This is a genomic window from Campylobacter vicugnae, assembly GCF_002139875.1.
GTDB lineage: Bacteria > Campylobacterota > Campylobacteria > Campylobacterales > Campylobacteraceae > Campylobacter > Campylobacter vicugnae.
The window spans coordinates 805,252-862,922 of the sequence record NZ_CP018793.1; the positions used below are offsets into that span (position 1 = coordinate 805,252).

Annotated in this window: 62 protein-coding genes (2 of these 62 only partly in view); 27 read left to right on the plus strand and 35 right to left on the minus strand. The window is 32.1% G+C overall.

What is annotated here, in order from left to right; all coding sequences use genetic code 11:
• The 9 genes from CVIC12175_RS04225 to rpe all read right to left on the minus strand — a co-directional run.
• Window positions 1-178 carry the 5' portion of a 4Fe-4S binding protein gene (locus CVIC12175_RS04225; RefSeq protein WP_086246427.1) on the minus strand. Its footprint begins 128 nt before the window's first position, so 178 of the gene's 306 nt are visible here — the first part of the coding sequence; its start codon is at window positions 176-178; the stop codon falls past the left edge of the window.
• 208 nt (window positions 179-386) lie between these two features.
• The gene (locus CVIC12175_RS04230) at window positions 387-1,271 is read right to left on the minus strand and encodes a lactate/malate family dehydrogenase (protein WP_086256644.1); all 885 of its coding nucleotides are present in this window, start codon (window positions 1,269-1,271) and stop codon (window positions 387-389) included.
• A 2-nt stretch (window positions 1,272-1,273) separates the two neighbouring features.
• Window positions 1,274-3,466 (minus strand): NADP-dependent isocitrate dehydrogenase, encoded by a 2,193-nt coding sequence (locus tag CVIC12175_RS04235; RefSeq protein WP_086256643.1) that lies wholly within the window; start codon window positions 3,464-3,466, stop codon window positions 1,274-1,276.
• Between the two features lie 98 nt (window positions 3,467-3,564).
• The gene (locus CVIC12175_RS04240) at window positions 3,565-4,050 is read right to left on the minus strand and encodes a SixA phosphatase family protein (protein WP_086256642.1); all 486 of its coding nucleotides are present in this window, start codon (window positions 4,048-4,050) and stop codon (window positions 3,565-3,567) included.
• On the minus strand, window positions 4,047-4,835 hold the full coding sequence (locus tag CVIC12175_RS04245; RefSeq protein WP_086256641.1) for a ferritin-like domain-containing protein: 789 nt from the start codon (window positions 4,833-4,835) through the stop codon (window positions 4,047-4,049). Before CVIC12175_RS04245 ends, CVIC12175_RS04240 begins: the two co-directional genes overlap by 4 nt.
• Entirely contained in the window at window positions 4,832-5,356 is a 525-nt protein-coding gene (locus CVIC12175_RS04250) for a rhomboid family intramembrane serine protease (protein ID WP_086256160.1), read from the minus strand. The genes CVIC12175_RS04245 and CVIC12175_RS04250 overlap by 4 nt, the downstream gene beginning before the upstream one ends.
• A 13-nt stretch (window positions 5,357-5,369) precedes the next feature.
• Window positions 5,370-6,020 (minus strand): NlpC/P60 family protein, encoded by a 651-nt coding sequence (locus tag CVIC12175_RS04255; RefSeq protein WP_086256159.1) that lies wholly within the window; start codon window positions 6,018-6,020, stop codon window positions 5,370-5,372.
• A 1-nt stretch (window position 6,021) separates the two neighbouring features.
• On the minus strand, window positions 6,022-6,819 hold the full coding sequence (locus CVIC12175_RS04260) for a 3'-5' exonuclease (RefSeq protein WP_086256158.1): 798 nt from the start codon (window positions 6,817-6,819) through the stop codon (window positions 6,022-6,024).
• Window positions 6,820-6,833: 14 nt separating this feature from the next.
• Window positions 6,834-7,475, minus strand: a complete 642-nt coding sequence (rpe, locus tag CVIC12175_RS04265; RefSeq protein WP_086256640.1) for a ribulose-phosphate 3-epimerase — start codon at window positions 7,473-7,475, stop codon at window positions 6,834-6,836.
• Window positions 7,476-7,599: 124 nt separating this feature from the next.
• On the opposite strand from rpe, the gene rseP reads away from it, so the two are divergent.
• Window positions 7,600-8,706: an RIP metalloprotease RseP gene (gene rseP, locus CVIC12175_RS04270; RefSeq protein ID WP_086256639.1), complete on the plus strand. Its 1,107-nt coding sequence runs from the start codon at window positions 7,600-7,602 to the stop codon at window positions 8,704-8,706.
• Window positions 8,707-9,327 (plus strand): YggS family pyridoxal phosphate-dependent enzyme, encoded by a 621-nt coding sequence (locus tag CVIC12175_RS04275; RefSeq protein WP_086256155.1) that lies wholly within the window; start codon window positions 8,707-8,709, stop codon window positions 9,325-9,327. It abuts the gene before it with no gap.
• Between the two features lie 16 nt (window positions 9,328-9,343).
• On the opposite strand, the gene CVIC12175_RS04280 is transcribed toward CVIC12175_RS04275, so the two are convergent.
• Complete coding sequence (locus CVIC12175_RS04280; protein WP_086256638.1) at window positions 9,344-11,917, minus strand: ATP-dependent Clp protease ATP-binding subunit; 2,574 nt, start codon at window positions 11,915-11,917, stop codon at window positions 9,344-9,346.
• Window positions 11,918-12,131: 214 nt separating this feature from the next.
• Here CVIC12175_RS04280 and CVIC12175_RS04285 point away from each other — a divergent pair, with 214 nt between their 5' ends.
• The 8 genes from CVIC12175_RS04285 to CVIC12175_RS04320 are packed head-to-tail and all read left to right on the plus strand — an operon-like array spanning window position 12,132 to window position 18,338.
• Entirely contained in the window at window positions 12,132-13,361 is a 1,230-nt protein-coding gene (locus CVIC12175_RS04285) for a S41 family peptidase (RefSeq protein ID WP_236861103.1), read from the plus strand.
• Window positions 13,362-13,371: 10 nt separating this feature from the next.
• Window positions 13,372-14,085 (plus strand): phosphoribosylaminoimidazolesuccinocarboxamide synthase, encoded by a 714-nt coding sequence (gene purC / locus CVIC12175_RS04290; protein ID WP_086256153.1) that lies wholly within the window; start codon window positions 13,372-13,374, stop codon window positions 14,083-14,085.
• Between the two features lie 20 nt (window positions 14,086-14,105).
• Complete coding sequence (purS, locus tag CVIC12175_RS04295; protein WP_086246413.1) at window positions 14,106-14,336, plus strand: phosphoribosylformylglycinamidine synthase subunit PurS; 231 nt, start codon at window positions 14,106-14,108, stop codon at window positions 14,334-14,336.
• Window positions 14,337-14,338: 2 nt separating this feature from the next.
• Window positions 14,339-15,004 carry a phosphoribosylformylglycinamidine synthase subunit PurQ gene (purQ, locus tag CVIC12175_RS04300; RefSeq protein WP_086302298.1) on the plus strand — a complete coding sequence of 222 codons (666 nt, stop codon included), beginning with the start codon at window positions 14,339-14,341 and terminating at the stop codon, window positions 15,002-15,004.
• A complete protein-coding gene (locus CVIC12175_RS04305) occupies window positions 14,998-16,152 on the plus strand; it encodes a hypothetical protein (protein WP_086256636.1) in 1,155 nt (384 codons plus the stop codon). The genes purQ and CVIC12175_RS04305 overlap by 7 nt, the downstream gene beginning before the upstream one ends.
• The gene (locus tag CVIC12175_RS04310; protein WP_086256635.1) at window positions 16,136-16,825 is read left to right on the plus strand and encodes a lysophospholipid acyltransferase family protein; all 690 of its coding nucleotides are present in this window, start codon (window positions 16,136-16,138) and stop codon (window positions 16,823-16,825) included. The genes CVIC12175_RS04305 and CVIC12175_RS04310 overlap by 17 nt, the downstream gene beginning before the upstream one ends.
• A gap of 2 nt (window positions 16,826-16,827) precedes the next feature.
• Window positions 16,828-17,436 carry a DedA family protein gene (locus tag CVIC12175_RS04315; RefSeq protein WP_086256634.1) on the plus strand — a complete coding sequence of 203 codons (609 nt, stop codon included), beginning with the start codon at window positions 16,828-16,830 and terminating at the stop codon, window positions 17,434-17,436.
• Window positions 17,433-18,338: an AEC family transporter gene (locus CVIC12175_RS04320; RefSeq protein ID WP_086256147.1), complete on the plus strand. Its 906-nt coding sequence runs from the start codon at window positions 17,433-17,435 to the stop codon at window positions 18,336-18,338. The genes CVIC12175_RS04315 and CVIC12175_RS04320 overlap by 4 nt, the downstream gene beginning before the upstream one ends.
• On the opposite strand, the gene fliP is transcribed toward CVIC12175_RS04320, so the two are convergent.
• The 10 genes from fliP to CVIC12175_RS04370 form a co-directional block, all read right to left on the minus strand.
• The gene (gene fliP, locus CVIC12175_RS04325; protein WP_407932375.1) at window positions 18,331-19,056 is read right to left on the minus strand and encodes a flagellar type III secretion system pore protein FliP; all 726 of its coding nucleotides are present in this window, start codon (window positions 19,054-19,056) and stop codon (window positions 18,331-18,333) included. The genes CVIC12175_RS04320 and fliP overlap by 8 nt on opposite strands.
• A gap of 102 nt (window positions 19,057-19,158) precedes the next feature.
• On the minus strand, window positions 19,159-19,863 hold the full coding sequence (cmoA, locus tag CVIC12175_RS04330) for a carboxy-S-adenosyl-L-methionine synthase CmoA (RefSeq protein WP_086256146.1): 705 nt from the start codon (window positions 19,861-19,863) through the stop codon (window positions 19,159-19,161).
• Complete coding sequence (locus CVIC12175_RS04335) at window positions 19,860-20,753, minus strand: bifunctional riboflavin kinase/FAD synthetase (RefSeq protein WP_086256633.1); 894 nt, start codon at window positions 20,751-20,753, stop codon at window positions 19,860-19,862. Before CVIC12175_RS04335 ends, cmoA begins: the two co-directional genes overlap by 4 nt.
• The gene (gene tlyA, locus CVIC12175_RS04340; protein ID WP_086234527.1) at window positions 20,722-21,423 is read right to left on the minus strand and encodes a 23S rRNA (cytidine-2'-O)-methyltransferase TlyA; all 702 of its coding nucleotides are present in this window, start codon (window positions 21,421-21,423) and stop codon (window positions 20,722-20,724) included. Before tlyA ends, CVIC12175_RS04335 begins: the two co-directional genes overlap by 32 nt.
• Window positions 21,413-23,359, minus strand: a complete 1,947-nt coding sequence (gene ligA, locus CVIC12175_RS04345; protein ID WP_086302292.1) for an NAD-dependent DNA ligase LigA — start codon at window positions 23,357-23,359, stop codon at window positions 21,413-21,415. The genes tlyA and ligA overlap by 11 nt, the downstream gene beginning before the upstream one ends.
• Window positions 23,356-24,495 carry a dihydropteroate synthase gene (gene folP / locus CVIC12175_RS04350; protein WP_086315882.1) on the minus strand — a complete coding sequence of 380 codons (1,140 nt, stop codon included), beginning with the start codon at window positions 24,493-24,495 and terminating at the stop codon, window positions 23,356-23,358. The genes ligA and folP overlap by 4 nt, the downstream gene beginning before the upstream one ends.
• Window positions 24,492-25,115, minus strand: coding sequence for a DNA polymerase III subunit delta' (locus CVIC12175_RS04355; RefSeq protein ID WP_086254493.1), 624 nt, complete (start codon window positions 25,113-25,115; stop codon window positions 24,492-24,494). Before CVIC12175_RS04355 ends, folP begins: the two co-directional genes overlap by 4 nt.
• A complete protein-coding gene (locus CVIC12175_RS04360; RefSeq protein WP_086257030.1) occupies window positions 25,112-25,654 on the minus strand; it encodes a HobA family DNA replication regulator in 543 nt (180 codons plus the stop codon). Before CVIC12175_RS04360 ends, CVIC12175_RS04355 begins: the two co-directional genes overlap by 4 nt.
• On the minus strand, window positions 25,651-26,868 hold the full coding sequence (locus tag CVIC12175_RS04365) for an aspartate kinase (protein ID WP_086246399.1): 1,218 nt from the start codon (window positions 26,866-26,868) through the stop codon (window positions 25,651-25,653). The genes CVIC12175_RS04360 and CVIC12175_RS04365 overlap by 4 nt, the downstream gene beginning before the upstream one ends.
• A complete protein-coding gene (locus CVIC12175_RS04370; protein ID WP_086246398.1) occupies window positions 26,868-27,338 on the minus strand; it encodes an RNA pyrophosphohydrolase in 471 nt (156 codons plus the stop codon). Before CVIC12175_RS04370 ends, CVIC12175_RS04365 begins: the two co-directional genes overlap by 1 nt.
• A 115-nt stretch (window positions 27,339-27,453) precedes the next feature.
• Here CVIC12175_RS04370 and hemW point away from each other — a divergent pair, with 115 nt between their 5' ends.
• Window positions 27,454-28,482, plus strand: coding sequence for a radical SAM family heme chaperone HemW (gene hemW, locus CVIC12175_RS04375; RefSeq protein ID WP_086257029.1), 1,029 nt, complete (start codon window positions 27,454-27,456; stop codon window positions 28,480-28,482).
• A gap of 24 nt (window positions 28,483-28,506) precedes the next feature.
• Here the strand turns inward: hemW and dnaK are convergent, their stop codons facing one another.
• Genes dnaK through CVIC12175_RS04390 form a run of 3 tightly spaced genes read right to left on the minus strand, consistent with a single transcriptional unit; the run spans window position 28,507 to window position 31,708 of the window.
• Window positions 28,507-30,378 (minus strand): molecular chaperone DnaK, encoded by a 1,872-nt coding sequence (dnaK, locus tag CVIC12175_RS04380; RefSeq protein ID WP_086246396.1) that lies wholly within the window; start codon window positions 30,376-30,378, stop codon window positions 28,507-28,509.
• Window positions 30,379-30,398: 20 nt separating this feature from the next.
• Complete coding sequence (grpE, locus tag CVIC12175_RS04385; RefSeq protein ID WP_086256139.1) at window positions 30,399-30,923, minus strand: nucleotide exchange factor GrpE; 525 nt, start codon at window positions 30,921-30,923, stop codon at window positions 30,399-30,401.
• Entirely contained in the window at window positions 30,920-31,708 is a 789-nt protein-coding gene (locus CVIC12175_RS04390) for an HrcA family transcriptional regulator (RefSeq protein WP_086302286.1), read from the minus strand. The genes grpE and CVIC12175_RS04390 overlap by 4 nt, the downstream gene beginning before the upstream one ends.
• Before the next feature lie 244 nt (window positions 31,709-31,952).
• Here CVIC12175_RS04390 and CVIC12175_RS08545 point away from each other — a divergent pair, with 244 nt between their 5' ends.
• Entirely contained in the window at window positions 31,953-32,120 is a 168-nt protein-coding gene (locus tag CVIC12175_RS08545) for a hypothetical protein (RefSeq protein WP_180380640.1), read from the plus strand.
• Here CVIC12175_RS08545 and CVIC12175_RS04395 read toward each other — a convergent pair.
• Genes CVIC12175_RS04395 through CVIC12175_RS04410 form a run of 4 tightly spaced genes read right to left on the minus strand, consistent with a single transcriptional unit; the run spans window position 32,109 to window position 35,945 of the window.
• A complete protein-coding gene (locus tag CVIC12175_RS04395; RefSeq protein WP_086246393.1) occupies window positions 32,109-32,342 on the minus strand; it encodes a hypothetical protein in 234 nt (77 codons plus the stop codon). The genes CVIC12175_RS08545 and CVIC12175_RS04395 overlap by 12 nt on opposite strands.
• Before the next feature lie 2 nt (window positions 32,343-32,344).
• Entirely contained in the window at window positions 32,345-33,355 is a 1,011-nt protein-coding gene (locus CVIC12175_RS04400; RefSeq protein WP_086302284.1) for a DHH family phosphoesterase, read from the minus strand.
• Window positions 33,356-33,367: 12 nt separating this feature from the next.
• Entirely contained in the window at window positions 33,368-35,539 is a 2,172-nt protein-coding gene (flhA, locus tag CVIC12175_RS04405; RefSeq protein WP_180383849.1) for a flagellar biosynthesis protein FlhA, read from the minus strand.
• A gap of 1 nt (window position 35,540) precedes the next feature.
• The gene (locus tag CVIC12175_RS04410; protein WP_086246391.1) at window positions 35,541-35,945 is read right to left on the minus strand and encodes an RrF2 family transcriptional regulator; all 405 of its coding nucleotides are present in this window, start codon (window positions 35,943-35,945) and stop codon (window positions 35,541-35,543) included.
• A 106-nt stretch (window positions 35,946-36,051) separates the two neighbouring features.
• On the opposite strand from CVIC12175_RS04410, the gene CVIC12175_RS04415 reads away from it, so the two are divergent.
• From CVIC12175_RS04415 to CVIC12175_RS04435, 5 genes are read left to right on the plus strand one after another with little or no spacing between them, the layout of a single operon-like run.
• Window positions 36,052-36,900: an EamA family transporter gene (locus CVIC12175_RS04415; RefSeq protein WP_086315883.1), complete on the plus strand. Its 849-nt coding sequence runs from the start codon at window positions 36,052-36,054 to the stop codon at window positions 36,898-36,900.
• A 48-nt stretch (window positions 36,901-36,948) separates the two neighbouring features.
• The gene (murJ, locus tag CVIC12175_RS04420; protein WP_086256134.1) at window positions 36,949-38,346 is read left to right on the plus strand and encodes a murein biosynthesis integral membrane protein MurJ; all 1,398 of its coding nucleotides are present in this window, start codon (window positions 36,949-36,951) and stop codon (window positions 38,344-38,346) included.
• Window positions 38,333-39,709 carry a cysteine--tRNA ligase gene (gene cysS / locus CVIC12175_RS04425; protein ID WP_086257025.1) on the plus strand — a complete coding sequence of 459 codons (1,377 nt, stop codon included), beginning with the start codon at window positions 38,333-38,335 and terminating at the stop codon, window positions 39,707-39,709. Before murJ ends, cysS begins: the two co-directional genes overlap by 14 nt.
• Window positions 39,685-41,439 (plus strand): ABC transporter ATP-binding protein, encoded by a 1,755-nt coding sequence (locus tag CVIC12175_RS04430; RefSeq protein ID WP_236861048.1) that lies wholly within the window; start codon window positions 39,685-39,687, stop codon window positions 41,437-41,439. Before cysS ends, CVIC12175_RS04430 begins: the two co-directional genes overlap by 25 nt.
• Complete coding sequence (locus tag CVIC12175_RS04435) at window positions 41,417-42,211, plus strand: RusA family crossover junction endodeoxyribonuclease (RefSeq protein ID WP_086256132.1); 795 nt, start codon at window positions 41,417-41,419, stop codon at window positions 42,209-42,211. The genes CVIC12175_RS04430 and CVIC12175_RS04435 overlap by 23 nt, the downstream gene beginning before the upstream one ends.
• Here the strand turns inward: CVIC12175_RS04435 and CVIC12175_RS04440 are convergent.
• On the minus strand, window positions 42,208-43,080 hold the full coding sequence (locus CVIC12175_RS04440; protein ID WP_086257024.1) for a class I SAM-dependent methyltransferase: 873 nt from the start codon (window positions 43,078-43,080) through the stop codon (window positions 42,208-42,210). The two genes, CVIC12175_RS04435 and CVIC12175_RS04440, sit on opposite strands and share 4 nt — an antisense overlap.
• Window positions 43,081-43,206: 126 nt before the next feature.
• Here CVIC12175_RS04440 and CVIC12175_RS04445 point away from each other — a divergent pair, with 126 nt between their 5' ends.
• The 10 genes from CVIC12175_RS04445 (at window position 43,207) to CVIC12175_RS04490 (ending at window position 51,300) form a co-directional block, all read left to right on the plus strand.
• The gene (locus CVIC12175_RS04445; protein WP_086302279.1) at window positions 43,207-44,265 is read left to right on the plus strand and encodes a quinone-dependent dihydroorotate dehydrogenase; all 1,059 of its coding nucleotides are present in this window, start codon (window positions 43,207-43,209) and stop codon (window positions 44,263-44,265) included.
• Window positions 44,266-45,513, plus strand: a complete 1,248-nt coding sequence (locus CVIC12175_RS04450) for a M16 family metallopeptidase (RefSeq protein ID WP_086302277.1) — start codon at window positions 44,266-44,268, stop codon at window positions 45,511-45,513.
• On the plus strand, window positions 45,510-46,403 hold the full coding sequence (gene dapA / locus CVIC12175_RS04455) for a 4-hydroxy-tetrahydrodipicolinate synthase (RefSeq protein ID WP_086276565.1): 894 nt from the start codon (window positions 45,510-45,512) through the stop codon (window positions 46,401-46,403). Before CVIC12175_RS04450 ends, dapA begins: the two co-directional genes overlap by 4 nt.
• Entirely contained in the window at window positions 46,403-47,191 is a 789-nt protein-coding gene (locus CVIC12175_RS04460; RefSeq protein WP_086224594.1) for an enoyl-ACP reductase, read from the plus strand. The genes dapA and CVIC12175_RS04460 overlap by 1 nt, the downstream gene beginning before the upstream one ends.
• On the plus strand, window positions 47,191-47,730 hold the full coding sequence (pgsA, locus tag CVIC12175_RS04465; protein WP_236861104.1) for a CDP-diacylglycerol--glycerol-3-phosphate 3-phosphatidyltransferase: 540 nt from the start codon (window positions 47,191-47,193) through the stop codon (window positions 47,728-47,730). The genes CVIC12175_RS04460 and pgsA overlap by 1 nt, the downstream gene beginning before the upstream one ends.
• A gap of 116 nt (window positions 47,731-47,846) precedes the next feature.
• Complete coding sequence (locus CVIC12175_RS04470; RefSeq protein WP_086254510.1) at window positions 47,847-48,596, plus strand: transporter substrate-binding domain-containing protein; 750 nt, start codon at window positions 47,847-47,849, stop codon at window positions 48,594-48,596.
• Window positions 48,589-49,251, plus strand: coding sequence for an amino acid ABC transporter permease (locus CVIC12175_RS04475; RefSeq protein WP_284939121.1), 663 nt, complete (start codon window positions 48,589-48,591; stop codon window positions 49,249-49,251). The genes CVIC12175_RS04470 and CVIC12175_RS04475 overlap by 8 nt, the downstream gene beginning before the upstream one ends.
• A 9-nt stretch (window positions 49,252-49,260) precedes the next feature.
• The gene (locus CVIC12175_RS04480; RefSeq protein ID WP_086256127.1) at window positions 49,261-50,004 is read left to right on the plus strand and encodes an amino acid ABC transporter ATP-binding protein; all 744 of its coding nucleotides are present in this window, start codon (window positions 49,261-49,263) and stop codon (window positions 50,002-50,004) included.
• On the plus strand, window positions 50,004-50,879 hold the full coding sequence (gene rarD, locus CVIC12175_RS04485) for an EamA family transporter RarD (RefSeq protein WP_086302273.1): 876 nt from the start codon (window positions 50,004-50,006) through the stop codon (window positions 50,877-50,879). The genes CVIC12175_RS04480 and rarD overlap by 1 nt, the downstream gene beginning before the upstream one ends.
• A complete protein-coding gene (locus CVIC12175_RS04490; protein ID WP_086302271.1) occupies window positions 50,866-51,300 on the plus strand; it encodes a hypothetical protein in 435 nt (144 codons plus the stop codon). Before rarD ends, CVIC12175_RS04490 begins: the two co-directional genes overlap by 14 nt.
• Here the strand turns inward: CVIC12175_RS04490 and CVIC12175_RS04495 are convergent.
• The 7 genes from CVIC12175_RS04495 to CVIC12175_RS04525 all read right to left on the minus strand — a co-directional run.
• Window positions 51,297-52,355, minus strand: a complete 1,059-nt coding sequence (locus CVIC12175_RS04495; RefSeq protein ID WP_086302269.1) for a glycoside hydrolase family 3 N-terminal domain-containing protein — start codon at window positions 52,353-52,355, stop codon at window positions 51,297-51,299. The two genes, CVIC12175_RS04490 and CVIC12175_RS04495, sit on opposite strands and share 4 nt — an antisense overlap.
• Complete coding sequence (locus CVIC12175_RS04500; protein ID WP_086256123.1) at window positions 52,352-53,242, minus strand: NAD(P)H-dependent glycerol-3-phosphate dehydrogenase; 891 nt, start codon at window positions 53,240-53,242, stop codon at window positions 52,352-52,354. The genes CVIC12175_RS04495 and CVIC12175_RS04500 overlap by 4 nt, the downstream gene beginning before the upstream one ends.
• Before the next feature lie 120 nt (window positions 53,243-53,362).
• Complete coding sequence (gene gatB / locus CVIC12175_RS04505) at window positions 53,363-54,784, minus strand: Asp-tRNA(Asn)/Glu-tRNA(Gln) amidotransferase subunit GatB (protein WP_086302267.1); 1,422 nt, start codon at window positions 54,782-54,784, stop codon at window positions 53,363-53,365.
• A gap of 66 nt (window positions 54,785-54,850) precedes the next feature.
• Window positions 54,851-55,387: a thiamine phosphate synthase gene (locus CVIC12175_RS04510; RefSeq protein ID WP_086302265.1), complete on the minus strand. Its 537-nt coding sequence runs from the start codon at window positions 55,385-55,387 to the stop codon at window positions 54,851-54,853.
• A 179-nt stretch (window positions 55,388-55,566) separates the two neighbouring features.
• Window positions 55,567-56,247 carry a F0F1 ATP synthase subunit A gene (locus CVIC12175_RS04515; RefSeq protein WP_086256121.1) on the minus strand — a complete coding sequence of 227 codons (681 nt, stop codon included), beginning with the start codon at window positions 56,245-56,247 and terminating at the stop codon, window positions 55,567-55,569.
• Between the two features lie 106 nt (window positions 56,248-56,353).
• On the minus strand, window positions 56,354-57,115 hold the full coding sequence (locus tag CVIC12175_RS04520) for a TSUP family transporter (RefSeq protein WP_086257011.1): 762 nt from the start codon (window positions 57,113-57,115) through the stop codon (window positions 56,354-56,356).
• 8 nt (window positions 57,116-57,123) lie between these two features.
• Window positions 57,124-57,671, minus strand: the final stretch of a protein-coding gene (locus tag CVIC12175_RS04525) for a potassium/proton antiporter (protein ID WP_086254519.1). It continues 889 nt past the right edge of the window; 548 of the gene's 1,437 nt are visible here — the last part of the coding sequence; its start codon lies off the right edge, out of view; it ends in the stop codon at window positions 57,124-57,126.

Here is a 57,671-nt window from a genome sequence, read left to right on the forward strand (position 1 = left end):
AATCCCTACAGCCAATACATGCCTCAGGATGACTAACTTCAATCATCATTCCTTGAATAGCATGGATATCTTCTTTCATATTCAAAACACCAGCAGGGCAATAGCTCACACAAATATCGCAAGCTTTACACCTACTCTCATCGACCCAAACAGCTGTATTAAGCGGTTGTTCTATCATTACTATCTCCTATTAAATTTAAGTCTAACTTAAATAAAATTTCAAGCTACAATTGTAGCGACTAAACTACTTGTAAATCAAGCAGATAAATATCAATTTTGCTAAATGCAAAATTACAACTAAAACTTTTTTTGCAACTTTATCTTAAAAAAGTTAATAAAATAGATAAATAAAAAAACTAAAATTATAACTTTAGCTAAAGTTAAAATTAGAACCCATTTAAATTAAGATTATTTATATTAATTATAAATTCATCTATACTTTTATCTAAAATTTCTCTATCTTTTTGCTCTAAATTTAACTCCAATAACTCTTTTACGCCATTTTTATCAAGTTTTACTAATCGGCTAAATGCTACTAAATTATCATCTAAAACTGAACAGCTAAGTGGCTTTGAATTGCCATATATTAACGCTTGGCAAATATTTATAACTCCAGCAGCTGGTGCGTAAAATGCAGATGTATTCATCAATTTTACTATTAAAGCTCCGCCATTTATAGTTTGAGATTTAATATTTTCAAACTCATTACTATTTAAATTCTCGCTACTTAAACATATCATACTATCATTATGCATACCTATTACGCAAGATTTTGAGTCTTTCATATCTTTGCCTAGATAATTTTGTAAAGAGAATTTAAGCCTAGCACTATCTAGCTCGCCAGCCATTCCTATAATCTTGCTTTTATTAAATCCACTTGACTTATAAGCCACATATACCATTATATCAAGTGGATTTGTTACTACTATTATAGTTGAATTGGGAGCAAATTTAGCTATTTTTTTTGATGCATCAACTACTATATTAGCATTTATTTTAGCAAGTTCAGATCTGCTTTGACCATCTTTTCTGGCTACTCCAGCAGTGATTATAACTATATCAAAATTTTCTAAAAGTTTATAATCATCTCCACCTACTACTTTAGCACTTTGTGATAGAGCAATAGCCATTTGCGATAGATCAATTGCTTTGGCTTTAGCTAAATTTGAATTGATATCAATTAATGCAATATTATCGCACATCTGTTTAGAAAGTAGCAAGCTAGCTATGCTAGCTCCTACATTTCCAGCACCTATTATTGCAATTTTCACAACTATTTCTTAAGAGATTGATTATAAATTGCACTTGGTCTCATTACAGCTGAGACTTTAGCATCATCAAAAATATAATATCCACCAACATCTACACTATTGCCTTGAGAACCATTTAACTCATCTGTAATTATAGATTTATTCTCATTTAAAGCTGCTGCTATACCGCTAAATTTAGCAGATAATTCACTTTTTGCTAACTCATCAGCCCAGTATAATGCTAAATAGAAGTGGCTACCACGGTTATCATTTTCACCTACATTTTTGCGTGGCGAGTTGTCATTTTTAAGATAACTTACAATTGCTTTATCTAGTGTATCAGCTAATACTGCAGCTTCTTTTTTACCGCTTACATTTGCTAAATGCTCTAAACTCGCACCAAGCGCTAAAAACTCACCTAAGCTATCCCAGCGAAGATGGTTTTCTTCTATTAATTGTTGAGCAATTTTAGGAGCGCTACCGCCAGCACCAGTCTCAAATAATCCGCCACCGTTTAATAAAGGAACAATTGATAGCATTTTTGCACTTGTTCCAAGTTCTAATATTGGGAATAAATCTGTTAAATAATCTCTTAATACATTGCCAGTTACACTAATTGCATCTTTGCCAGTTCTAATTATAGAGATTGATTTTTTAATCGCTTCTGTTGGTGCTGCAATACTAATATCTAGACCATTTAAATCATAATTTTTAAGCTCTGAATTTACTATTTCAATCATACTAGCATCGTGAGCTCTAGCACTATCAAGCCAGAATATTGCAGTTGATTTTGTAGCGTTTGCTCTATTAATTGCTAGTTTAATCCAATCTTTAATAGCTTCGCTTTTTGCTTGCATTGCTCTAAATATATCACCAGCTTCAACTTCAAATTCCATTTTTTGACCAGCGTTACTACTAACTGTAAATTTACCAGCTTCACTAGCTATAAATGTCTTATCATGACTACCATACTCTTCAGCTTTTTTAGCCATTAAACCTACATTTGAAACGCTACCAATAGTCGCTGGATTTAGTGCGCCATTTGCTTTTAGATCATCTATAGTAGCTTCATATATAGTAGCATATGTACGATCAGGAATAACTGCTAAAGTATCAGCTGTTTTGCCATTTTTATCCCACATTTTACCACTATTTCTAATCATAGCAGGCATAGAAGCATCGATAATTACATCGCTTGGCACATGTAAATTTGTGATACCTTTATCGCTATCAACCATTGCTAAGTCTGGGTTTTTATCTAAAATTTCATTATATTTTGCTATAATTTTATCTTTTATAGGTAGGTTTTCTATTTTAGCAAATAGATCTTTTAAGCCATTATTTGCTACTACTCCAGCTGCATTTAACTCACTACCAAACTCTTCAAAAATCTCTGCAAAAAATACCTTCACAAAGTGACCAAACATAACTGGATCGCTCACTTTCATCATTGTAGCTTTTAGATGTACTGAGTATAATAGTGACTCATTTTTAGCATCTTGTATTGTTTTAGCAATGAATTTATCTAGTTTTGCAGCACTCATAAATGTAGCACTAACTACATCACCACTAGCAGCTTTTATGCTATCTTTTAGTACTTTTGTATTGCCATTTTTATCAGTAAATTCAATTTTGAACTCACTTGAATCTTTTACTATTACTGATTTTTCATTACCATAAAAGTCGCCACTATCCATATAAGCAACTCTTGTTTTAATAGTGCTATCCCATGCGCCATTTTTATGCGGGAATTCTTTTGCATAAGCTTTAACAGCTCCAGCGCATCTTCTATCGCTATTACCCTCTCTTAAAACTGGATTTACCGCACTTCCTAATACTTTAGCATATCTTGCTTTTATATCAGCCTCTTTTTCATTAGCTGGATTTTCTGGATAGTTTGGTACATCAAAACCTTTTGATTGTAGCTCAGCAATAGCTGCATTTAATTGTGGAAGCGAAGCTGAGATATTTGGAAGTTTGATGATATTTGCTGTTTTTTCTTTAGTCATTTCACCTAAGATTTCTAGGTAGTTTGGAACTTTTTGATCATCTTTTAGATTCTCAGGAAAGTTTGCTAAAATTCTACCAGCTAATGAGATATCCATAGTATCAATGCTAATTCCAGCACGACCTAAAAATTCCTTAATAACTGGTAAAAGTGAAAATGTAGCCAATGCTGGCGCCTCGTCTGTGTAAGTGTAGATTATATCTGCCATTTATTTCCTTTATTTAAAATTTTGCTTATTTTATCAATTTTTAACTAAATTAAACCATTAAACTATATATAAATTTTATATTTTATCTAAATTTAAGTTTATTCAAGCTTTTTTGGATAGTCAAAGAGTAAAACTTTGCCAGTTCTAGCCTCTATTTCTTTAAATTCCATCACATCAAACTCAATCCCAAAAACTCCTGCAGTTGGAATATTGCCAATATGGCTATCGCTTAAAAGCTCGCAAATTTGTGTTAAAGTATCATTATGACCTACGATAAAAACAGTATCTACGGTACTATCAATCTGCTTAATAATATCTAAATACTCTTTAATACTTGCTTCATAAAGTGATTTTTCAAATTTAATATCTTTATTAAATTTAAGATTTTTTGCAAATATTTTGGCTGTTTTTGCGGTGCGGTTTGCTGGTGAGGATATGATAATATCTGGAGTGATATTTCTATTTTTTAATCTTTTTGACATCAGCTTTGCGGCCTCTTTACCTTTACTATTAAGCTCTCTAATAAAATCACTATCAGCTATTTTCTTGGCTTTTGCATGTCGAATAAAATATATAGTTTTCATACTATCTCCTGAAATTTTTGTATTTTATCAATCTCATCTTGAGTAAATCCAGCTAATAATCTATGTTCTATATCTAATGCTCTTTTGGCTTCAAAGGCTTTTGGATAAAATTTTCTTATTATATCTATCCATGAGTTTGGGTCTATATTTTTTATATTGCAAGCAAATTTAAACCACTTATCACCTTTGCTTACATGCTCTATCTCTTCTTTATGAATAATTTTTAAAATATCTAAAATGCCATCTTTATCGCCATTTGCATTTAATTTTTGCATCATAAAAAGGTTGGCATCAAGACCATTAGCCTCCATATATCTAGGTAGTACAGCCATACGATTTACTAAAGAATCTGAAGTTATAACTAGTGCAACAAATAATCCATTATGCACAGGATAATCACCATATGTAACTCCAATAGACTTCATTTTTTGACATATCATATTAAAGTGGCGTATCTCATCTTTAGCCACTTCAAGCCAATCTAAATAGTACTCCATTGGTAAATTTCTAAATCTATAACACGCATCTAAGGCAATATCAATAGCACTATATTCAATATGAGCAATAGAGTGTAAAAATGCTTGAGTGCTATGCTTTTGCTTTAACTCTTTTAGAGATTTTACATCGCAAAATTTAGCATAACTAGGGGTTGAAAGTGGTAAAATATGACTATCATAATCCATCTTGCAATCATAAAAATTATCCCAAATTTGGTTGAATTTAGCAAATTTCTGCTCTAAATCATAACAGTTTAAACACTCCCAAATTTCATCAAAAAATCTCATCTTAATACCTTAAAAAATCCAGCTAAATACCCAATACCAAACCCTATTAAATGCGCATACCACGCTACATTAACCCCCATTAAAAGTGGTGCAAAACTCACTATTAATATAACAATTACAAGTCCTTTGCGATTATATCTATCTATATAAGCTAAAAATCCAAGCAATACAGATATAGCTCCACTAGCCCCAACTAAATTAATTCTTTCAAAAGCTAAATATCCAATACTCAAAAATCCAGTAATCAAACCACCAACTATATATAAAATTCCAAATTTAACCCATCCTAGATATCTTTCTAAAATTGAACCAAATTGATAAAGCACAACCATATTCATAACAATATGCATAAATGAACCATGGATAAACATTGAAGTAATAATCTGCCAATAAGCCCCAGCAAAAAATAGCTCATTAAGCCCAAATAAAATTCCAAATTCAAATGAGTTATAAACAAAATATTGCAAAAAATATATTATAAAATTTATCGCAATTATCGCTAGAGTAAATCTTAAATTCACCTTATAATCCTATCTATTTTACTGATATATCCCTATTAATCTTGCCAAATCCAGAAAATCTATTTGAGACTAAACAGCTTGCACTTTTGCAATTTGCTATTATATATGCGTTTATTTTTTTACCATCTACTTTGTGATTATCTTTATAGGTTAAATTCATTACACTTAAGATATTCTTGCCTTTGAGATTATGCAAAAATACGATTGTTCCATCATCTTTAATACTTTTTACTATACCTATATGAGTTATATTGTGAGTTTTTTTACCTCTTGTAGATTTTGTAGTGTTATTAAAAAATATTAAATCTCCAGGAGTAGCACTATGATAATTTAACCAATCTTTGCTCTTATATAGATTATAAATAGCCTGAGAGCGACGACCATCTTTACCATAATAAAAGCTTAAATTATTAAGAGAGTATATATCGCTATTTTTATTATTTATAGTAGCAATTAAAGCTGAGCAATCTATAGCTCTTTTACCAACATATTTGCTTAAATTTAGTGTATATTCATATCTTTTAAGATAATTTTTATACAATTCTTGATTGTCTATTTTGATTGAATTTTTTATATCACTATTTTGAACACTTTGAGTATTTATGGTTTTTAAACTACATCCACTAAATACAAAAGTCAAAATTATAAAAATAGCTAATCTCATATTAAACTCTTAAATCTGCTTGTTCGCTCATCTTTGGAACCTTTAGAGTTTTTGCTGTTTTACTAAATAGTATAAGATCTTCTACGCTTTGAACATGCCATGGCAGACGCTTTATACACTCTTTAAATATCTCGCAAGCTGCAATAGCATCATTTAAGGCTCTATGATGGGTATTATCAATGCCAAAAATCTGCTTTAACGCACCCAAGCCGTACCTTTGTGATTCTATAGTTCTTCTAGCTAGATCGATAGTGCATATTTTTCTATTTAAGAGCATTCCAAAACCAAGCCTTGCAAGACTAATGCTAATAAACTCATAATCAAATTTAACATTATGCGCTACAAAGACTGAATCACTCAAAAATAGTCTAAAACTCTCAAGTGCATTTGCTAGCCTTGGAGCGCCAATTAAATCAAACTGATAAATTCCTGTTAATTCGCTAATATTTTGTGGAATCTCATTAGCCCAAACTAAAGTCTCAAATCTACCAATCTCCTTGCCGCCTTGAATTTTTACTGCACCAATTTCAATAATCTGGCCGCTATTTATCCCACCACTTGTCTCAATATCAACGATACAAAAAACCTGCTCGTTAAAATCCCTAAATCTTGTTGGCATCATTATTTTGCCATTTTGCGCTCGCTCTAGCTCAAGACCTAAAAGTCTCCAATCAGCTAAATTTTTTGGCTCTATAATATCAGTTAGCTCCCCTATATCATTAGCCTTTTGCAAAAAATCGTGATAATTTAAGCTGCTTTTTGCTAGTAAATTTATAAAATCATCCAATTTATCTTTCAAATTTGCTCTTTTAATTAAATTTTTAATGCTTTGATAGCTTGAGCATAATCATTGCTACCAAATACAAAGCTTCCAGCCACTACTATATCAACTCCAGCAGCATCTAAATCAGATACATTTAGCCCATTTACTCCGCCATCTACCTCGATCATACATTTAGCATTTCGTGCTTCTATTAACTCTCTTAATTGTATCGCTTTTGGTAGTACCGATTGGATAAATTTTTGCCCGCCAAATCCAGGATTTACGCTCATTAAAAGAACCATATCAACCTCATTTATAATATACTCCAAAGAGCTTACTGGAATGTGTGGATTTAACACTATGGCTGGACTTACTCCATTTTTACGAATATGGTCAATTAATCTTAATGGGTGTTTTTCTTCTTCAATATGAAAGCTAATAAATTTAGGCTTTAATGGCAAAAATAGATCAACAAAAAATGGGACATTTTCTACCATTAAATGAATATCAAGTGGCTTTGTAGATGCCTTAGCTACAGCCTCAACAACTAAAGGGCCAATTGTCAAATTCGGCACAAAATGGCCATCCATTACATCTACATGAATCAGGTCAGCCCCAGCATCACAGACATCTCTTACTTCCTTAGCTAATGAGCCAAAATCGGCCGATAAAATACTTGGAGCTACATACATTTTCTACCTTAAAAAATTTATTTAAAAGGATTATTCTACTCAAATTTTAATAAAATTACCTTTAGAATTATAGCTTATTGTATATTTTTTGTTATACTTGCGCAATTTTTTATAAGGATAAAATTTGAGAAGTTTGATATTTGTCTTAGTGCTTTTAGTTGCTAGCTTTTGGTACTGGGGAGTGCATTTTGGTGTAACTATACTAGCTTTATCATTTTTAATATTTTTTCATGAGCTTGGTCACTTCTTAGCTGCTAAATATTTTGGTGTATTTGTAAAAACCTTTAGCATAGGATTTGGAGAAAAAATTTATAGCAAAAAATTTGGCAATACAACCTACTGCATAAGCGCTATTCCACTTGGTGGATATGTACAGCTAAAAGGTCAAGATGATACAGACCCACGCCATAAAAATTATGATAGCGATAGCTACAATACTCTAAGTCCATTTAAGCGAATTATTATTCTTTTTGCTGGGCCTTTTTTTAATATCTTATTAGCATTTATTTTATATATGATAATTGGATTTATAGGCGTAGAGAGATTAGCTCCAGTTGTTGGTACCACCTTACCAGATTCGGCTGCACTAAATGCTCAAATTCAAAAAAATGATAAAATCCTAGCTATAGATGGAGTTAAAATACAAGAGTGGAATGAGATCAAAAAATATGTAACGACAAAACCTACTAATCTATTAATATTGCGTGATGGAAAAGAGATTAGTATAACTCTAACACCAAAAATTGGCCAGAGTAAAAATATCTTTGGTGAGACTGTGCAGACTCCACTTATTGGTATAACTCCAAACGGAGAGACTACAACTATATATAATAATGGTTTTGATAGCCTTAAATTTGCCTATAATGAGACTTTAGAAGCTTCAAAACTCATATATAAAGGATTAGAAAAGCTAATTACTGGCGTAGTACCAATCCAAGAGATGGGCGGAATAGTAGCAATGGCTGATATTACTACTAAAGCTAGTCAAATTAGCCTATCTGTGCTTTTAGTAATTGTAGCACTGATATCTGTAAATTTGGGAATTTTAAATCTTCTTCCACTACCAGTACTTGATGGCGGACATATAATATTTAATATTTATGAGATGATATTTAAAAGACCAGTAAATGAGCGTATATTTGTAGGACTTAGCTATGCTTCTATGGCTTTGCTATTTACTTTAATGGCATTTACTATCATCAATGATATAACTAGATTAGCAGGAGAATAGATGAGTTTAGATAATATTTTAAAAGATATTAATAATAGAGCAAGACTAATTGCTGTAAGCAAAAATGTAACCCAAAATGAGGTAATAGCACTATATAATCAAGGCTTAAGAGAATTTGGTGAAAATAGAGTCCAAGAGTTAAAAAGAAAGAGTGAAATTCTATCAAATTTAGATATCAAATGGCACTTTATAGGTCGCTTACAAAGTAATAAAATAAATCAGCTTATATCACTTCGCCCTACTTTATGGCAAAGTTGCGAAAGCTTAGAGATGGCACTTGAGGTAGATAAAAGATTAAATTATAAACTAGATACGCTACTTCAAATAAACTCAGCCAATGAAGAATCCAAGCAAGGCGTAGATCCAAAAGATGCTATAAATATATACAAAGAGATTCAAAATAGATGCAAAAACTTAAATTTAATCGGCGTGATGAGTATTGGCGCTCATAGTGATGATGTAGATGAGATCAAAAAAAGCTTTGAGATTACTAAAGAGATATTTGACTCTTTAAAACCCCATGGAGCTACAATCTGCTCAATGGGGATGAGTGGAGATTTTAAACTAGCTATTGAGTGTGGATCAAATATGATAAGGCTTGGCACAATCTTATATAGCTAAGCTTTTTAAGGGCTTATTAGCCCTTATTTATTACAATCTCATCATTTATAGCATCTATGGTTATGTTATCTCCACTTGCTATCTCATCTTTTAAGATCATATCTGCTATTTTATCTTCTACTAGCCCATACAATGCTCTGCGTAAAGGTCTAGCACCATATACTACATCAAATCCAGCTTGCGAGATTAATTTTATAGCATTTTGGCTTAAATTTGCTCTTATTCCACGCCCAAGCAATGTAGCCTCAAGCTCTTTAAACATTATACCGACAATCGCACCTAACTCATCTTGACCTAGTGGATTAAAGATTATCGTATCATCTAATCTATTTAAAAACTCAGGTTTAAAATACTCTTTTAAAGCTAAATTTATCGCATCTTCTCGCTCTTTACCACTTAAATCCATAATAGCTGATGAGCCAATATTGCTTGTTAGGATTATTATTGTATTTTTAAAATCAACAGTAACGCCTTTACTATCAGTTGCTCTACCATCATCTAATATTCCAAGCAAGATATTAAATACATCTTTATGAGCCTTTTCTACTTCATCAAATAAAATTACACTATATGGCTTTCTTCTTACTGCTTCAGTAAGTTGTCCACCCTCTTCAAACCCAACATACCCAGGAGGAGCACCAAGAAGTCTGCTAACAGCGTGTTTTTCCATATATTCACTCATATCAAATCTTATCATAGCTTTTTCATCATCAAATAAGAACTTCGCCAATGCCTTAGCACTCTCAGTTTTACCTACTCCAGTAGGCCCAAGGAATAAAAAGCTGCCAATTGGACGATTTTGACTACTTAGACCAGCTTTATTTCGCTTAATTGCTCTAGCTAGAGCGTGCAGCGCTTCATCTTGACCAATTACGCTTTGTTTTAAATGGTTTTCTATATTTAAATATCTCTCTTTTTCATTTGATAACATTTTGCCAGCTGGTATACCAGTCCATTTACTCAAAATTCCAGCTACCATATCTTCATCTACTTCATTGCGTAATAACACTCCATCTTTTTTCATCTCATTCCATTTAAGCTCTAGATCTGCGATACTCTTTTGGGCTTGAGGAATTTGGCTATATCTAAGCTCTGCAACCTTTTCAAATTCGCCCTTTCTTTGATACTCATCAGCTTGCATAGATAAAGAATCAATTAATTTTTTACTTTGACTAATTGAGTCAAATACATCTTTTTCATTTTTAAATTTCATCTCTAAAGAGCTTTTTTTCTCATTTAAATTTGCTAGTTCTTTTTCTATTTGAGTTAGACGCTCGCTATTTTTATCCTCGCCCTCCATCTTTAGAGCCTCTTTTTCTACTATTAAGGTCTCTATCTCTCTTTTGGCTTTAGCTAATTCAAATGGCTCACTCTCAATTTGCATTTTTAATTCTGCAGCTGCTTCATCTATTAAATCAATTGCTTTATCTGGCAAGAATCTACCGCTTATATATCTATGGCTTAGTTTTGTAGCCGCTACTAAAGCACTATCAGTAATAGTTACATTGTGATGCACCTCTAGTCTATCTTTTATTCCACGCAAAATTTGAAGTGCTTCATTTACGCTTGGTTCTGCTACATTTACTGGCTGAAATCTTCTTTGAAGTGCAGCATCTTTTTCAAAATACTTTCTATATTCTTTTAGCGTAGTAGCACCTACGGTATGTAGCTCTCCACGAGCTAAGGCTGGCTTTAAGATATTAGCTGCATCCATAGAACCTTCACTAGCACCAGCACCTACTATGGTGTGAATTTCATCTATAAATAATATAATATTTCCAGCTTTTTTCACTTCATCAATTATCGCTTTTAGCCTATCTTCAAACTCGCCTCTATATTTTGCTCCAGCAATTAAAGCACTCATATCAAGAGCGATTACTCTTTTATTTGCTAATGTTGTAGGGACTGATTTTTTGACTATTAACTGAGCTAAACCCTCTACAATTGCGGTCTTACCAACGCCTGGCTCACCTAGTAAGATAGGATTATTTTTAGTCTTTCTAATTAGAATTTGCATCATTCTAGTTATCTCTTCATCTCTACCTATTACAGGATCTAGCTCTCCACTAGATGCTTTTTTAGTTAAATCAATTCCAAATTTACTTAAAGAATCTAGATTTTCATCAGCAGTTTGAGTATCTATACTCTTTCCACCACGCATTGCCTCTAGCTCTTTTTTAATCTCGAGCAGATCGATATATTTAGATAAAATTCCTTTAATTGGCTCAATATCTAAATTTGCAATTATCCAGCTATCAACTGCTATAAATTTATCCCCAAAACTAATCATCAAAGCCCTAGCACGCTCAAAACTATCTACTAGTTCATTTGAGATTTTGATATTGTTTTTTGATACATTTGAGCTTTGAGGTAGATTATTAGCACTACTTTTTATATCCAATACTAAGGCCTCTTTGCTTACATTTACCTTATTTAAAATTTGATTTAAAATAGAGTTGCTATCAGCACTAAGCGCCCAAAGCATATGCAAAGGCACTACTTGAGGATTTTTATTTCCAATAGCCAAAGATATAGCACTATCTATTAAATCCTGACTCATTGAGGTAAGCTCATCAAATATATTTGCCATATTTTTCTCCTTAAACTTTATATGAGTGGCATTATATAACTTTAGTCTATATTTGTCAAGGTTGAGTAAATTTATGATTGTTATTAAGCCAAATTCAATCGATTATTTTTACTTTAAATTAATATATTTTTGGGTAAAATTATTGATTTTAATTTTTTGGAGTTATATGTTGAAAAGTAGTAAAATTTTACAACTATCTGGTTTTGTAAGTGTGATGGCTGCTAGTGCTATTGCTCTAAATGCTCAAACCTCCCAAGATAGTAGAATAGAAGCCCTATCAAAGCTAACCAAAACAATAGCCGTAGTAGAAAAATACTATGTAGATGATATAAATTTTACCCAAATTGTAGATAAAACTATATCTGGACTCTTAACAAACTTAGATGCTCATTCTGGATATTTAGATGAAAAAGCATTTAAGGATATGCAAATTCAAACTAAAGGTGAATTTGGAGGCCTTGGAATAACTGTAGGAATAAAAGATGGAGCTTTAACTGTAATTGCACCAATAGATGATACTCCAGCTTATAAAGCCGGGGTGAAATCTGGCGATGTAATTTTAAGAATAGATGGCGAATCTACCATAAATACCACAATTGATGAAGCTGTAAATAAGATGCGTGGCAAACCAAATACACCTGTGCAAATAACTATCGTAAGACAAGGTGAAAAAAAGCCATTTGATCTAAATATAATAAGAGATATAATCACCGTAGAATCAGTCCAAGCTAAGATGATAGAAGACGAGAATATTCTATATCTAAGAGTTACAAATTTTGACCAACATGTAACTAAAAAAGCTAGAGAATTTATCAAAAAATATCCAAAAGCAAAAGGCATTATCCTAGATCTTAGAAACAATCCAGGTGGTTTATTAAATCAAGCTGTAGGCCTTACTAATTTATTTGTTCAAAGTGGAGTAATCGTATCTCAAAAAGGTAGAGATAAAAATGAAGATGAAATTCACACTGCCCAAAAAGGCAACTTTATAACCAACGCTCCGCTAGCAGTTTTAATAAATGGCGGAAGTGCTAGTGCTAGCGAAATAGTTAGCGGTGCCTTACAAGATCTAAAAAGAGCTGTAGTAATTGGCGAGAATAGCTTTGGCAAAGGAAGCGTTCAAGTCATTATGCCAGTTGATAAAAAAGAAGCTCTAAGGCTAACAGTAGCAAGATATTATCTCCCAAGTGGTAGAACTATTCAAGCTGTAGGCGTAACTCCAGATATTGTCGTATATCCTGGTAAAGTACCAAATAATGAAAACGAATTTAATATAAAAGAAGCCGATCTAAAACAGCACTTAGAGAGTGAATTAGATAAGATTAAGCCAACAAATAAGAAAAAAGATAAAGATGATAAAAACACAATAACACAAAAGCAAATTTATGATGATATTCAGCTTAAAACTGCAGTAGATTCCATAAAAATATTAAATATAAAATAAGGAGAAAAAGATGGAAAAATCAGAACTACTTTACGAAGGTAAAGGTAAAAAAATGTGGTCTGTAAAAGGCAATGACGAATTACTAATAGCTGAGTTTAAAGATGATTTGACAGCATTTAACGCTGAAAAAAAAGGTAATGAAGCAGGAAAAGGTGCGTTAAATAATAAAATTTCAACTGCACTTTTTAAACTCCTACAAGAAAATGGCATAGAAACTGCACTAATAGAAAGCATTACAGAAACTGAACAACTAGTCAAAAAATGCTCAATCATTCCACTAGAAGTAGTAGTAAGAAATATAGCTACAGGTAGCTTAAGCAAAAGACTAGGCATAAAAGAAGCTACAGTATTGCCATTTACTTTAGTTGAATTTTATTACAAAGATGATGCACTAGGCGATCCGCTAATTAATGATGAACACGCAATATTATTAAATACTGTAAAAAGCGAACAAGATTTAACAAAACTTCGCCATCTTGGCAGACAAATTAACTCTATACTTGCTCCATTTTTTGCTTCAAAAGGGTTAAAACTTGTTGATTTTAAAGTTGAATTTGGTATTGATAAAGATGGAAACATCTTATTAGCTGATGAGATTAGTCCTGATAGCTGTAGATTTTGGGATGCAAATACTGGCGAAAAAATGGATAAAGATAGATTTCGTCAAGATTTAGGCAATGTAAAAGTCGCTTACGAAGAAGTCTTACGCAGAATATTATCATAATTAAATTTAAAGGATAAATGATGAAAGTAATTGTAAATGTATATCTAAAAAATGGCGTATTAGACCCAGCCGGTAAAGCTACTAAACACGCTTTAGAAAGTCTTGGTTTCAATGGCGTAGATGATGTAAGAATTGGCAAACAGATTATCTTAGACCTAAGTGATAACACTACTGATGAGCAGATTAAAAATATGTGCGAAGAGCTACTAGCAAATACAGTAATAGAAGATTATGAGATAGTAAAAGGCTAAAAATGAGAGTAGCTATCATTAATTTCCCTGGTACAAACTGCGAAAGAGATACTAAATACGCTTTTGATTTACTAGGATTTGAATCAGAGATTATCTGGCATAAAGAGACTGAATTTAAAGCAGATTTAATAGTATTACCTGGCGGTTTTAGCTATGGTGATTATCTTAGAACTGCAGCTATTGCTAAGTTTAGCCCAGCTATGCAAACAGTAATAAATCACGCTAAAAACGGCGGATTACTACTTGGAATTTGTAATGGTTTTCAGATGCTTTTAGAGAGCGGACTGCTTCCTGGAGCGATGAGAAGAAACGAAAATATGAGCTTTATTAGCAAATTTAACCATTTAAAAGTAATATCTAATAACAATAAATTCTTATCAAATTTTAATAATTCTGATCTAATAGATATCCCATTAGCTCATGGTGAAGGCAACTATTATGCAGATAGTGATACAATTAAAAAATTATATGATGATGATTGTGTATTGCTAAAATATTGCGATAAAGATGGTAATGAAATTAGCGTAAATGGCTCAGTAGATAATATAGCTGGAATTTGCAATAAAAATAAAAATATATTTGGCTTAATGCCTCATCCTGAAAGAGCAGTAGAGAGCATTCTAGGTAGCACTGATGGAGCTAAAATGCTTAAAGGATTTCTTTGCTAAGGGCTATTTTTATACTAATTGCTATAATAAGTGTAGGCATTAGCCAGCCTGCACCTTTTGAATCTCGCATTACAAATGAACAGATACAAGGCATAGCAGATACTGATGAGATTATAGATATAGATCCATCTTTAATCTATCAAAATATCGATCCGGTTGAATTAAATTTATCTAGTCAAAGTAAGGATAAATCAATATATATCTATGAACCATTTAACTTGAATTTAACTGCTAAAACAGATAAAGTTTTAGATTTTGATATGAATCTTACTATGCGTTCAAACAATATAACATGGCTAAATCCAAAACCTCTATGGAGTAAAAAATCTGCTGGAGTATATGAGACAACCATATGGCTACTAGCTAGCAGCTCTCAATCTAGCATAGAATCCTTAACGCTTACATTAAATAGAAATGGTATGTTTTTTCAAAATAAAACTATAAAACCAGATCTTCCTTTAATAAAATCCATTGAATTAAAAGAGAATTTTGCCAATTTTGTCGGTGAAGATCTTAAAATAGAGATGATTAAAAGCTCTAAATTTAATGAATACTCAAACCTAACCACAATAGAATTAATAAGCAAAAATGGAAATTTAACTCTATTTAATATCCCAGGAGAGTTTCAAAAACAAGGCTTTGATAGCTTAAAAGGTGACTTTAAAAACCAAAATGGAATTTACTTTATAATTAGCGATAATAATATAACAGATATAAACTTTAGCTATTACAATCCTATTTATAACATATTTAATGATATAAATCTTACTATAAATGTTCAAGATAGTGACCTTAGCACACAAGTACCATTAAATCCTAAAGAGGGAGAATTTAAACTATATAAAGATCTTAGTATATACTTTGCAATTATCATATTTTTAGTTATTTTCATTTGGAAAAAGAGCTACTACTCATTAGTAATAGCTATAGCATTTATCGCTTATTCACTCTATGATAATAAGCCTTTTAGCGATGCTAAACTAAAAACTGATACCAAAGTAAGAATCCTTCCAACATCAAATTCAACTATATTTGCCATTACAACAAAAGAACAAGATGTAAAAATCATCACCAAAAAAGATAACTACACAAAGGTAATACTACAAAATCAAACAATAGGCTGGGTAGAAAATGAAAATATTAAATAAGATAAAAAACTGGCTATATGCTCTTGAGATAGTAATAACTGTTATTATTGTAGTTCTTATATTTTTTATCGCTCCATCTTCAAATCTATGGATAAGACGAAAATGGGCTAAAATGCAAAGGTTTTTAATAGGTTATAAAATAGATGTAATTGGTTCTCCAGACCCAAGAGCCAATATGATAATAGCAAATCATCAAAGTATGCTAGATATAATGGCTTTAGAAGATATCCATCCAGCTAATATCTGCTGGATTGCTAAAAAAGAGATTGAAGATTTACCATTTTTTGGCAATGTAATTCGCATACCAAAAATGATATCAATAGATCGCAAAGATCCAAGATCTCTACCAAAAATAGTAAAATTAGTTAAAGAAAGAGTATCTCAAGGCAGAGTAATAGCAATATTTCCAGAAGGAACTAGAGGCAATGGTGATAAGATCTTAAAATTTAAAAGCGGTGCAAATATTATTGCTAATAAGCTAAATTTAGTCGTTCAACCAGTACTTATAATTGGCTCAAGAAAAATTTTAGATAGCAAAAGCATTAGCATAAACCCAGGAATTCTAAAAGTTATATATATGGATATTGTAGATACTAGCAATGAAAATTGGCTAGATGATACAAGAGCTAAAATGCAAGAGTTGCTAGAAGATAATTTAACAAATATAGGTTAAAGATGTTAGAAAATATTGTAACTTATTTGGTTGATTTAGTAGCTGATTGGGGATATTTAGGGATATTTTTATTAATGGCTTTAGAGAGTAGCTTTTTTCCTTTTCCTAGCGAGGTAGTTATGATTCCAGCTGGTTATTTGGTTTATACTGGGCAGATGAATTTATATATGGCATTTGGTGCTGGAGCGTTTGGGAGTCTTGCTGGAGCGCTTTTTAACTACTATCTATGCTACTTTTTAGGTAGGCCATTTATAGCAAAATATGGCAAATATGTCGGTATCACAGATGAAAAAATGACTAAATTTGAGAGCTTTTTTAACCGTTATGGAGAAATTTCTACATTTAATTGCCGTTTAATTCCAGGTATTAGGCAATATATTAGCCTACCAGCCGGACTTGCAAAGATGAATATTTTTACTTTTAGTTTATATACTACACTTGGGGCTGGAATTTGGGTTGCAATTTTGCTAGCTATAGGTTACTATATTGGCGATCAAAAAGAGCTAATTAAAGAGTATTTAACACAAATTACCATCTATCTACTCTTAGTAGTAGGATTAATTACTGCTATTTACATATATCTACATAAAAGAAAGTCGCTTAAGAGATGATTGTATATCCACTATTTTCAATGTTTATATTGTTATTTAGTGGATATCTTGCTAAAAGAGTTAGGATTATCTCACCAAATAGTGCTATAGTATTTTTAGATTTTATACTTTGGTTTGCCTTACCTGCTTTAATATTTGATAAGGTCTATCATCTAAATATCGATACTACATTAATAAGTGTGATAATTACTGGATTTTTCTCATCATTTTTTGCTGCTTTTGTGGCTATTAGCGTTGGAATAATGCTTAAATTTACACGCCCTACTTTAGCTAGTATAGCCTTGCTTAGTCTATTTGGCAATACCTTATTTATCGGTATTCCTATTACTCAAGGACTTTATGGGCAAAGTGCAATAAATGATGTTATATTTTATGATCAAATTGTTACTGCTTTACCTATTAGCATACTAGGGCCATTAATACTTAGTTTTGGCGCACCTACAAGAGTATCAATTATCCAAAATAGTATAAAAATAATTAAATTCCCTCCATTTATAGCTCTTAGTTTGGCTCTTATTTTAAAAAATTTCAATCTTCCAGAAATTATTTTTGATCCTCTTAAAATGTTCTCAAATAGCGTTATACCAGTAGCACTTTTTGCTGTTGGAATGAAGCTTGGATTTAATAGCATCAAAAGCTCATATAAAAGCTGTTCTATAGTAATTGGAGCTAAGATGATATTGGCTCCAATTATATTTTTACTAATTGCTAAGGCTTTTGGTTTTGAGATAAATCAAAAATGGATCATAGGCCTAATAGAGGTTGCAACACCGCCAATGGTTTTAGCAAGTGCAATGATATTAAAGGCGAATTTAGATTCTAATTTAGCTATATCAGCAGTAGCTATTGGAATGATAGCACTATTTTTTACCATGCCAACGCTATATCTTATCGCTACTTAAAACTTGCTACGAGATTTCCTACTAAAAGATTCCATCCATCTACAAGAACAAAAATAAGCAACTTAAACGGCAAGGATATCATAACTGGGGGTAACATCATCATACCCATTGCCATTAATACAGAACTAACTACCATATCAATTACCAAAAATGGTAAGTATAGCAAAAATCCTATCTCAAATGCTGTTTTTAACTCACTAATAATAAATGCCGGTGCTGCTATTGTAAATGGTATATCATCTACCGTAGCTGGATTAGGCAAGTCGCGAATTCTATAAAATAAAGCTAAATCCTTCTCTCTAGTATTGCGTATCATAAATTCTTTAAAAGGCTTTGAACCTCTATCAAAAGCCTCTTGATAGCTAATTTGCTCATCTAAATATGGCTTTATACCTTGTTCATAACTTTGTTTAGCCACTGGTTCCATAATAAAAAATGTCAAAATTAAAGCCAAAGATATAAGCACATTAGTAGGTGGCATCTGCTGAGTACCCATAGCTTGACGTAAAAATGAAAACACTATAACTAAGCGTAAAAAGCTAGTCATAACAAAAATAAGCGACGGTGCAAGAGCAAGTAGAGTAAGAACTACAAGGACATTTAGGCTTGTTACTAGCTGTTGTGGTGTATCTGGTGCGCTAAGACTAAGATTCATCGTAGGTACAGTAACTGTATCAGCACCAAAACTAGAAGCAAATATCAAAAATAATAAACCCAAATATCTCAAAAAAGCCCCTTTAAATAATGATAATTCTACATTAAATTTGATTAAAGGCTAATAAAGCCAACTAAGCAAAAACTCAAAAATATATAATCTATACTACTTAAATGCTACAAATGAGGCAAAATTTGCCCATTTAAACAAGGTTTCTACATTACAAAATCCAGCATTTTTACATAGCTCCTTATTCTCATTTTCACTATATGGTATCAAAACATTTTCTAACGCTTGACGCTTTTGAGCTATCTCAAATTTAGAGTAACCTTGAGCTTCTTTATACTCTTGATATATATTAATCATCTCTAAATCTAGCTTTTTATCATCATATACTAGCTTTTCGCTAAATACAAATAAACCATCATATTCCAAACTAGCAAAAATTTTCTTTACAAAATCATCTCTTTTAATAGGTCTAATAAACTGTAATGTATAATTTAAAAGCACTGCATCAGCCTTGCCATAATCATATTCTAAAATATCAGCCTCTATAAGATTAAGCTTTGCACCATATCCATTGGCTCTATTTGTAGCTCTTTGTAACATAGCAGGACTACTATCTAAACCTACAAGTTCAAGATCAGGACGCAATCTATAAAGTTCTAAAAGCGTAGTAGCAGTAGAGCATCCAAGATCAACAACCTTAGCACCCTGCCCTAATCTTTTAGATAAAAATAAAACAATCAGCTCTTGAGTCTGTTTATAAAATGGCACCGATCTAGATACCATATCATCAAATACACTAGCTACACTTTCATCAAATTCAAACTGCTTGCTTATTACATTTTTAAAGACCTCATCTCTCACTTATAAACCCCTTCTAAATTTCTTGAGTGCAAGCTTATCTCATCTATGCTTAAATCACAGCTTTTAGCAACATTTTTAGCTATTATTATATCTTTTGCGATCTGCTTTTTAAGCTCATCAAGGCTATCAAATTTCTTATTATCCCTAATCCACTCTACAAAGCAAACCCTCACACTATTAGGCGTTATATCTATATCATTATCTAAGATATGATTTTCAATAGCAAACTTGCCATCAGTACTAAGCCTATATCCAACAAATGTTATAGAGCTATAAGTGTTTTCATCTATCTTTGTCCTTGTAGCATAAACTCCATCACAAGGTGCCAAATATGGAGTTATATCTAAATTTAAAGTAGCGTATAGATGCTCTTTGCCAATTCCTTGACCAGCTATCACCTTGCCAACTACACTATACTCACGACCCAATAGGCGATTAGCCCTATATATATCACCATCGCGTAAAAATCTTTTAATAGCTGAACTATGCACTCCAAGCCCATCAAAGCAAAACTCATCTACTACAACTACCTCACCGCTAAAAATATGACCCAAATCATGCTTATCCCAGGCTCTATCTTTGCCAAATTTAAAATCATAGCCAACTACAATCTTATTTAAATTTACAAAATCCCTCTTAAGCATATCTATAAACTCATCACCTCTAAGATCCAAAATATCCTTAAGTTCATAATAAAAACAAGGTACACCGCTATACTCTTGGCGTCTATCTCCTGGAGTTAAACAGGCTCTACCATTGCGTATTACAACCAAAGCACCACCATCGCCAAGCTTTTTAATTAACTCTTTATGCCCTTTGTGAATACCATCAAAACTTCCAATAGCTACAGATTTTACACTACTTTTTGAAATAGTAGAATAGTTCAATATTGCCTTCCTTGCCTTTTATTTTTGACTCACTTTTTTTAATTAACTTCCAACCTAAAGCATTACACTGAGTCTCAAAATTTATCATCGCTTTATTTATAGCTTTTTCATCTTTTACTACACCATTTTTGGTGCGTTTAGCATTTATTCCCACTTCAAACTGTGGCTTAAATAATAGTATAATATCATCAAGTGCAAGCCTATCAATATGCATAATAATATTTAACAACGAAATAAAGCTCACATCAGCAGTAATAAGATCAAATTTAAACTCACTTACAAAATCTCTAATATCTCTATTTTCTTGAATTATTACTCTGCTATCATCTCTTAAATTTGCACTAAGTTGCATAGTTCCTACATCAAGAGCTGTAACTTGCTTAATGCCATTTTCTAATAAAATTTGCACAAAGCCTCCTGTGCTTGAACCAATATCTAAAGCAATTTTATCTTTTAAATTTAGCTTAATCTCATCTAAAAATCCAGCCAATTTAAGTGCAGCTCTACTAACATAAATTTGAGATTTTACCTCTATGATTTGATCTTTATCAATCTCTTGACTGGCTTTTTTGATAATTTTTGAATCAGCCAATACTACGCCATTTTCTATAAGTCCAGCTGCTTGATTTCTACTAATATTTAAAGCCTTTGATACAGCTAAATCAGCTCTCATTTTTTAATCTTTCATACTCTATCTCATCTATTATTTTAATACCTAAAGATAAAGCCTTTTGATATTTACTTCCGCTTGATTCTCCGCTTAATACAAAATCACTTTTAGATGATACTGACCCGCTAACCTTTGCTCCAAAGCTCTCTAATTCAGCCTTAATCTCATCTCTAGGGCGAGAAAGAGTGCCAGTTATTACTACTGTTTTACCGCTAAATATATTTTGAGTAGTGTTTATTTCATCTATAATTGGAGTTATATACTCTAATAACTCTACTACTTTGATACGATTAACACGCATAAACTCCAAATAGCTAAGCGCCATCGCTTCGCCAAAACCATCTAAATTTAAAAGCTCATCCATACTAAGGTCTAGCCATTTACTAGGATAAACTGTAGCTATCTTTTTAGCTGCTACTTCACCAATATGTTCAATCCCAAGCGAAGTGATAAATCTATGAAGTGGTGGTTTTTGACTTGCTTTTATAGCATTTAGAGTATTTTCAATTTTTTTACTCTTAAAACCCTCTAATCCATCAAAACTAGAACTATCTAATCTATATATATCAATTATACTTGAGATTTTACCATTTTTATAAAGAAGCTCTATAATTGCATCACCAAGACCATCTATATTCATACACTTCTTAGAAGCAAAATATATGATAGAGCTTACAACTCTAGCCTTGCAGCTTAAATTTTGACACTTAATAAATGCCCCTTCATCTAAAAGCTCACTTCCACACTCAGGGCATTTGCATGGACGGCTTATCGCTACTTCTTGGCCATCTCTTCTGGCCTTATATACATCAGTAATCTTAGGTATTACATCGCCACTTCTAATCACGCAAACCATATCGCCTTTCATAAGACCTAGACGCTCAATCTCATCGAAGTTATGTAATGTAACATTTCTAACAAAAGCCCCATCAATCTCAACCCCATCAAGAACTCCAACAGGCGTGACTACACCTGTTCTACCAACTTGCAAGGCTACATCTATAAGCTTAGCTGATTTTTGAATAGCTGGAAATTTATAGGCTACCATAAATTTAGGAAATTTTACTGTAAATCCTAATTCATCGCATTTTGCCAAGCTATTAATACGAACTACCATGCCATCCATCATTATAGGCTTTTCATCTCTTAAAGATAAAAGCTCATCATAAGCTTGTCTAATCTCATCTATACTGCTACAAATCTTGCAAAAATCATCTCTTAAAAATCCTAAAGATCTAACAAAATCCATCATATCACTATGAGTATCAAATTTAAGATCATTTGCACCCACGCCCCATGGGTAAAATTTTAATTTTCTAGATTTTGTTATACTTGAGTCTAATTGTCTTAGGCTACCAGCAGCTGCATTTCTAGGATTAGCTAGTAAATTTTGGCCATCTTTAGCACGATTAGCATTAATCTTTTCAAAATCACTTTTAGTTATAACTACTTCGCCTCTAATTTCAATAAGACCGCTATATGGAATCTGTAAAGGCACAGAACTAATAACCCTAGCATTGCTAGTAACATCTTCACCAATGGATCCATCTCCGCGAGTAGCTGCACTTATTAAAACTCCATTTTCATAGGTTAAATTTAAGCTTGCACCATCAAATTTAGGCTCTACAAAAAATCTCTGTTCTCCCTTTTTTCCTCGCTCAATCCAAGCCAAAAGTTCATCATCGCTAAAAATATCTTCCATTGACCACATTCTAGCTTTGTGAGATAGCTTCGTAAATTGCTCTAAAATCTCACCACCAACTCGGTTAGTTGGTGAAAATACCGCCTTAAGATCTGGATTTAATCTCTCAAATTCAACTACCTTATGATATAAAGCATCATACTCATCATCACTTGCCATAGGTGTATCATCTGTGTAGTAGGCTCTAGCCCAATCATTTAGCTTATTTACTGCTTCTAAATACTCTTTTTGATTCATACTATCTCTAAATCCTTATATGCATTATGCAATTTTAACATCTGTATATGCTCTTTAGGGTCGTGTGTGCGAATGATACTAGCTCCATTTTCTATCGCTTTTTGATGTAGATACAAACTTCCAGCTAGACGTTCATCTACGCTACTTGGACTATAATAATCTATTATTGATTTTCTACTAGCTCCTACTAAAAGCGGATACCCAAAGGATAAAAAATGCTCTAAATGCTTAATAAGCGCCATATTATCACGAGCTGTTTTACCAAAACCTATACCTATATCAAGATAAATTTGCTTAGCTTTAGAGCTGTTTATCTCATCTAATTTTTGAGCAAAAAATCCACTAACTATCTCCAAAATATCGCTATTTTTAACATTGATTTGCATAGTTTTTGGATCTCCATTTTTATGCATTAGGCAATATTTTGCTCCATATTTTCCAGCTAAAAAAGCCAAATTTGGATCAGCACTTATATCATTTACAAAACTAAATCCACGATCTAAAGCATACTCTAAACAATTAACATCAAAACTATCAAGGCTAAACTCAACCTTATCATAAAGTTTGTTAGTATAAATTAAATCTACAACCGGAGAAACTCTTTGAAATTCTGCTTTAGCACCTATATACTCACTACCTGGCCTTGAGCTAACCATACCAATATCTATATAATCAACTCCTAAACTTATTAAATCCTCTATACGAGAGATTGCATTATCAATGCTAACTCTACTTGAAGGATTAAAGCTATCGTTATTGAAATTTAAAACTGCCATAATTTCACATTTTTTTGGCTTTTTAAATGAATTTGATAGAAATTTAGCTAAGCTTTTTAGTCCAAAATCTTGAAGTAACTCTTTTTTAGCTAAAGCTTGGATCTGTTTATCATTTGCTATTAATAAAGCATTTTCTAGCTTATCACCACTAAAAATAGCCTCATGAGAACTAACAAGCTCAGCACCGATACTAAGAGAGTCTTGCTTTAAGATATTTACTGCTACGGCCTTTATATCTTTTATTAAAATGAAATTTAAATTTGCTTTTTTTTGCATTATTTTAGCACCGCTTTTATGTGGAGCAATAAAGCGGCATATCTGTTCAAAATCGCTATCAATATTTAGTTTATACGCTCTCATCTTATCCTTTGCATTATTAGTAAAAGTAGCGGTAAAAGCACTGTTTGAGCTTTAGCATTTAGATCTGTTATCCTATATAATTTATTAAAATACAAATAATCTTCATGGTTAAATTTAACTCCATTTTTAACTGCATCTATTATGATGGATTTAAGCAAATTTAAAAGCTGAGTTTTGCTTAGTTTATCGCTCTTTTCAAGTGCTGATTGAGCAGATACATAATCATTAATATAAGCAAGATTAAGCCTAGCAAAATCAATCCCTGTTGGCTCGCTTTTAATTAACTTTACTCTATTATCAATACTTAAGCGTGAGCGAACTGTAGGCAAAAATATATTTTTAGCTGGTGCTACTAGAACAAATACTATATTTCTTGGTGGCTCTTCTAGGATTTTTAGTAGAGCATTTTGTGGATCAATTCCATATTTATTAGCCAAAATCAAAAGTACTTTTGGCTGATTTTCTGCAATATAGGCTTGAGATATTATCTCTTTGGCTCCATCTATCAATAAACTCTCATATTCAAAAATTTTTAAATATTCAGGTTTTAAAATAGAGGCATACTCGGATTTAATACTCTCAAAATCATCGCTAATAATAATCTTACTATCTAAACTCAAAGCTCAACCTGACCAAATAGCACTGCATCAATTGTGCGATCAAATAGCCTAAACATAGACAAAAGTTTAAAATCCAAATTCTCATCTGTAGAGCTAAGATAAAAGCTATTTTCAGCCTGTTCATCAAAGAGCCACATATAACTGCTAGCACGATTTTTAGCTATTGCACATAATTTTGAGCTACTCTTTCCGATATAAAAATATACAAATCCATTAGGAAAAGATATACTTAGCATATCATCAAGAAGACTTATTTCTTCTTTTGAATTTATATCATTTAATCTAGGATATAAAGATTTTAATGAGATAAATGGCAAAATCGGACGGTGTGAGCCTTTACGATTAATACTACGCAAAAGATAGCTCTCAAACCAATCTCTATCTTCATCGCATATTACAATAAATGGCGCTCCATCGATCAAATATCTAAGCCTAGATGCAAGTAGTGGCGCCCACTCTAGACGCCTCTCCTCCATCCAGCTAAGCTCCTTGCTTGAACTCCTAATAGCATCCAAGCTCCATTTTATAAGATCCATTATTTTTCTAACTCATAAGCTTTATGGAGTGCTCTTACGGCTAATTCGCCATATTTTGCTTCTACTATCATTGAGATTTTAATCTCACTTGTAGAGATCATTTGAATATTAATTCCCTCATTTGCAAGACTAGAAAACGCCATAGAAGCAATACCGCTATGACTTTTCATACCTACACCTACTACGCTTACCTTTACTACTTCGCTATCTATCTCTATTGATTTTGCACTACCATCATCAACTACATTTCTAGCAGCTTCCATCTCATTTTGCGGAACTGTAAATCCAAGGCTTGTAGTGCCATCTTCGTGACTTGTATTTTGAATAATCATATCTACATTAATATTTTTATCAGCTAATTTTTTAAAGATACCAGCTGCAACGCCTGGTTTATCCACAACACCTCTCATAGTTACTCTTGCTTGATTTTTATCTAATGCTATACCGCTTATTAATGCTTGTTCCATTCCTGGTTTTTCCATATCTGCTTCTCCTGTTATTAGTGTGCCTTCATTATTATTAAAACTACTTCTTGTAACTAAATTTACCTTTAATTTTTTAGCTAATTCTACGCTTCTATTTTGCAATACTTTTGCACCCATACTAGCTAGCTCTAGCATCTCATCATAGCTGATCTTATCAAGTTTTCTAGCTTTTGGCTCTATTCTTGGATCTGTGGTATATACTCCATCTACATCAGTATAAATCTCGCATAGATCAGCCTTTAAAGCTCCTGCTACTGCTACAGCACTTAAATCGCTTCCTCCGCGTCCTAAAGTTGTAGTATCTCCATCTTTAGTAGCACCTTGAAATCCAGCTACGATAACTATCTTGCCATCTTTTAGAGCCTCTTTCATCTTAGCTCCATCAATATCAATAATTCTAGCTTTAGTAAAGTCATTATTAGTAATAATTCCAGCCATATCTCCGCTAAACGATACAGCTTTATAGCCTTTTGAATTTAACGCAATTGATAATAGTGAGCTTGTAACTCTCTCGCCTGAGCTAAGTAGCATATCCATATCTGCACTTTGCGGTTGAACTCCAGCAAAATGCTCAGCATACTCTATTAGTTGATTTGTAACTCCACTCATAGCTGAAACTACAACTACAACATCATGGCCAGCATCTTTTGTAGCAATTACTCTTTTGGCTACCTCTTCTATTCTTTCTAAATTTCCAACACTAGTTCCGCCATATTTTTGAACAATTAGCATTATATAAACCCTTCATCTTTAAAGTATTTAAGCACCTTGGCATATGCGCCCTTTTTAAAGTGATTAACCTTGCTTAATACATCATTTACAGGCATAAAGCAGTAATCATCAAATTCAGGATGCTTTGTTGCAAGATCTATTTTAGCATTTGGCTTTAATCTAACTAAAAAATATCGCTGCCTTTGCCCATCATATGGAGCCATTTTCTTAGCGATATTCTCAGGAAAATCATACTCAAGCCATTTAGGATGCTCGCATAAGATCTCTACCTCGCTTGTACCTATCTCCTCTTCAAGCTCTCTAAAAAGAGCCTCTTTGGGTGATTCGCCTTCATCGATCCCGCCTTGTGGAAACTGCCAAGCCCCACTAATATCATGTCTTTGGGCGATGAATACTTTGCACTCTAAAGGATAAGATGGAGATAAAATAATCGCCGCTACATTTGGGCGATATCTCTTGCCTTTATCCATTTTCTAAGTCCTAAAAATTTGGTAAAAATCCTACCCTAAAAGCGTTTAAAGTTTAATAAATCAACTAAATTTAATAAACTATTTGCTAAATTTAGAATAAAATTTAGGAAATAAATTGCATATCTATATTCATATCCCATTTTGTGAATCAAAATGTCCATATTGTGCTTTTGGCTCACATAGTGATCAATTTTCTATAACTAAACAATATTTTAAAGCATTAACAAAAGAGATAAAAGCTACTAATTTTAATAAAAAAATCTCTACAATATTTATCGGTGGAGGTACGCCAAGTAGTGTAGATGCTAGATTTTATGATGAAATTTTTGAGTACTTAAGGCCAAATTTAAGCTATGATTGCGAGATTACAAGTGAGGCAAACCCAAATTCAGCTAATTTAAAATGGCTTGAACATATAAGAGCTCTTGGAGTAAATAGATTAAGTCTAGGAGCGCAAAGTTTTGATGAGAAAAAGCTCAAATTCTTAGGTAGAATTCATAACGCCAAAAGAGTTTTTAAAGCTGTAGAAGATGCCAAAATAGCTAAATTTGAAAATATAAATGTAGATATAATGTATGGCACAAAGCTTGATACAAAAGCCTTACTTTTAAACGAAGTAAAAGCACTAAATGAGTTAAAAATAACCCATATATCAGCCTATAGTTTAATGCTTGAAAGCGAGTTTAGTACTAAAATTTCATATCAAAAAGATAGTCCGATTTTAGCTCAATTTCTTATAAATTCACTCCAAGATATAGGATTTAAGCAGTATGAAATTTCAAATTTTGGCCAAATTTGCCAACACAATCTTAGCTACTGGCGTGGTGATGATTATTATGGATTTGGCGCATACGCAGTAGGTACAACTGGGCTAAAAAGATACAAAGGTGCTACAAATCTAAATAGCTATATTAATAATCCTTTTAAAAAAAGTATTGAAGAGTTAAGTTATGAGGATAAAATGGCTGAAAGAGTATTTTTAGGTCTTAGGAGTATCATTGGTGTTAGTTTAGATGATTTAACTCCAAATATGCTTCAAAAGGCTCAAATATTAATTAATGAAGGTAAATTAATAGCCAAAAATAATCGAATTTATAATCCAAATTTTTTATTATCTGATGAGATATATTTATACTTAAGCTAGCCTTTTTGGCTAGCTTAATGTGCTTTATTCTACCTCTGCATCGATAACATCATCATCTTTTTTCTTATCTTGTGCATTAGTAGCACCAGCTTGATTTTGATACATAGCCTCAGCTAGCTTGTGGCTTGCTTCGCTTAATGCTCTTACTTTTGTATCTATTTGATCTTTTGTAGCACTCTCATCTTTTAGCGTCTCTCTTAGATCATTTAGCGCTGCTTCTATCTTAGCTCTATCTTCACCAGATATCTTTTCACCAAGCTCATCAAGAGATTTTTGAGTTTGGTGCGCTAGGCTATCAGCTGCATTTCTAGCTTCTACTGCTTCTTTTCTTTTTCTATCTTCTTCTTTGTGTAGCTCAGCATCATTTACCATCTTATTAATCTCTTCTTCGCTTAAGCCGCTTGAACCTGAGATGGTGATATTTTGTGCTTTACCGCTAGCTTTATCCTTAGCAGATACAGTTAAAATACCATTTGCATCTATATCAAATGTAACCTCAATTTGTGGTACTCCTCTTGGTGCTGGCATAATACCTTCAAGATTAAAGTTACCAAGACTTTTATTATCACGGCTAAATTCACGCTCACCTTGTAAGACATTAATTGTAACTGCACTTTGATTATCTTCTGCAGTAGAGAATGTTTGAGATTTTTTAGTTGGAATTGTTGTACCTTTTTCAATCAATTTGCTCATAACTCCACCAAGTGTCTCTATACCTAAACTAAGAGGAGTAACATCTAGCAATAATACATCTTTTACATCACCTTTAATTACAGCACCTTGAATAGCAGCACCAATAGCTACAACTTCATCAGGATTTACTGATTTATTTAGATCTTTGTCAAATGCTTTTTTAACTTCATCTTGAACTAAAGGAACACGAGTTGAACCACCTACCATTACAATCTCTTTAATATCGCTTTTGCTTACGCCAGCATCTTTTACAACTTCATTAATTTTAGAGATTGTTTGAGATACTAAATCATCTATCATACTCTCAAATTTAGCTCTACTTATTGTTTTTGTAAGGTGTTTTGGACCTGTAGCATCAGCTGTAATAAATGGTAAATTTATTGTTGTCTCCATTGCGCTACTTAGCTCTTTTTTGGCATTTTCAGCAGCCTCTTTTAATCTTTGAAGAGCCATTACATCATTTTTAAGATCAATTCCACTCTCGCTTTTAAACTCACTTACTAAAAAGTCAATTAATCTATTATCAAAATCATCACCACCTAAAAAAGCATTACCACCAGTAGCTAAAACTTCAACAACATTATCTCCAGTCTCAAGAACTGTAACATCAAATGTACCACCACCTAGATCATACACTACAATCTTTTCAGCCTCTTTTTTATCTAAACCATATGCAAGTGCTGCAGCTGTAGGCTCATTAATAATACGTAAAACATTTAACCCAGCAATTGTACCAGCTTCTTTTGTAGCTTTTCTTTGACTGTCGTTAAAATATGCTGGAACAGTAATAACTGCATCAGTTACACTCTCGCCTAAAAATGCTTCAGCATCCTCTTTTAACTTAATTAAAACCTTAGCTGATATCTCTTGTGGAGTATATGTTTTACCAGCTATTTCAACTGCACACGCACCATTTCTATCTACTATATGGTATGGTAAGCGAGTTTTTGCCTCTTGGGCGTTCTTCTCGTTCATCATTAGACCCATAATTCTTTTAATAGAAAATATTGTTTTTTCCGGATTTGTTACTGCTTGACGCTTTGCAGTATCACCAACTAAAATTTCACCCTTGTCAGTAAAAGCAACAACACTTGGAGTTGTATTTTTACCCTCTTTATTTGGGATAACTTTGCTTTCGCCTCTTTCATATATGCTTACGCATGAATTTGTTGTTCCTAGGTCGATTCCTATTACTTTACTCATTTTTTATCCTTTTATTAAATTTATTTTGCGATTACTACCATACTTGGTCTTAAAACTCTATCATTATATGTATAGCCTTTTTGATATACCTGAGCTATTGAGCCACTTGGTAAATCAGCTGATTCTATATAATTAATAGCATTATGCACTTCTGGATTAAACTCACCATCTGTGCTAATCTCTTTTATTCCATATTTTTCAAAGCACTTTTTAAACTGCTCTATAGTTAAATTTATTCCATCTTTCATAGCTGCTATCTCATCACCGCCATCTATATTTGCTGCGATTTCTAAAGCATCAATAACAGGCAAAAGGTCCCTAGCAAATCCCTCATTTGCAAATTTTAAAGCATCTGCTTTTTCACGCTCTAAACGCTTTTTAATATTTTCAAAATCAGCCGTAGCTCTTATTAAATCCTCTTTAACTTTAGCTAATTGACTCTCTAGTTCACTCTCATTATTTTGCTCATTTTGTTCGCAAACTTGATCATTTTGTTCATTTGCAGCTTGATTTTCATCTAAATTTTCATTTATTTCTTGGCTCACGCCGCCTCCTTTAATATATTTAAAAACTTTTCATAATCACTATAAACACTACTAGCACAAAGCATCATAGCTGGTTTTCCTTCGTAGATTACATCAGCTTTTACGCCCATATAACCAGTAGGAAATAGCGGACTAAAGGCTAAATTTCCTTTAAAATTTGCTCCAAATGATGGGTCTAAAATCGCCTTTATATTATCATCTTTGCAAATCTCAAAAGCAATCTTTTCATTCTCTTGAAACAAAATCTCACTTCTTTTTAACGCCTTAATCTTTGCTCTTAGCTCACTTAATCCCACCTGCATAGAGATGTGATCTAACTCATCTAAACTAGTTCCTACTAGGTTATTTAAAAATTTTTCAACCTTTGAACTAAATTTAATAGATATACTTTGAATATCAAAATCAAGGATCAAAAAGCGATCTTTAAGATTTAAAACCTCTTTTAAAAATAGCTTTTGATTTCCAAAAATCATGCAATAAATACCATTTTCATAGACTAAAAAATTTAACAAATCGCTATTATTTATAGATATAGCTGAGCTAAATTCAAGCCTATTTTGCCAATAAATCTCCATTGCACTAGCTGTAGGAATTCTACCGCCGCTTATATGTAGCTGTGTGATAGCTCCTTCATCGCTAAGCTTTTTAAAATAGACTCTAATAGTAGATGCCGGAATAGACACATTCATTCTCATACCAAGTTCGCTTGATCCAATTGGCTCATTGGCTTCTAGATATGCGTGAATGATAGACTCTAATATTAAATCTCTTTTATCTACTTTCATTATTAGCACTCTTTATATTTAATTGCTAAATGGATTATACAACATTGAGCCAACCTTTGTCAAGTATTTTAAGCAAAAATATTAAAATTATTAAATTTATTTAGCAATTAGTATCTTTAACTGCTTATAACTTAGAAATATTATTTAAATAAAAGAAAAATATAAGTTATATGTAGAGCAAATTTTATTAATATTTAATATGCTCTAAAGTATAATTAGAATCTTAAGAATTAAAGGGGATAAATTGAGTAATTTAACAGCTAAAGAAAGAGATGATTTAGAACAGATATTTGCTCAGATTCAAATCGCTAAGTTTAGATTTAATATCTGGCACTACTATAAAATGCTAAATAAAAAAGGTCAATTAGCGATCAGATTACTAAGACATAAGAGCAAAAGGCTACTTAAATAGCTCTGGATAGCTCTTTTTCATATGGTCTATTACAGCGATAACCTCATCTACGCCACTTGCGTTACTATTTTCTAGCACATCATCTATAACCTCTATATATCTATCAAAAGCTTCATTTAATAGCTCTTTTTTAACACCAGAATAATACAACATACCTAAAGTTGCCAATTCAAGCTCATAGCTCATCTCTTCTAGAGTAATCTCATTTTCATAATTTTTCATTACTATTCTCCTGTTTTTTTATTAATTAAATTTACTACTTGTGCTTTTATTTCATCATAATTATAGCTATCACTAAATCCAGCAAAAAAACCTCCACTAGCATTCTTATGCCCTCCGCCATCGCAAAGCTCTTTTGCCATTAGGCTTACATCAAATTCGCCATTCGATCTAAAACTCATAGTTTTTTTGCTAGTCATATCTATAAAAAAATCAAATTCAGGATTAGCTACTAAAAAGTCGTTGCCAATTACACTAGCACTTCCTATATTATAAGTCAAAATCCCCTTACTGCCACGGTAGTTTATGCTAAATTTATCTTTATTGGCTCCAAGGCGTCTTACTAGATAGTTAGAGTTTAGATTGCTTAAAGTATCATCGTTTTTAAGATAAAAAAACTCTTTTTTAATCCCATGAAGTCTATTATCAAGCTCAATATGGGCATTATTAAGACTTAAAAACTCACAAAAGTTTCTCATTAAATAAAAGATATACTCTATATGCTCATCTTCAAACATTACCTTATTTATCTCTTTTGCTCCAGCAATTGCACCCATACACACTTTGCCAAGTTCAAAATTTGGATCATCTTTAAGCCAGATATCTACTGCATTTACAACATCACAATATGCACCCAATCTCTCATCAGCTCCAAACATCGCACTAAAAAAATCATAGCAAATCTTAGTAGCGCTTCTAGAGTTATCAAGATAGTACCAAGAAAACTCCTGAGCGCACTCAGCACCAGTTTGATGATGATCAAGCAAAATTAATTTAACATCTTTGCCTTTTAATTGCTCTTCATAGCTTTGGCATTGAGCTTTGGTTAAGTTTAGATCTGTTATTAAAATTACAGCCTTTTCATCTCCAATTTTAGATATTATGTGCGACATCTTTTTATCGATCTCTTTACCGTAGTTTGAGTTATAAAATTCAACATTTTTTAAATAAAAACTACTAACAAACTGACAAGAGTACCCATCTAAATCAGTATGACTAAGATGATAAATTTTCATTTTATTCCTTTATTAAAGTTCTGGTATCTCTATGGTACCAAGCGTTTCAAACTGCGTATTTGGCGCAATCTCAGCAAAGCTTAACACTGCTATATCAATTGAGAAATTTTGAACTATATTGGCTATAAATTTGCGAATACTTGGTTCAACACAAAGCACCATATCTCCTTGCTCGCTTATAGGTCTATTTTCTCTTTTTGCCCTTAAAGCACTTACAATAGCTGAAGTTTGAGCGACATTAATCATCATTGTGTATGCCCCATCTTTATAGCTTAAGCTTTCAATTAGCTTTTGTTGAGCTGGAGCATCTAAGATATAGAAGTTTAACTGACCATTTTCATCAGAATATATAGATGTTATTACCCTAGCTAGAGCTGCACGTACATGTTCGATAATCATATCTAAATTCTTACTAACTTCTGCTACATCGCTAATAGCTTCAAGAATACTTAACATATCTTTAATTGGTATATTATCTTTAAGAAGAGCTTTTAATACCTTTTGGATAACGCCTACTCCGACTACTTTTAGTGTATCTTCCACTACCACAGAGTATTCAGATTTTACCTTTTCAAGTATATTTTGAACCTCTTGTTTTGTTAGTAGCTCACTAGCATTTTGCTTAACCAACTCACTCATATGAGTAGAAATAACACTAGCTGCATCAGCAACTGTATAGCCACTTAATATAGCATCTTCTTTATAGTTTTGATCGATCCATAAAGCATCAAGCCCAAAGGCTGGATCTTTTACTGCAATTCCATCAATATCAGCACTAACATATCCGCTATCCATAGCTAAACATTTATCAGGATAGACTATACCCGAGCCAATTACGACACCTTTTAGCTTAAATTTATACTCATTTGGCCCAAGTAAAATATTATCTCTAAGCCTGATCTTTGGCATTAAAAATCCTAGCATTGTAGCCATATTTCGCCTCATAGCACGAATTCTCTCAACCAAATCCCCATCAGCAAGCTTTAAAAGTCCATAGCCTAAATCAAGCTCTAAAATTTCAATCTTTAATATATCATCAATTTTAGCTTGTTCTTCCATAGCGATCTCTTCTTCGCTTTTTTTAGGTATTTTGTTTGCAGATGCTGGAGCAGCTTTGCTTCCAGTTGGACTTTGCTGAGATGATTGCTTATCATTTTTAATAGCACTAAAATCTATTTTGCCATCTTCTATCTGTTTCATCACAAAACCAATTCCAATAAATAATAACCCCATAAATCCAAGCGATAAAGTAGGAAGTCCTGGAACTAAAGCAAATACAAAAAGAATAAAACCAACTATTAATAAGGTCTTATACTCACCAAGTAGTTGATTTACCACACCTTCAGCAAAATTATCTTCATCTTTACTAGCTCTTGTGATGATAATAGCTGTTGCAGTTGAAGTAATAAGTCCTGGAATTTGACTTACTAAGCCATCACCAATTGTAAGGATAGTATATGTAGATGCAGCATCTTTGATCGCCATATCATATTGAAATGCACCAATTAAAAATCCGCCAATAATATTAATAATAGTAATAATAATACCAGCTACAGCATCACCTTTTATAAATTTACTAGAACCATCCATTGCGCCATAAAAATTAGCTTCTGATATAATGTCTTGACGCCTTTGTTTGGCTGTTTGTTCATCTATTAATCCAGCATTTAAATCAGCATCAATTGCCATTTGCTTACCAGGCATTGCATCAAGTGTAAATCTAGCTTGAACCTCACTTACACGAGTTGAACCCTTAGTAACAACCATAAAATTTATAAGTACTAATATACAAAATACTATTATACCAATTACATAATTACCGCCGACAACAAACTTACCAAAACTAGCAATAATTTCACTTACCTCTTCAGGCCCATTGTGCCCCTCGCTTAATATCATTCTAGTTGTTGCTATATTAAGCGCTAATCTAAATAGAGTAACAATTAAAACAAGAGTAGGAAATGTACTAAGGTCTGTAGGCTTTGGTATATAAATAGATATTAATATTATAAGAACTGATATAGCTATAGATAAAGCCAAGAAAAAATCAAGTACAGCACTAGGTAGCGGTACTATAATAATAGCCAAAATAGCTACAATAACAAAAACTACAGTTAAACTCTTAGCTTTAATAATTGGCGCTAAAAATGGCGCCACCATGGTTAAAATATTGCGTTTTGCCAAATTATCTCTTCATAATATCAGCTAATGTTATCTGATCTAAAAACTCATCAATTCGCCCTTGCAAGTCATTAAACATAGGCCAAATTTTGCACCCATCTCCCTTGCTACTTGGACAATCGCACCTAGAACTTGCGCACTCAAACACATTAACTTTACGCTTTTCAGCACTCTCTAAAATATATTTGATACTCAAATTTGATGGCTTATCAGCTAAGACAAACCCACCATTTGCACCTTTAAAAGAGTTAAGTATCCCCTCTTTTGCTAAATTTTGCAAAATTTTTGCTAAAAAACTTTTTGAAATTCCAAGCTCTGATGATATAGTATCTACATCCTTTGGATGTTTTGCTTGTGATAATAAGATTAATGACAGCATAGCATATTCACTAGCTTTGGTAAATAACACCTCTACTCCTTAGAATTTTAAATTCGGATATTCTACTCAAAAATAGATTAATATTAACTTTTTTTGAAGTATACTACTGCCTAAATTTTAATATTTAGGATAAAAAATGGCTAATTTATGGATAGCGACTTTTATATGGGCGTTTTCTTTTCCGCTTATTGGTCACTATATTGCCGGAGTTGTAGATAGCTATTTTGCTGTGCTTTTTCGCTCTAGTGTGGCATTTTTAATCTTTTTACCATTTTTAAATTTGAGTTTAAATTTGAGTTTAAAACTTAAATTACTTGCCATTGGTGGCTTGCAAATTGGACTTATGAGTATATTTTATTATCACTCTTTTTTATATCTTAACGTTAGCGAGGTAGCACTTTTTACTATTTTTACACCATTTTATCTTAGCTTAATTTATGATTTAATATCTAAAAAATTTAAAAAACTATATCTAATTAGCATTGCTTTATGCATATTTGGTGCCTTTGTGATTAAATTTGAGAGCTGGAATTTTAACTCATTATATGGTTTTGTATTGGTACAAATGGCAAATATCTGCTTTGGTGCAGCACAAGCTCTTTATAAGATTACTTGCGAAAATATAGGTAGCTATAAAGGCTATTTTGGATATTTTTATTTAGGGGCAGTTTTAGTTTCTAGTTGTAGTTTTATTATTTTTGGAGATACTCAATTACTTCCAAAAGAGCCAAAAAGCTGGATAATTTTACTATATCTCGGAGCTATCTCTTCTGGACTTGGATATTATCTATGGAATAGCGGTGCAATTAGAGTTGATAGTGGCGTTTTGGCTATTATGAATAATGCTATAATCCCAATAGCAATTTTGGTAAATGCAATTTTTTGGGGTATAGATTTTGAGCCTATTAAAATGATAATTGGCGGATTTTTAATCATTTTAGCACTTTTATTACAGAATAAATTTAAGACAATGTATAATATTTAAACTGATTTTTAGTATAATACAAGATTTTTAAATTTAGGAATTTGATAGTTGCTTAAACATTTTTTTACAAATAGTATTGGAATTTTATGCTCTAGAGTGCTTGGATTTATTAGAGATTTAATGACGGCAAATGCTCTTGGCGCAAGTATTTGGAGTGATATATTTTTTGTAGCGTTTAAGCTGCCTAATCTATTTCGTAGACTCTTTGGAGAGGGTGCATTTTCTCAAGCTTTTATGCCAAATTTAATTAAAATATCACAAAAGGGGCTATTTGCTGCTGAGATTTTAATCAAGCTTAGTCTTACTATGCTTATTATTAGCTTAATTGTAATGCTATTTGCCCCACTTGTTACAAAGATTTTGGCCTATGGGTTTAGTGCTGATACTATCGCTCTTGCCGTACCTTTAGTTAGGATTAATTTTTGGTATCTTTTGGCTATTTTTATAGTTACTCTACTCTCATCAATGCTTCAATATAAAAATCACTTTGCTACTACAGCTTTTAGCACAGCACTATTAAATATCTCTATGATAATAGCTCTATTATTAGCTATGAATTTAGATCAAAAAACTGCAGCCTTATATCTTAGCTGGGGAGTTGTAATTGGTGGATTATTGCAAGTTTTATCACATATCATTGCATTAAAAAAAGTAAATTTACTCCGTTTATTAACTCTTGGCATAGCCAAATTTGCCAAAGGCAAAAGAGCTAAAGCTAAAGGTTTTTGGCAAAACTTTGGCCATGGTATTATGGGTAGTAGTGCCAATCAATTAAGTGATTTTATATCTACATTTATAGCTAGTTTTTTAGCCACAGGAGCAATTAGCTATCTATACTATGCAAATAGAATATTTCAGCTACCTCTTGCACTTTTTGCTATTGCTCTATCAACTGCAATCTTTCCAAAAATTACCAAAGCAATTAAATCAAATAATAACCAAATAGCTCTAAATTTATTTAAAAAAAGTTTTAGCTTGCTATTTTTTTTACTACTATTTTCTACTATTGGTGGATATATTTTATCCAAAGAGATTATCTGGCTGCTATTTCAAAGAGGTGAATTTAATACTCAAAATACTATAGAATCAGCAAAAGTTTTACAGATGTATATACTTGGACTTTTACCTTTTGGACTTTATAAGCTATTTTCACTTTGGTTATATGCCAAAATGCAGCAAAAAATTGCAGCCAAAATTGCTATATATTCACTGTTTATCAATACAGCTTTATGTATAATCTTATTTAAGCCATTAGGTGCTAGTGGGCTTGCACTTGCTGGTAGTATTAGTGGTGTATTTTTGTTGGTATATGTAATTTTTGTATTTGGTATTAGGCAATTTTTAGGTATAATCCTTGAGAAAATAAATTTAATTACCATAATTTTATCAGCAGTTTTTGCCTATTTATTAATAGAATTAAAGGACTTTGTATATGCAAATTTATGATACAGTTTTAAAGCAAAAAGTCAAGCTTTCTCCATTAAATAAAGATGAGATAAATATATATGTGTGTGGTCCAACAGTTTATGATGATGCTCATCTAGGACACGCAAAATCTAGCATTAGCTTTGATCTGCTTAGGCGAGTTTTAATAGCTCTTGGGTATAAGGTTAAGTTTGTCAAAAACTTTACTGATATAGATGATAAAATTTTAGCTAAAATGAAATCTAGCAATCAAAGCTTAGAGCAGATAACAACCTACTATATAGATAGATATAAAAACGATATGAACGCTTTAAATGTCTTAAATGCCGATATAGAACCTAAAGCCACAGAGTCGCTTGATGCGATTATAAATTATATTCAAAAACTAGAACAAAATGGCGCTACATATAGACTTGAAGATGGGATTTATTTTGATACAAGTAAAGATGATAAATATCTTAGTCTAAGTGGTAGAAAAGATGAAAATCTCATAGCTAGAGTAGCAAGTAGTGGCACCAAAAAAGATGAAAAAGACTTCGTGCTATGGAAATTTGATGATCAATGGTACGATAGTCCATTTGGCAAGGGGCGACCAGGCTGGCATACTGAGTGCGTAGCAATGATTGAGCAGATATTTGCAAAGATGATTGATATACATGCTGGTGGAGCTGATCTACTCTTTCCTCACCATGAAAACGAAGCTGCACAATGCCGATGCGCAAACCATCAAGAGCTATCTAAACACTGGCTACATAATGGATTTATTCAAGTAAATAACGAAAAAATGAGCAAAAGTCTTGGTAACTCATTTTTTATTAAAGATGCCCTAAATATCGCACCAGGAGAGGCTGTAAGATTTTATTTAATGAGTAGCCATTATAGGGCAAATTTCAACTACGATATAGGAGATTTACTCTCTAGCAAAAAGCGTCTTGATAAAATTTATAGATTAAAAAAACGCTTAAGCGGTATAAATAGCGGTAGTATAGATATAGAGTTTAAAACTGCTTTATTAGATGCTCTAAAAGATGATTTAAACATCTCAATAGCTCTAGCTAAAGTCGATGAAATGGTCAATCAAGCCAATATAAATCTAGATAAAGAACCAAAAAATAAATTGCTAAAATCTACTATAATGGCAAATTTAGATTTTATCAAAGATACCCTTGGAATCTTATATCAAGATGAGTTTGAATGGTTTCAATATGGATTTAACGATGAGCAAAAAGAGCAAATTTCAAATTTAATAAATGATAGAAATATAGCCAAAGCAGCTAAAGATTATGCAAAAGCTGATCTTATAAGAGATAAACTAACAGCTTTAGGAGTTGCTATAATGGATACGCCAAATGGAGTAAAATGGGAGAGAATATGGACGGAATAGTAGAAGTTTTTAGACGATTTAAATCATATTATAAAGAGTATATACCACAATTTGCCATATCAATCATTGGAATGATTATGGCTAGTGTTGGAACTGCGGTTTCTGCTTGGCTTGTTAAACCTGTGCTTGATTATATTTTTATCCAAAAAGATGAAAATTTACTATATCTACTTCCATATGCAATTATAGCAATATATTTTCTAAAAAGCCTTGGCATATATCTACAAGTATATTTTACAGCCTATATCGGACAAGATATGGTAAGGCGTTTTAGACATAAACAACTTGATAATATCCTAAGTCTTGATATGAGCTTTTTTCATAAATATAGAAGTGGCGAGCTTATGAGTAGGATTATGGGAGATATAGAAAGAATTCGCTCTATAGTATCAAATTTAATCCCTGAGCTAGTTCGTGAATTTGTAACAATTATCGGTTTATTGTGCGTGGTAATATATCAAAGTCCTACTTTAGCCCTATTTTCTTTAATAGTTTTGCCAGCAGCATTTTATCCATTATCAAGACTAGCTAAAAAGATGCGAAAACTTAGCCGAACATCACAAGAGACATCAAGCGATATCACATCGGTATTAAGTGAAATATTTGCAAATATTGAGATAGTAAAGGCTAATAGCGCACAAGAAAAAGAGCTTAATAAATTTGATACACAAAATGATAAAATATTTAAATTAAATTTAAAATCTGTAAAAGTAAATGCCCTTGTAAGCCCTATGATGGAGACTCTAGGCTCTGTTGGCATTGCTGTTACTATTATAATTGGCGGACAACAAGTAATAAATGGAGAAATTACCGTAGGTAGCTTCTTTAGTTTTCTTACAGCTCTATTTATGCTTTATACACCAATTAAAAGAATAACTAATATATATAATCAAATGCAAGATGCAGTAGTAGCTAGCCAAAGAACATTTGAGCTACTTGATATGAGCCCAAGTATAGTAGATGGAAATTTAAACTTTCCAAATGTAGTAAATTCAATCACAATTCAAGATTTAAAATTTAGCTACGGAGATAAAATTGCACTAAATGGTATAAATCTTAAAGTCTATAAGGGTCAAATGATAGCACTAGTAGGTAGTAGCGGCGGAGGCAAAAGCACATTAATAAATTTACTAATGAGATTTTACGATCCAGATTCAGGCATAATCTTAATAAACGAAAATGATATAAGCGAATTTAAGATCGATAATCTAAGGCAAAATATCGGTCTAGTAACTCAAAGAGTATATATATTCAACGATACAGTAGCGGCCAATGTAGCATATGGGGCTTTGCTTGATGAGGCTAAAGTTATAAAAGCACTCAAGATGGCAAATGCTTGGAGTTTTGTACAAAATATGCAAAATGGTATCTACACTCAATTAAACGAATATGGAGCCAATCTAAGTGGCGGTCAAAGACAAAGAATAGCAATTGCTAGAGCCTTATATCATGATCCGCAAATTTTAATATTTGATGAAGCTACTAGCGCATTAGATAATGAGAGCGAACAAGAGATAACTAAAGCTATTGAGAATTTAAGCAGCGATAAGATAATTTTTGTCATAGCTCATAGATTATCAACTATTAAAAACGCTGATAAAATCGCAGTTATTAGCTCTGGTAAAATAGCAGGATTTGGCACAGATAAAGAGTTAGAGAGTGAGTGTGAGATATATAAAAAATTAAAGCTTGTAACTATTGAGCAAAATGAAACAAAAAATAGTATATAATGGTAAGCCAGCTAGTATAAATAACAAAAAAGATAATGCTAAAACACTATATCAAAAAAATCTAAGGGCTGCTGCGCTTGAGCAAAATGCTTTTATGATGGATACAGATATATATGTAGATATACTATGGAAACAAAATAGCCCAGCTGATATAGACAATATCATCAAATATACCCTAGATGCGCTAAAAGGAATCTGCTATACTGATGATAGGGCTATTGTTTGGCTTAAAATCCATAAACAGCAGTCCAATCAAGAGCAGTTAATAATCACTTTAAAAAGTAAATTTATTCTATCTAAATTTCTTAAAAAACTAATATATAAAATCATCGCAAAGCCTCTAATAAATTATATTCAATCAAATTTTAAAGATATAATAGATGATGAAAAAAATAACCAAAAAAATACTCAAATTCAACCAAAACCTAAAGCAAATTTAAAACAAAATCCAGCCATCAAACCAAAAAATTCAAACAATAAAACTACGCAAATGCAGATAACTAAAGCACAAAATCAAGAAGATGAAATAGAAAATTTAATTAAAACTACACTAAAAACAGATAAAGATCATATGCAAATTGCATATAATCTAAAACAAACAGAGCTAAAAATATATATCATTATATCATCATCACTATCAAAAAAAGAGAGAAAAGGTATTATGAATTATAGTAACATAAAGCTCATGGAGCTCAAAAAGCAATTAAACCTACCTAAATTAAGCATTCATTATGGCTCAATTCCGCTAAAATCTAAAAGCATCAAACTCTAAACCGATCTCCACACAGCAATTGAAGTTGGATTAAACGGATCAGTCCCACAACTATACTCCAAAATCGCATCTTCAATAATTATATCACCATTTTCTCCAGCCTTTTTGAGCGTTTTAGCAAAGTTTAAATTCCAACCATTTTTAATAAAATACTCCTTATGCTTTTGACTAGCTTCACCCAAACTTGCTATTTGAAATCCAAACGGCTCAGCATGAATACAACGCACAAATGGTGCGATATTTGCTACTACTTTAAACCAATTATCTGGAATTTCTCTTACTTGTTCAATAGTATGACAAGTAAATACCAAAACACGCTCACCAAAATCAAATTTCTTATCAAATTTAGGTTTTAAATGATTAAAATGAAAAAACTCAGCCTTCATATTTGGTTCAATATTTGCCAACTTTCTTGCCATCTCTACACCGCTTTTAGTAAATTCGCCACCAAAATATTTTAAATCTACTCCACCACCATTATAAAATATTTTAAAAAGATTTTGTCCATATCCACATCCTAGCTCCACTATACTATCATAATGCTCAAATGATAAAGCATCAATAATCATATTAACAACTGAAGTATTAGTGTAAAATGGCACAAGAATATTTAAACCATTTAGCGATGTGATTTTATTATGTGGTATATTTGCGAAGTTAAATTTCTGGCTTGGAGAGCTTGCTTTATGCCACTTTAGATCCCCATTTTCATCAGCTCCAAGGTGATTTAAACGCTCTTTTTTATCTAATTCTCCAATTATCTGAAGAGCGTTATACCCCCCCCCATTTAAAAATTCACTCATAAACTCAGCTCTTATAGACCACGCTTTTTCATAGAAATTTTGCCATTTTTTATCTTGATGCGCCATATCTATCCTTATAAATTTATAAAATAGATTATATCTATTTATAGCCCAAAATATCATTAAATTTATTATCATTTATAAGCAAATTTAAGCAAATTTTAGCTAAAATAGCCAATTTAAAGGAAAATTATGGACTATAGTGATATTAAAAAAATTTTTTTCAAACTAAACCCAGAAAATGCCCATAAAATAGCTGAATTTGGAATGAGAATATCTACAAAAATTCCATTTGTTAGTGACTATTTAGTGGATAATTTTTGCTTTATTGATACTAAATTATCACAAAATATTTTTGGGCTTAACTTCTTAAATCCTGTTGGACTTGCTGGTGGATTTGATAAAAATGCTACAATGATTATACCTCTATCTGCGATGGGGTTTGGATTTTTAGAATATGGTACTCTTACACCAAAACCTCAAGATGGTAATCCAAAGCCAAGATTATTTCGTCTAATAGAGGAAAAAAGCATACAAAACGCCATGGGATTTAATAACGATGGCTTAGATAAGATTAAAGCTAGAGCCTCAAAGGTATATCCTTTTAGTATCCCTCTTATTGCTAATATTGGCAAAAATAAGATTACGCCAAATGATATGGCTATTAAAGATTATGAAATTTTGGTTAAAGGGCTTGATAGTTGTTGTGATGCATTTGTTATCAATATTAGTTCTCCAAATACACCAAATTTAAGAGATTTACAAAGCGAGTCTTTTATAAATGAGCTATTTGCTGCCTTAAGTAATTTAACCAAAAAACCATTAATCCTAAAAATAGCCCCAGATATGAGTATAGACTCAGCCATATCTCTTTGTTTAACAGCTGCAAATGCCGGATTTAAAGGTATTATAATCAACAATACCAGCGTTGATTACTCACTTACTACTAAAGCAAAAGATTTTGGCGGTATCAGTGGTCAGCTTATTAAAGATAAAAGCAAAGAGCTATTTAAAGAGGTTGCTAAAGAGCTTTATGGTAAAGCTGTACTTATTAGCTGTGGTGGAATTGATAATGGTCAAGATGCATATGAGAGAATTAAAATGGGTGCTAGCCTAGTACAAATATATACTAGCTTTATATATGAAGGTCCAAGTATTTGCAAAAATATTAATAGTCAAATATTAAATTTAGCCTTAAGCGAGGGATATGAAAATATTTCTCAAGCAGTTGGCGCTAATCTAAGGAGATAAATGCTACCAAAATTTAGCAAAATTACCCTTGAAAATGGGTTTGAGATCTATCATACCCCTTTAAATTTGGGTTCAAATGTTATTAGTATAGATCTTTATTATAAAGTTGGTTCACGAAATGAAATAATGGGCAAAAGCGGAATCGCTCATATGTTAGAACATCTAAATTTTAAAAGTACAGATAATAGAAAAGCTGGTGAGTTTGACTCAATTGTCAAAGGCTTTGGTGGGGTAAATAATGCTAGTACTGGTTTTGATTTTACTCACTATTTTATCAAATGTTCAAGTCAAAATCTTGATACTTCACTAGAACTTTATGCTGATATAATGGCAAATTTAAGTCTTAAAGAGGATGAATTTTTACCTGAAAGAGATGTAGTTTTAGAAGAGCGTAGATGGAGAACAGATAATAATCCAACTGGAATGCTATATTTTAGACTATTTAATCACGCTTTTATATATCATCCTTATCACTGGACGCCAATTGGATTTATTAAAGATATTGAAAATTGGAATATTGCTGATATTAAAGAGTTTTGGTCTAAATTTTACCAGCCAAAAAATGCATTTTTGATGATTACTGGAGATATTGATGAAAATACTGCTTTTGAGCTTGGCAAAAAACACTTTGAAGGTATAGAAAATCGCTGCGAAATACCTACTATGCACTGCATAGAACCTGAACAAAATGGAGCAAAATCCCTAATTATTCGCAAGCAAAGCGATGTAGAGATGATAGCTATAGCATATAAAATTCCTCCATTTAACCATAAAGACCAAACAGCGCTTAGCGCCATAGGAGAGTATCTATCAAGCGGTAAAAGCTCATTGTTTGAAAGAGTTTTAATAGATGAATTAAATTTAGTAAATCAAATTTATGCCTATCCTATGGAAAGCATTGATGAAAATTTATTTATAATAATCGCTATTTGCAATCCAGGCATAAAAGCCAAACTAGTTAAAAAAGAGATCTTAAAGCTGATAAAAAAGCTAAAAAATAGCGATATAGATACTGATGAACTAACAAAAATTAAAAATTGTCTAAAGAGCAATTTTATCTACTCATTAAGTAGCGCAAGCAAGCTTGCAAGTCTGTATGGAAGCTATATAGCAAGAGGCGATATAGAGCCACTTTGGCAACTCTCAGATAGGACAAATGCGCTTACAACGCAAGATATCAAAGAGTGTGCAAATAGGTATTTTAACAAAGATAAATCCACCACAATTATATTAAAAGGAATCAAATGAAAAAAAGTATTTATGGAGCGATGACAGCTCTGGTAACACCTTTTAAAAATGGTAAAATAGATGAAAATGGTTATGAAAAACTTATTAAAAGACAGATAAAAAATGGAATTGATGCAGTTGTACCTGTAGGCACTACTGGAGAGAGTGCCACTTTGACACATGATGAACACAGAATTTGTATTGAGATAGCTGTAAATGCATGTAAAAATAGCGATGTAAAAGTATTAGCAGGTGCTGGAAGTAATGCTACTCACGAGGCTATCGGTTTGGCTGAATTTGCTCAAAATTGTGGCGCAGATGGAATCTTATCAGTAGCACCATACTATAATAAACCAACTCAAGAAGGCATATATCAACACTACAAAGCTATATCTAAGTCAGTAAATATCCCAATCTTGCTATATAATGTTCCTTCTAGAACTGGGTGCGATATACTACCAGAGACTATTATAAGGCTATTTAATGATTGCGATAATATCTATGGAGTCAAAGAAGCAAGTGGCAATATAGAAAGATGTGTTGATATTTTAGCTCATGAACCAAAGATATATCTATTAAGTGGTGATGATGCTATTAACTATCCAGTTTTAAGCAATGGCGGAAAAGGCGTTATATCAGTTACATCAAATCTCTTACCAGATCAAACTTCAGCTCTTACTCACTACGCTATGCAAAATGAGTTTTTAAAAGCAAAAGAGATTAATGATAAACTATATAATATAAATAAAGTTCTATTTTGCGAGTCAAATCCAATACCTATTAAAGCTGCTATGTATATTGCTGGCTTAATAGATAGCTTAGAATATAGATTACCGCTTGTAGCTCCAAGCAGTGAGAATCTCAAAAAGATAGAATCAATAATGAAAACTTACGATATAAAAGGATTTTAATGAACTGTTATCATGAAGAATTTAAAGGCAAAACCTTAGTTATTAGTGGCGGTACAAGAGGAATTGGTAGAGCAATTGTACTTGAATTTGCAAAATATGGTGCAAATATTGCATTTACCTATAACTCTAATGAAGAGATGGCTAAAAATCAAGCATTAGAATTAGAAAAAGAATTTGGTATTAAAGCTAGAGCATATCCTTTAAATATTCTTGAGCCTGAAACTTATAAAGAGCTATTTTTAGAGATAGATAAAGATTTTGATAGAGTCGATTTTTTTGTATCAAATGCAATTATTTCAGGACGCGCAGTAGCTGGTGGTTATACTAAATTTATGAAGTTAAAACCTCGTGGAATAAACAATATCTTTACTGCAACTGTAAATGCATTTGTAGTAGGCTCTCAAGAAGCTGCTAAAAGAATGGAAAAAGTAGGCGGTGGTAGCATAGTTAGCTTAAGCTCAACCGGAAACCTAGTCTATATAGAACACTATAGCGGTCACGGCACAGCAAAAGCTGCAGTAGAAGCTATGGCAAGATACGCAGCTACTGAGCTTGGCGAGAAAAATATTAGAGTAAATGTAGTAAGTGGCGGACCAATAGAAACTGACGCCTTAAGAGCATTTACAAACTATGAAGAGGTAAGAGATGCTACGGCTTCACTAAGTCCTTTAGGTCGCATGGGACAACCAACTGATCTTGCTGGTGCTTGTTTATTTCTATGCAGCTCAAAAGCTAGCTGGGTAACAGGCCATACATTTATAATAGATGGTGGCACTACTTTTAAATGATAAATTTACCAAATTCTCTAGCTATATTTCGCATACTCTTAGCACCGCTTATGTTCTTTTTGCTTTTGCATATTAGAGATAATAGCGATGCTATAGAAATTAGTTGGCTTAATTACTTTTGTGCTTTGACATTTGTAGTAGCTAGCATTACTGATTTTTTTGATGGATATATAGCTAGAAGCTGGAATCAAAAGACAAAACTAGGTGCAATATTAGATCCACTAGCTGATAAAATGCTGATTCTAGCAGCATTTTTAGGTTTAATGATAATAGATAGAGCTGATGCATGGGCAGTATATATAATTCTTGTTAGAGAGTTTTTCATTACTGGATTTAGAGTCGTAATGGCTAGCGAAAATATAGATGTGAGCGCATCTATAGCTGGCAAGATTAAGACAATAATGCAGATGGTGGCTATTGGATTTTTAGCTATGCAATGGTGGGGTGGCGAAATTTTACTTTGGATTTCTGTTATTCTTACCTTATATTCAGGATATGAGTATATACATGCTTATATTAAAAATATTAAAAATATATAATTTTACTATATTTATATTTTAATTAACTATAATATAGGCTTTATCTAAATTATACAGTTTTTATTGACTTATTAATATATTTTAGATAAAATTTTAAATAAATTTAAGGAGTAAATATGAAAAAAATAATATCTTTTTTATTTATTAGTATTTTGATGATCGGATGCTCTTCTAATAATACCAACAAAGATAAATTAAGAGTCGCAACAGAAGGAACATATAATCCATTTTCATATCATGATGCAAGCGGCAAACTAGTCGGATATGATGTAGAAGTAATCACTGAAGCAGCCAAAAGAGCTGGATTTGAGATTGAATTTCATGAGACAAATTGGGATGCTATATTCTCAGGATTAAATTCAAATCGGTTTGATATGATAGCAAATCAAATAAGCGATGCGGACCCAAAAAGAGCTCAGCTTTACACGCTAAGTGATCCATATATAGTTACTTCAGCTGCTGTTGCTGTAAGAGCTAATGATAATAGCATTAACTCACTAAGCGATATTAAAGGTAAAAATATTGCTCAAGCAATGGGTAGTAACTACTATGAGATTGCCATAGAAAATGGGGCAAATATTGTTTTAGTTGATGGATTAGCACCAGCTATTAAAGCAGTAAGTCAAGGTAGAGCAGATGCCACTATGAACGATAAACTTGCTATCTTAAACTATATCAAAACAACTGGTGATAAAAATATCAAAGTCGCATTTAGCGCTGGCGATGGCACAAGAAGTGTATTTTTATTTAAAAAAGAGTTAACTGAACAAAGAGATAGAATCAATAAAGCTCTTGAATCTATGAAAAAAGATGGAACGCTAAAGCAAATTTCAGAAAAATATTTTGGAATAGATGTTAGTGAGTAATTATATTGAGGCATTTTTGCCTATGATTAAGGGGGCTATTTTATATACAATCCCCCTTAGTATTATATCTTTTATTTGTGGTATTGCAATAGGTGTTATTGTAGCGCTTATCCGTATCAATCACAGCAAAAATCCACTATCAAATTTAGCTAAGGCTATTTGTCAGTTCTACATCTCTATAATTCGTGGAACACCTCTACTTGTACAGCTTTTTATAATATTTTATGGCTTGCCAAATATTGGCATAACTCTAGATCCATTTATTAGCGCTATTATTGCTTTTAGTCTTAGTATTGGCGCATATAGCAGTGAAACTATTAGAGCTAGTATTTTAGCCGTACCAAAGGGACAATGGGAAGCTGGATGGAGCATTGGACTAACTAATAGCGATACTTTTATTAAAATTATTGCTCCACAAGCACTTAAAATTGCTCTACCAACCCTATCAAATACATTTATTGCACTAGTTAAAGATACATCACTAGCATCAGTAGTATTAGTAGCTGAACTATTTCGTCAAGCTCAAACTATCGCCTCTCAAAATTATGAATTTCTAAGAGTTTATTCGCAAGCTGCTCTTATATACTGGATTATTTGTATAGGTCTTGGCTATTTGCAAACTCGCCTTGAGGCAAAATTTAGCAAGCATCTATAAGAGGAAAATATGCTACAAATAAGAGATATAAATAAAAAAATTGGCTCTCATACCATATTATCAAATATTAGTTTTGATATTAAAAAGGGTGAGATAATTGCAATTATCGGGCCAAGCGGAAGTGGCAAGACTACACTTCTTCGTTCATTAAACTATCTAGAGATACCAGATAGTGGAATTTTGGAATTTAGCGATGGTTCATTAAAAATTGATTTTAAATCCCATCCAAGCAAACAAGAAATTTTAAATTTAAGACGCAAAATGGGAATGGTATTTCAATCTTATAATCTTTTTGCTCATCTAAATGCTACGCAAAATATTACTCAAGGATTAATTAGCGTACAAAAAATCAATAAAGATAAGGCCATTAATATCGCCCTATCTTTATTAGAAAAATTTGGCCTAAAAGATAAAGCAAATGCCTATCCTAGCTCTTTAAGCGGAGGACAGCAGCAGCGTGTAGCAATTGCTAGAGCTGTTGCTTTAAAACCAAATATTTTATTGCTTGATGAGCCTACAAGCGCACTTGATAAAGAACTAGTAAGCGAAGTTTTATCCACGCTTAAAATGCTAGCAAATGAACACCAAACTATGATTTTAGTCACTCATGAGCTTAAATTTGCCAAGGATATCGCTGATAAGATTATATTTTTAGAAGATGGCAAAATAGTTACTATTGAATCCCCAAAAGAGTTTTTTGGCTCGCAAAATAATCCAAGAATTCTCAAATTTATAGGTGATCTAAACTACTAATGCAAGCAACACAAAAAGGATTTATCCTAGCTTTAGCTACATTTATTATGTGGGGCGTATTTCCGATATTTTTTAAATTCATTGAAGGAATTGCAGCTACTGAGGTTTTAGCTCATAGGATTATATGGTCAGCTTTAATTTTGCTAGTTATACTTATAATTACAAAAAGATTAAACAGCGTCAAAAGAATAGCAAAAATAAAAAAAGTTACCCTAACCTTAGCCATTACAGGCGCATTAATTGCTAGTAATTGGGGAGTATTTATCTATGCAATCAACCAAAATGAAATTTTAGCAACTAGTCTTGGATACTTTATAAACCCTCTTTTTTCCATACTTCTTGGTGCTATTATATTAAAAGAGGAGCTAAGTCCTGCTTTAAAACTCTCAATTTTTATCGTATTTATTGCTATTGGAGTTCAAATTTACGCTATTGGCAATCTACCGCTAATATCTATCATACTACCATTATCATTTGCGTTATATGGACTTTTACGCAAAAAACTTGGGGTAAGAACATTTGAAGGGTTATTTATCGAAACTATTATTTTAACGCCTTTTGCTCTACTTTATTTACTATATCTAGCTATAAATAATAGCAGTGAATTTGGGATAAATTTTAATGGAATTATGCTATTTTTAAGTGGGTTTGTAACTATACTACCACTACTTACATTTAATGCTAGCACCAAATATCTTAAACTATCTACAATTGGATTTTTGCAGTATATAAGCCCAACTTTAAGTATGATTATTGCAGTTTTTATATATAATGAGACTTTAGATTTTTATAAAATTATTAGCTTTGCACTCATATGGATTAGTCTTGCAATTGCTACAATTTCAAATTTAAGGAGAAAAAATGGCACAAAATGATTTAATTATAATGGCAGTTGCTGTATTAATTGTAGGAGTAATACTCTATAAACAGATAAATAAAGTAACACAAAATATCACAAATGATGATGAAAATCCAAATTTAGCCTATTCTAAATTTTGTGATGCGATAGACAATCAAATAGATATATTGCGTCAAAATACCCAAGAAGATATGATATTAGAACCTAATAAAAAAGATGAAATACTAGAAGCTTTAAGCGATTTTAGTAAAGAACTTGTATTTATTGAGTCTTTAAATTCAAAAGATAGCACCCAATGGCAAAGCAAACTTTTTGCTCTTCTTAGCAGACTTGATAGTTTTGTAGAGTCTAATTTTATAAACGGAGAACAGCTTGCTAGAAGCATTAAAGAGAATTTAAAAGGTGAGTTTAATAGACTTGGGCTAGATAGAGATTAAAATCTAGCCTTTTGAGCAATTATACGATTATACGCATCAATAATTCTAGTAATCTCTATTTTACCACTTTTAACAGAGTTAAAAATTGCATCATTTAAAGCTTTTATAGAATTTGTTTTATTATAAAAATACTCACTTACTAGCAATATATCTACTCCAGCATTTACTGCCTTTATAGCATTTTGCTCAAGCGTTCCGCCAAGTGCTTTCATTAGCATATCATCGCTTATTACAACGCCTTCATAATTTAAGCTATCTTTTAGTAAATTTGTAACTATTTGGCGTGAGAGCGTAGCTGGATTTACATCATCGATTGTCGGGATTATCATATGGCCAACCATTATAAATTTAGCTTTTTTACGCTTAATTAATTCATAATACGGCCTAATCTCATCAAAATCAAAACTATCTACTACAGTGCTAGTCTTATGCGTATCAGATGGGGCATTGCCATGACCTGGAAAATGCTTTAACACACTAGCAACACCTACATTATCAAAAGCTGATATAAACTCACTAGCATATGCAGTTACTTCACCTGCATCCTTGCTAAATGCTCTTTGTCTTTGACCAATTATAGGCGATATATCATTATGAAGATCAACTACTGGAGCAAAATTCATATTTATTCCAAGATTTTTAAGCTGAGTTGCCATATTGGTATATAGCTTATTAGCACTATTTAGATCTAACTCACTACCAACCTTATAAGCTGATGGAAAATGTTCAAAATCGCTAAATTTATTAAATCTACTAATCTGCCCACCCTCTTCATCAATAGCTATAAAAAGAGGATATTTAGAACTGGCTGAATTTAAATATTTGGTTAAATTTTTTAACCCCTGTTTGCTACTAATATTTCTAGCTAGTAACATTACTCCACCGATTCTGCCGTTTTTAATATCAAGATGAAGCTGCCTAACCCACTCATCACTAGAGCTACTTCCATTAAAACCTACCATAATCATCTGACCGATCATATTTCTTAACTCTTTATCACTTGGTGTGCCAAAGAGTGAAATAGTAAAAATAAATAGCAAAATAATCTTTTTCATCGTCGTTTTAATAAATCCTTTAAGGCCTCTTTAGCATTTTTGCCACCTAGCATATCAACTACTTGACTAGCAATTGGAGTATAAATCGCTTTTTGCTGAGCAATTTTAGTAATTGCATATGCTGTAGCTACACCTTCAGCCACCTCTCCAATTTGAGCTAAAATCTCATCAAGACTAAATCCACTAGCTAACCCAAGACCAACTCTATAATTTCTAGATAATTCACTACTTGCAGTTAAAAATAGATCCCCTGCTCCACTAAGACCTAAAAATGTATCACTCTTAGCACCAAAATGCTCACCAAATCTAGCCATCTCTACTAATCCTCTAGATATTAAACTAGCCCTAGCATTTTGCCCAAGACCAAGACCAGCACATACACCGCCAGCTATAGCAATCACATTCTTATACGCGCCACAAATCTCAGCCCCTATAACATCGTCGCTAATATATGGCTTAATAAAACTTGGAAAAGTGCTAGCCCAAATTTGAGCTAACTCATCATTTTCGCTGCTTATCACTAAAGCACACGGCAATCCTTGTATAACTTCGCTTGCAAAGCTAGGACCGCTTAAAAATGCCAAATTTTCGCTTGGAGCAAATTTAGAATAGATCTCATGTAAAAACTCTCCACTAATCGTATCTATACCTTTAGAAGCTACTAATATTTTTTGATTCTTTGCTTTAAAATTTGAGCGTAAAAACTCATGTGTTTTTTGAGTTGATATACTAAAGAGCAAATAGTCGCACTCTAGCGCCTTATCCAATTCTACAAAACCTTCAATATCACGCTTTGTTCGAGATGAGATAATGCAATCATTATTTATTTTAAGTGCTGAGTATAAAGCCTGCCCCCATTTACCAGCACCGATTACTGCTATTTTCATATCATATTATCCATATTTATACATTACTGCTGTTATTTATTTAAATTTAATAACAGATAAAACTCCGCAAGAAAAATATTGCTATTAATTATTAAATTTAATCCTATTAAAGCAGCAAAATTATCCTAGCTTTGATTTTAATAACTCATTTACTTTAGCTGGATTAAATGCACCCTTACCCTCTTTCATTACTTGACCAACAAAGAAACCAAATAATTTATCTTTACCGCTCTTATACTCAGCTACTTTATCTTCATTTGTAGCTAATACTGTATCAATAATAGACAATATAGCAGAGTCGTCACTTACTTGTTTTAGGCCTAGACGATCAATCACGCTATCTATATCTTCATCACTTTCTATTATTACATCTAAGACATCTTTAGCAGCTTTTTGTGAGATGGTGCCATCTTCTATTCTATTTAATAGAGTTGAGAGTTTTGCACTATTAACTGGACTTATCTCTATAGTTACGCCATTTTTTAATCTACCTAAAAGCTCTACAGTAAGCCAAGTTACACATAGTTTTGGTGAGTTTCCGCCAGCTATTAAATCTTCAAAATATTTTGCCATCTCATAGCTGCTAATTATCACATCAGCATCGCTCTCTTTTATTCCAAATTCACTTATATATCTAGCTCTTTTTTCATCTGGCAACTCAGGCAAAATACTAGCCTCTTCCATAAGCTCATCAGGAATAATAACTGGTAATAAATCAGGATCTGGAAAATAGCGATACTCTGCACTATCTTCTTTACTTCTCATTGGTTTAGTTATTAATTTTGTCGTATCAAATAGTCTAGTTTCTTGAACTACTTCGCTATCATATCTACCATCTTCCCATGCTTCACACTGACGCTCTACCTCATATTCGATAGCTTTTTGGATAAATCTAAATGAATTTAAATTTTTAATCTCAACTCTTGTATATAGCTTTTCATCACCCTTTGGTCTAATGCTAACATTTACATCGCATCTAAAAGAGCCTTCTTGCATATTAGCATCGCTAATATTTAAAAATCTTAAAATACTATGAAGTTTTTTAAGATACGCTACTGCCTCATCACTACTTCTAATATCTGGTTCGCTTACGATCTCTAAAAGCGGAGTTCCAGCACGATTTAAATCCACAAGACTAGATTTACTCTCATGGCTATTTTTGCCAGCATCTTCTTCTAAATGCGCTCTAGTAATACCAATTCTTTTGCTCTCATTACCAACTTTGATAATTAGCTCACCATTTTCTACAATTGGAATAGTAAATTGAGATATCTGATAGGCTTTAGGTAGATCTGGATAGAAGTAGTTTTTGCGGTCAAAAACACTCTTTTTATTTACAGTTGCATTTATTGCCTTACCAAAGCTAATTGCTTTTTTTACCGCTTGAGAATTTAACACCGGCAATGCCCCAGGAAGAGCTAAGCATGTTGGACAAACATGAGTATTTGGCTCCTCTCCAAAACTAGTTGAACATCCACAAAATATCTTAGTTTTAGTATTTAACTGACAATGAACTTCTAATCCTATAACTGTTTCAAACATAAATTTAGCCTTTTGATATTGATAAATTGTATATTTTAGCACAAAAAAAATTAAATATTAATAAGGTTAATCTAGCGTAAAATAGCGAATCGATGCAAATCCAGCCACACCGCACTTCATCACAGCACAAATTTGCTCAGCACTCATTATCCCGCCAAGAGCAATAACCTTAGCTTTTGACATCTTTATAGCTTCTTTTAACCCTTCTAAGCCTTTTGGCTCCCCTTTATTTGGTGTAGCAAAAATCGGGCTAAATGTGATAAAATCAGCTCCATATTGATTGGCTAATTCTATCTCTTTAATATTATGAGTACTAGCAATTTTGATTAAATTTGATGGAGTATCTTTTAATAAATGAATAAAATTCGAGCTAAAATGAATACCATCAAAACCAAGTTTGCAAGCCAAATCGATATCATTTTGAAGTAAAAATTTTCTATTATTAGATCTAAATTTAATAAATTCTTGAGCTGTTTTATCATATTTATTAGAGTTTTTATCTCTAAATAGTAGCATATTAGCCTCTTTTAATCTAATAAAATTATTAAAAGCATAATCTAAATTTGAATAAAATTTAGGATCGCTGATTGCGTATTTTATCACTATTTAAAATCCTTAATAGCAGATACGATATCAAAGCCAAAATAAGACCAAAACTAGCCCCAATCAAACCACTAAATAAAAGTCCTAAAAAATAAAAATGATAGATAAAAAATAGTGCGCCTACAAGAGCAATAGCCCACGACGCACCAAAAATAAAATGTAGAATATATATCAAAAAATTAATGCTCTTCAGATACTACCACAGCACCAGCAAGATAAACATATGTAAGTATCATAAAAATAAATGTTTGAAGTAATGCCATAAATGTTAGTAATGCAAATGCTGGAAGTGGAGCAACCCACGGAGCAAGACTAAGTACTACCATCAAAAATAGATCATCACCTTTAATATTTCCAAAAAGCCTGAACGATAATGAAACTATACGAGATAGATGAGATACAATCTCAATAGGGAACATTAAAGGAGCAAGAAATTTATTTGGCCCCATAAAGTGAGCAAAATATTTAATTACACCTTGAGTGCGAATACCTTCAAAATTGTAGTATAAAAATACACAAAGAGCCAGACAAAGAGTTAAATTTAAGCTAGAACTAGGAGCTTCAAAGCCAGGAATTATACCAATTAGGTTACTTGTTAAAACAATTAAACCAATTGTAGCTACTAGCGGTAGATACTTTCTAGCAAGTTCATCGCTACCCATTACATCACGACCCATAGATACAATACCTTCTAAATATGCCTCAAGTAAATTTTGAGTACCACGAGGTACAAGTTGCATTGAACTAGTAGCCATTTTAGCAACGATAAGCACAATAATCGCAACTAAAATAATATGAAAAAGATATGTAAAACTATGATCATTAATGATCAAATTTGAAAAGAGAAATAGATCTTTCATAGAAAAGCGCCTTTTAGAAAATTTTTTGGCAATTATATCTTAATTTATATTAAGCAAAAATTAAAATATATAGTTAAAACTCTATTTTTGGCCGTTTAAAATAAAATCACTTCATAAATAGATCATAAATAAGCTTAATAATAGTTAAACTTACAACACTTAAAAATATTATTTTAATAAATTTAATCTCTTTTTTTATAACCATATGCGATCCAAAATATGCTCCAATCATTTGGCCAAAACCCATAACTATTCCAAGTAACCATAGAATTTGCCCACCTCCAATAAATACAGCCAAAGATACGATATTAGAAGTAAAATTTAATATTTTAGTATTTGCTACAGCACTCTTTAAATTCATACCAAGCAAACTAGCAAAAGCAAACATCCAAAACGATCCCGTACCAGGCCCCATAAATCCATCATAAAATCCAATAGATAAACCAAAAATAGTATAAAATAAGCTCTCACTCATTCTTTTTTCTTTATCTATTTCACCAAGATTTGGACTAAAAATTGTATAAATCAAAATTGCTATTAAACAAATTGGAATAAGATACTTTATAACCGTTGCATCAAGCAATAGCACCGACCATGTGCCACATACTGCACCTACAAAAGTCCATATAATACCACGCCAAAGAGAGTTAAAATCCACCATTTTTTTATGCGTAAAATTAGCAGCTGCTGTAAAACTACCAAATGTAGCTTGTAGTTTATTTGTAGCTAATGCTACATGCTCTGGGATACCAACTGCTATTAATGCTGGGATAGTAATTAGCCCTCCACCTCCAGCAATTGCATCTATAAATCCGCTAAAAAATGCTACAAAAAATAGAAGTATAAATATCCAAATTTCTAATTCCAAATTTAATCCTACAACTCATAAATTCTAATAATCTTTTGATATCTAAGCTCACTATTGCACAAAATAAGCAAAATATCATTTTGCATAAATTCAAACGAACCACTAACTTTTATAAGCTCACCATTTCGTTTTGCTAAAATGATTAAAAAATCATCTGGCAAACCAAGCTCAGTTAAATTTTTACCAATCACTTTAGAAGATTCGCCAATTTTATACTGCTTTATATCTGAATAAGATATTGGGCTACTAGGCATATTTGGAATTGTAGCCTTAGATGATTCGATAACTCCAAATATTTTTCCACTTTTATTAAGCGTTGTGCCTTGAGTTAAAACCGATATTAATACCATAAAAAATATAATATTAAATATCATCTGACCATTTTCTAATTCAGCCGAAAGCGGATAAGTAGCCAAAATAATAGGAACAACTCCCCTAAGTCCAACCCAAGAGATAAAGCACTTCTCTTTTAAATTATATTTAGAAAATATAGTAGACATAAATACACTAATAGGTCTTGAAATAAACATAACAACAAGCGACATTAAAATACTAA

Bases quoted from the DNA above. Each gene is read 5' to 3' on its own strand.
- CVIC12175_RS04235 (WP_086256643.1), bottom strand. From the start codon at position 3,466: ATGGCAGATATAATCTACACTTACACAGACGAGGCGCCAGCATTGGCT.
- CVIC12175_RS04240 (WP_086256642.1), bottom strand. From the start codon at position 4,050: ATGAAAACTATATATTTTATTCGACATGCAAAAGCCAAGAAAATAGCT.
- CVIC12175_RS04245 (WP_086256641.1), bottom strand. From the start codon at position 4,835: ATGAGATTTTTTGATGAAATTTGGGAGTGTTTAAACTGTTATGATTTA.
- CVIC12175_RS04255 (WP_086256159.1), bottom strand. From the start codon at position 6,020: ATGAGATTAGCTATTTTTATAATTTTGACTTTTGTATTTAGTGGATGT.
- rpe (WP_086256640.1), bottom strand. From the start codon at position 7,475: ATGTATGTAGCTCCAAGTATTTTATCGGCCGATTTTGGCTCATTAGCT.
- CVIC12175_RS04275 (WP_086256155.1), top strand. From the start codon at position 8,707: ATGAGTTTAGATAATATTTTAAAAGATATTAATAATAGAGCAAGACTA.
- CVIC12175_RS04280 (WP_086256638.1), bottom strand. From the start codon at position 11,917: ATGGCAAATATATTTGATGAGCTTACCTCAATGAGTCAGGATTTAATA.
- CVIC12175_RS04285 (WP_236861103.1), top strand. From the start codon at position 12,132: ATGGCTGCTAGTGCTATTGCTCTAAATGCTCAAACCTCCCAAGATAGT.
- purC (WP_086256153.1), top strand. From the start codon at position 13,372: ATGGAAAAATCAGAACTACTTTACGAAGGTAAAGGTAAAAAAATGTGG.
- purS (WP_086246413.1), top strand. From the start codon at position 14,106: ATGAAAGTAATTGTAAATGTATATCTAAAAAATGGCGTATTAGACCCA.
- purQ (WP_086302298.1), top strand. From the start codon at position 14,339: ATGAGAGTAGCTATCATTAATTTCCCTGGTACAAACTGCGAAAGAGAT.
- CVIC12175_RS04310 (WP_086256635.1), top strand. From the start codon at position 16,136: ATGAAAATATTAAATAAGATAAAAAACTGGCTATATGCTCTTGAGATA.
- CVIC12175_RS04315 (WP_086256634.1), top strand. From the start codon at position 16,828: ATGTTAGAAAATATTGTAACTTATTTGGTTGATTTAGTAGCTGATTGG.
- CVIC12175_RS04320 (WP_086256147.1), top strand. From the start codon at position 17,433: ATGATTGTATATCCACTATTTTCAATGTTTATATTGTTATTTAGTGGA.
- tlyA (WP_086234527.1), bottom strand. From the start codon at position 21,423: ATGAGAGCTGATTTAGCTGTATCAAAGGCTTTAAATATTAGTAGAAAT.
- ligA (WP_086302292.1), bottom strand. From the start codon at position 23,359: ATGAATCAAAAAGAGTATTTAGAAGCAGTAAATAAGCTAAATGATTGG.
- folP (WP_086315882.1), bottom strand. From the start codon at position 24,495: ATGAGAGCGTATAAACTAAATATTGATAGCGATTTTGAACAGATATGC.
- CVIC12175_RS04365 (WP_086246399.1), bottom strand. From the start codon at position 26,868: ATGCTAATTGTTCAAAAATATGGCGGAACTAGTGTTGGAAATTTAGAA.
- CVIC12175_RS04370 (WP_086246398.1), bottom strand. From the start codon at position 27,338: ATGGATAAAGGCAAGAGATATCGCCCAAATGTAGCGGCGATTATTTTA.
- dnaK (WP_086246396.1), bottom strand. From the start codon at position 30,378: ATGAGTAAAGTAATAGGAATCGACCTAGGAACAACAAATTCATGCGTA.
- CVIC12175_RS04390 (WP_086302286.1), bottom strand. From the start codon at position 31,708: ATGAAAGTAGATAAAAGAGATTTAATATTAGAGTCTATCATTCACGCA.
- CVIC12175_RS04395 (WP_086246393.1), bottom strand. From the start codon at position 32,342: ATGAAAAATTATGAAAATGAGATTACTCTAGAAGAGATGAGCTATGAG.
- CVIC12175_RS04400 (WP_086302284.1), bottom strand. From the start codon at position 33,355: ATGAAAATTTATCATCTTAGTCATACTGATTTAGATGGGTACTCTTGT.
- CVIC12175_RS04415 (WP_086315883.1), top strand. From the start codon at position 36,052: ATGGCTAATTTATGGATAGCGACTTTTATATGGGCGTTTTCTTTTCCG.
- cysS (WP_086257025.1), top strand. From the start codon at position 38,333: ATGCAAATTTATGATACAGTTTTAAAGCAAAAAGTCAAGCTTTCTCCA.
- CVIC12175_RS04430 (WP_236861048.1), top strand. From the start codon at position 39,685: ATGGGAGAGAATATGGACGGAATAGTAGAAGTTTTTAGACGATTTAAA.
- CVIC12175_RS04435 (WP_086256132.1), top strand. From the start codon at position 41,417: ATGAAACAAAAAATAGTATATAATGGTAAGCCAGCTAGTATAAATAAC.
- CVIC12175_RS04440 (WP_086257024.1), bottom strand. From the start codon at position 43,080: ATGGCGCATCAAGATAAAAAATGGCAAAATTTCTATGAAAAAGCGTGG.
- CVIC12175_RS04445 (WP_086302279.1), top strand. From the start codon at position 43,207: ATGGACTATAGTGATATTAAAAAAATTTTTTTCAAACTAAACCCAGAA.
- CVIC12175_RS04450 (WP_086302277.1), top strand. From the start codon at position 44,266: ATGCTACCAAAATTTAGCAAAATTACCCTTGAAAATGGGTTTGAGATC.
- dapA (WP_086276565.1), top strand. From the start codon at position 45,510: ATGAAAAAAAGTATTTATGGAGCGATGACAGCTCTGGTAACACCTTTT.
- CVIC12175_RS04460 (WP_086224594.1), top strand. From the start codon at position 46,403: ATGAACTGTTATCATGAAGAATTTAAAGGCAAAACCTTAGTTATTAGT.
- CVIC12175_RS04470 (WP_086254510.1), top strand. From the start codon at position 47,847: ATGAAAAAAATAATATCTTTTTTATTTATTAGTATTTTGATGATCGGA.
- CVIC12175_RS04480 (WP_086256127.1), top strand. From the start codon at position 49,261: ATGCTACAAATAAGAGATATAAATAAAAAAATTGGCTCTCATACCATA.
- rarD (WP_086302273.1), top strand. From the start codon at position 50,004: ATGCAAGCAACACAAAAAGGATTTATCCTAGCTTTAGCTACATTTATT.
- CVIC12175_RS04490 (WP_086302271.1), top strand. From the start codon at position 50,866: ATGGCACAAAATGATTTAATTATAATGGCAGTTGCTGTATTAATTGTA.
- CVIC12175_RS04495 (WP_086302269.1), bottom strand. From the start codon at position 52,355: ATGAAAAAGATTATTTTGCTATTTATTTTTACTATTTCACTCTTTGGC.
- CVIC12175_RS04500 (WP_086256123.1), bottom strand. From the start codon at position 53,242: ATGAAAATAGCAGTAATCGGTGCTGGTAAATGGGGGCAGGCTTTATAC.
- gatB (WP_086302267.1), bottom strand. From the start codon at position 54,784: ATGTTTGAAACAGTTATAGGATTAGAAGTTCATTGTCAGTTAAATACT.
- CVIC12175_RS04515 (WP_086256121.1), bottom strand. From the start codon at position 56,247: ATGAAAGATCTATTTCTCTTTTCAAATTTGATCATTAATGATCATAGT.